The sequence below is a fragment of the Paenibacillus sp. FSL H7-0331 genome, from assembly GCF_001956045.1.
In genome coordinates, this window is the sequence record NZ_MRTH01000022.1 from 1 (window position 1) to 57,671 (window position 57,671).

A 57,671-nucleotide genomic window follows, 5' to 3' on the forward strand; every position below is an offset into this window, starting at 1 on the left:
CAATCCAGCAGTAATAACCTCGACACGGTAGCGAATATTGAAGCCAACGGCACGGTAATCGGCAGTTACGCGGCTGATCTTGGGGCATTTGATGTAACGGGCCTTACGGCCAGCACGGCCTATCACTTTAATGTCATTGTGAAGGACGAATCGGGTAATAAGACCGCCTATACGTCGAAACAAGTCACCACAGACGCAGCGCCTACGTTTACGATAAACGCTATCGATAACCATTCTGTCGTGGCGTTGATGGTTGGATATGCAACGGGTACCCAAGAAACCAAGACGATCACGGTATCTCGAACAGGAACCGGGAATTTGACTGACTTGAGGGCAGCATTAAGTGGTACGAATGCAAGCGATTTTATTATAGCCCAGCCGAATGAAACAATTTTGAGTAGTACAGTACCGTCTACAACCTTTACAGTAAAGGCACATGACGGCTTAGCAGTAGGAACGTACAACGCAACTGTAACTGTATCGGCGGACCATATGACCGACGAGACGTTTACGGTCACCCAGGTTGTGTATGCAGTTGAACCTACTATGATTGTATCCGCATTATCTGGTGACGGTTATGTAGACATTACTTGGAAATCTGTTGGGATGGAAGGATACAAGGTATTTCAGTCTACGGTGTCTGGTTCCTACGGATCCGCTGAAGATACGGTTGGGGGTTCTGTTTACAGTTCCAAAATCACTGGACTCGTGAATGGCACAACGTATTTCTTTGTAGTCCGCTCCACTCATGGGGGCATTGAAAGTCAAGCTTCAAATGAAGTTAGCCGTATACCGCAGGTGACCGCACCTGTTGCTCCGGTTCTGCAATCTGCAGTTGCAGGAGACGGGCATGTAAATTTGCGTTGGAATTCTGTAGTCGGTTCAAAAGAATATCGAATATATAGCAGTAACACGAATGGTTCTTACAATGCGCCATTGGCAACGGTCAGCGGGTCAGTGTATGCCTATGATGCTGTGGGTTTGGTTAACGGTATGACTTATTATTTTGCAATAAAAGCATCGAATCCAGGAGGAGATAGCGCAGCTTCGAATGAACTAAGTGCTGTTCCCCAAGTTGCATCGCCATCCGTTCCATCTATATCTTCAGCTGCAGCAGGTAATAGACAGGTAAGGCTAACTTGGACTGGAGTAGCAGGTACAACAGGGTATAAGATATACAAAAGTACAGTTGCTGGAACCTATGCAGCAGAAACAACAACTGTTAGCGGCTCCGTATACAGTTATGAAGTTCCAGGTCTGATCAATGGAACAACCTACTATTTTATAGTTAAAGCAACAAATCCAGGAGGAGATAGCGCAGCTTCCAATGAGGCCAGTGCCACTCCGAAGACCGTGCCGGCAGCACCCACTGGAGTTGAGGCATCAGGAGGCAATACACATGCAACAGTGAGCTTTATAGCACCAGCTGATAATGGTGGAAGTGAAATAACAGGTTACGAAGCCATTGCATTACCGGGTAATATCTCGCTTAGCGGCACTTCAAGTCCGATTACATTTACAGGATTATCGAATGGAACAACATATACCTTTAAGGTAAAAGCTGTTAATAGCGCAGGCAGCAGTGAGTCTTCCGCGGCTTCAAACGAAGTCACACCAAGATCATTTTCAAACAACGGCAATAGTGGTAGTAGTGGCGCAGCGGCACAACTGACAACAGGGGTTGACGTGCTGTTTAATGGCAAACAAGAGCAGATAGGAACTGCAACAACAAGAATAGTGGATGGGCAAACAGTAACGACAATTACTTTTGATCCCAAGAAGTTGGTAGAAAGGCTTGCTGCGGAGGATCAGAAAGCCGTGATCACGATACCTGTGAGTACAGCTTCCGATGTTGTCATCGGAGAGTTTGACGGACAAATGGTCAGAAGCATGGAACAAAATCAAGCCGTAGTTGTCATACAAACAGACAGCGCTTCTTACACATTGCCAGCCCAGCAAATCGATATCAATTCGATCATTGGAACATTTGGAAAGAACTCAGCACTCCAGGACATTAAGATTCAGATCATGATTGCTAAACCAACAGCGGATACACTAAAAATCGTTGAAGATGCAGCTCAAAAAGGCGGGTTTACTGTAGTTGTACCGCCACTCAATTTTATAATAAAAGCTACTTATGAGGGTACAACCATTGAAGTGTCCCAGTTCAACGTATATGTGGAAAGGACAATTGCCATTCCAGATGGCGTTGATCCTAAACATATAACAACTGGTATTGTTGTTGATCCTGACGGAAGCGTCCGTCATGTTCCCACCCGGATTGTCGTTGTTGCAAATAAGCAATTTGCTAAGGTAAACAGCTTGACCAACAGTACGTACGCAATTGTATGGCATCCAGTTACTTTTAAGGATCTCGAAAACCACTGGGCAAAAGAGGCTGTCAACGATATGGGATCCAGAATGGTTATCAACGGGGTAAGTAATGACACCTTTGCGCCAGATCAAAACATAACACGTGCTGAATTTGCAGCTATGATCGTTCGCGCATTGGGACTGAAAGCAGATAACGGCTTGAGCCCGTTTAAGGATGTTCAATCAAGCGCATGGTATAACGGTTATGTGAACACAGCGTTGAATGGCAGTATTGTTACTGGATTTGATAATGGTACATTTGCTCCAGAAGATAAGATTACCAGAGAACAGGCCATGATGATGATTGCCAATGCGATGAAAATAACCGGTCTTCAGGTTAATCTTCAAGCACAAGAGGCTGGACAATTGCTGAGTAAATTTGACGACGGCAATCTTGCAGCGGAATGGGCGAGGGCTAGTATCGCAAATTGCTTGGATGCGGGAATTGTTACTGGCAGGAACGGTAATCAGCTTGAGCCCAAAGAGTCTATCTCAAGAGCGGAGGTTGCAATCCTTGTTCAGAGACTTTTACAAAAATCTGGACTGATCTAAACTAACAGCCAGTATATAAGGTCGTGTCAGGTTATTGCTGAATATTCATTCATCTTTCCACTATGGCAAAATTCAACTTTCAATTAGCTTCGCCATACTTCCACCATGTTCAGGAGCTTTCTACTCTGACATAATATGGTTAACCAGAACAGGGAGTGGTGTTATTCCCACCCTTATAGGAGGAATTGGCATGTTTCATAAAACGGTGACGCTGCAACCTTTTGTTGATATTTCGGTGCATACCGAGGGATACGAGATGGTCTCAGCTCAGTTCGGCGGCGATAACTGCGTATATGTCCTGCTGATTAACCAGATCCCGGAACGGGAACGTGGGATGTTCGTCCCATCGGCTCTGAAGCAAACGTATACCTACAAGGTACTGATAGTAGAAGATCAATGTATCGATGAAGTAGTGATTGGGGGTCAGCATTTTAATTATCATTATGTCCAACCGCTTCGTAGACATCTGCTGTTGGTCGGAGCGCGCTGCTCTTATTATGGTGCAGACAAATATGATCTGAATGCCAAAGTGTGTGATTATAAAGGACGTACCATTCGTGAGTTCCTGCTTGGAGACGGGATTCAGAGTGTTCAAGTGACGGAGAAAGGTACCATCTGGACCAGCTATTTCGACGAAGGCGTTTTCGGAAATAACGGTTGGGATCAACCTGTCGGCGCGCACGGCCTTCTAGCCTGGGATGAGCATGGCAACAAAATATACGAAGATAATGTCGCGGATATTGCCGATTGTTATGCATTGAATGTTGTCCATGAGGAGGAGGTCTGGTTTTATTATTATACAGACTTCTTGCTGGGTTGCATCACAGGAGGACCCGGTCAGGCCAAGGTCAGTTTTATGAATCCTGAGATTTCCGGATCGGCTGGGTTCTGTACCGATGGTTGTCACTTCTTGTTCGACGGTGGTTACGGAAAAAGTGGAGACTACATTATCAAGAAAAATGAAAAAGCGGCGAGCTTGACCAAAGGGCACAAGGTACATTTTCTGAATGAAAAAGCCGAGCCACTTGCACCGCTTACGCAAGATTTTCGAGAAGATCGTGTGCTATTCAGTAAAAATAATTTGTTATACCAGGTATCGATTAAAGAATTGGTTTGATGATGCTTGAACAATCCGATTGCGACCGATGAGGAATCATAGTGAAGAGGCCTTCGTTGGACGAGGTTTTGGGGGCTGTGACAGGTTGAGAAATAGTGACCTGCTGCAGCCCTCGTTGGGTCATTCTACAAACAGCCTGCAAACAAGAACCGGCGACTCCGAGCGTATAAGCCAAGGCACTGATGTATGGATATGGAAAATGAAGTCGTTTAGTACTGCCCCCGCTCCAAGTTATCTACATATTCCTTGGCTTCTTTGAGGCCGAGACCACTAGCTTTTTTGAACTCTTTAATTGCCTGAATCCTTTTTCCTGAAGCAAGCAGCAAGCGCAATCTCTCATCAAGATTTGAAGAGGGCGGTGTATTAAGGTTTGGCTTGGAGGATCCGTATACTTTCGGCCCGATGTTAGGCCCTTGCAGATCCGATTTTATTTCATTAAGCTGTCTCTGCAAGCTGAACACTTTCAGCAGAAGCAAGAGAGACAAGGCTAAAGCGCTGAGGGCAATAATTTCCACAGTCTCCATTTGAAATCTCCCCTTCCCATATGATAGTTCATTATAGCACAATCACTATTATGGGCAGTAGAGTCTACGGATGTTCATCGGCCCGCGAGGCACCGGTACGGAGATTACTTTGATAGCAGAAAATGTTTGATTTATATAAGAGGACAAGAACATAACCCTATTCTCGAGCGAAGTTGAACTCATTTAATTATTCAGTTAAGCTAGTATAGGCCAAGAATTATCTCCCTCGTTCTCCGTGATTGCCGGGCATGTGAAGAGATAAAAGCAAAATTATAACGCCACTACAAGCCCTCGCAACAGCAATAATGTGATAAATGGCTTAGTAATCCGAGCAGGAAGTGGATAAAGAACGACTGACGTTAACCTTTATCAATAGCAACGATTTTAATTGAATGCAATCGATTCCGGTTACCAAGTTGAAAAGTTCAACCGCTAATTTCTAGATTGAGCTTTTTTTCTATGATAATTTTGGAGTTTTTTTCACTTGATAATATTAGAAATAAGTTCAATTTTGAGGATAATTGTCTAGTGTTTGATGGAAAACTTTAAGGGCAAACAATCCAAAAGAAAGAAGTGTTAAACAATGAATGTAGAAATGGTTATGCAGGAGCTTGAAGCTCTCGGCAAGGAACGAACTAAGAAAATTTACGGATCGAATGGCGCGCACGAACCGCTTTTTGGCGTGGCTACAGGTGATATGAAGCCCATTGCCAAGAAAATTAAAAAAAATCAACTTTTGGCTGAGCAGCTATACACCACAGGGAACTACGACGCAATGTACTTTGCCGGCATAATTGCAGACCCAAAAGCAATGACTGAAGTGGATTTTGAGCGTTGGATGGATATGGCTTATTTTTATATGCTGTCCGATTATGTGGTTGCAGTAACCTTGTCAGAAACAGATATTGCACAAGAAGTTGCCGATAAATGGATCGCAAGCAGCGAAGAACTGAGAATGTCAGCGGGCTGGAGTTGTTACTGCTGGCTCTTGGGTAATCGCCCGGACGGTGAATTTTCTGAAAGCAAAATTGCCAATATGCTTGAAATTGTGGAAAATACGATTCACGATTCTCCCGAACGAACTAAATACGCTATGAATAATTTTATTTACACAGTGGGGGTATCCTATTTGCCACTCCATGATAAGGCGGTCGAGACCGCAAAGGCAGTAGGCCCAGTAGAAGTTAAACGGGACAAGACAAAAAGCAGTTTCCTACTCGCTTCCGAAAATATTCAAAAGGCAGTAGATAAAGGGCAACTTGGTTTCAAAAGCAAACATGTTAGGTGCTAGACTATAATGGGTTCCTTCCTTTCTTAAATGGCCCCGATATGCCACTAATGTAGCAATGAACGTATTGGATAATCCGTCACCATCCCATAAAAAACTCGCAGCACACATTGACCAGTATGTACGATGAGTAACCATATAAACCTGAAGGATGAGCATAATGATCATCCTTATTTTTATGTCTTTAGATAAAAAAGAAATCCTACAAGTCATTCTCCGGAATGACTATTTGCGGGAAGCCTTATGGATATGTCTTACTAGCCGGAGACGATCCCGATTTTCCGTTTTTGGGTTTGCTTCCTTTTTCGGATTCATTTTTGCTTATAGTTTCCATGTACTATTTTTAAATCTTAAACCTGGTTTTCAGGGTTTCTTATCGACATAACCCACCAAAATTTGAGACCAGCGCCTTTTGCCACATTTTATAAGAATGTCTATAATACTAGTATCCTGTGGGTAATAGGTTAGGTCATGTTGCGAGTGTTACTCTATAAACCTCCGATCGATCGGTGACTCTGGTTTTCATGAATTCATTTATTTATCCATGGCCGGACCGTCGTCAAGGGAGACGTCCCATTCGTACGAGGCCGGCTTTCAAAGGAGGCGACCGTAGTGAATACGATCTGGTCCATTCGAACCGGAATTCGGGATTTCCTTGAGGTCATCTATCGAACTTGCCAAGCATGGATTGGGAAATATCCGTTTATTAAAACGGCGTATACGGTTTTTTCCTGGTTGTCGCTAATCATGTTTGCTTTAAGCTTGGTTTTCGTTAAAGAATCGCGCACCATGATGGTTCAATATTTATGGTCGTTTTATGTGCTGCTGCAATTTTGGTTTCTGTGCCGAAGCAAAACGATGCCGTGGAAGCCGATCGTTCTGTTCGTTCTGGCAGGCGTTTTTCTTGTCGTACCGTTCACGACGCTTACGGTGAATGCTCTCCACGTGCTTTTCAGCGGAAAAACATCCGACCTTTGGTCCATTGCTGTGATCACGCCGATTTTCGAAGAATTGTGGAAGCTCCTTCCGCTAGGTATATTTCTGTTGTTTTCACGTAGAGCTTCCGCCTTGAGTTTAAGCGATTACACGCTTATCGGTGCGGCAACCGGCGTGGGCTTCCAACTGATGGAGGAGCTTTCCCGAAGATGGCTAAGTTCCGGCATTCTTGCGAAAAAGTTCGGCTACAGCTTTACGATGCTGGGCGGCGAAACTATCCATTGGGACTTTTTCTCGCTGTTCCCGGGGCGCTTCGAAGAAAGTCTGTTTCCGACGCTGATGACCGTCGGTCATCCCGTACATACCGCCATGATAGCGCTTGCGTGCGGGATAGCGTATCGGCTACGGACAAGACTGACGAAATGGGTTTTTCTGTTCCCGGTAATTATTTTGCTTTGGTCCATCCTGGATCACGCGGCCTATAACGGCCAACACAAGCTGCCAGGTTGGGTGTTCCGGCTTCATGATTGGACCGGCAGCGGTTATAAAACTCAGCCGACCTTCCTTTTAATGCTGGCCACATCGCTTTTTGCCGATTACTGGTCGCTGAACAAAATACGAAACCGCCTTCCGGCGCTGCCGAACGAGCCGCTTTTTAATCCGATTAACGAGCTGTGGAATATGGCCCGCTCTTTTTGTCTGGACCGGGGAAAATTCATATATTGGCTCAGCTTTTACCGAGAACGCAGGGAGCTTGGATTTCATTTGCTCTACGGGAACGAGGAAGCTACCGACCGCAAGGCGGTTGTCCAGGCTCGGGTGAAAGCTCTTTGCCAGACGCTGACCGTACTTACGTTGATTCTTCTCGTGACCAGTCTGTTCGCAGGCATCGGGGCTTATACGGGTGGAGGGGAAACAGCATGTTTCGCCTGCATGTTCGATTCGCTGCAAGATTGGTGGGATCGGCTGGAATGGTATGAACAGGGCGCGCTCTTGCTCGGGGCCCTTGCCTTGTCGCTGCTGTTCGTCGGATTCTGGCCGGCTTTAGGCATTGGGATGTCGGCGGTGGGAATCGCTGGAAGCGGACATGAGATTGCCGGTTATATCCGCGATCCAAAGAAGCTCCTGACTCCCGAAAATATGCTTTCTGTGGCTATAGGCATTGCACTAAGCCGAATCCCATTCGGCAAAGCGCTACGATGGGTGGGGGAGAAAGGACGCCGTTATGTGCGCAAGCTTCTGGATAGGCTCGGTTCCCGGAAGCCGGATGTCGACGTCCCGGTTAAACCGAAACCTCCGAAGAATGACGGCAAAAGCCCGGACAAGCATCCGGACGATCCCAAGAAGCCGGATGACGATACGTCGAATAAAGCCGATGAAGGGACGGGGGAGCTTAAAACCGAAGAGGTTATTGCTCCACAAAGTGGTAAAGCGATTAAGGTTTATACAGATGGAAATACGATAATACCAGTTGATAAAATTGAGAAATATTTGAGAGGCAAGGTCAACGTTAATATTCAAGAATTGACAAAAGAACTTCGAGATTTAAAGCAATTAAGACAGACCCAAAGAAAGGTATTTGATGCAGACCCTCAAAACGCCGAACGTATTAAAAGACTTGAAAAAATGAAACATAATTTTGACCGTTCGGATGATATGAGACAAAAACTTGAGTCGATAGGACTTAGTGATACAATAGAGAATAATCAGTCCATTGCAAAACATTTATTAGAAGTAGGTAAGCAGGTAAACCCTGAAAATACACTGGATTTCCCGAGTATATTAGAAGGTCCCAATGGGAGACTCAAGGTATTAACAACATGGAAAATGGTTGATGGACAACCATATTTATCAACAATAAAGTTAATCCCAACAACTATTTAGTTATGGAGGTGTATGATGGAAAACAATGAGCAAATAGCAAAAGCAACGGCATTGGACAGAATAGTTAATTACGAGACGTATATTTCCAGTATGAATAATGCCCAATTAATTGCGATTGTTATCAGTTTAGAGAATTTTGAAGAAGCCGCTTCTGCTTTAACAGAACTATCTATAAGGGATAAGGAAAAAGCAACACCTTTCTGCTCTAAGATACTGGAAGAAAACTTGGGGGATGAGTTTCTCCAAGCGGTTGCATTTAATTTGCTTTATGAAGGTGACCATGAAAAGGCTATGGAGATCATTTGCAAAAATGTATCAAGTGCTCCTGCGGCATTATTAGGGGCAATAATGGACAATTTATCTACGGATAGTTTACAACCATTTGGACAGACACTTTCATCAGGGCTTCTAAATTCAATTGTAGACAGATATTTAGAATTGAGTAATGCTGACAAGAAACGTATTCTTGAGAATTATGAATGGTTTCAGGAATCCTATGAAGACAAACTTTTGTAATTAGTAGCAGCAAACAACAACCGTTGAGTTCAATTGAGAAGAAACTAAGAGAAGCGGAAACGGAAAGTTCTTGTTAAGTCATATGAACTGTTTTACAATGAAGCTATTCAGATCGGTGTTTCCGAAGCGTACCCTGTTTGGTTCTTATGAACATCATCAATTCAATTGAAAGAGGTACATATGCAGATTAATCATCAAGCCAGGATACCTAACGATTCCAATAAAACTGCTGATGCGAACTCACCAGAAACGTTTGAGATGCAGTCACGTAGTGGTCTTCAATTATCTGCTGATGCAATGGTACAACGACCGATGAACGTGAATTCGATGGATTCACGTCAATTGTTACAGCTGCAGCGTACGATTGGTAATCGTGCTGTTGGTGAGCTTTTCAAGCAAAATGCCAGCAGGTCTGCTGAAAAATCGGAGACACCGAACGAGACACTGATCCAGCAGCCAGTAAATCAATCAGCTTCAACTCCTCCTATACAAAGAAAAGTGTACATCAAAAATAGAGTCTTCAGTGGTTTCAGAAACAAAACGAAAACCAGTCACGGTAGTGTGGGTGAGGGTGAGCGAAATGTTAGTAACATGATGAGTGATTTTCCATCCCGATATTTTAATAGTAAAGATGAGATGAAGCAGTATGCAGGAAAATCGACTGAAAAGGTGGGTTATGTTAAAAAGAAGGGTACTTGGGTTCGTCTCCCTAATAAGCTGCTTGTGCTTGGTGAAGAGCATGCGGCAGTTAATCTTTCAGATATCACAGCAGCAGTAGGTACCGATAAATATATGCATGAAGGCTTTACTGAATATCCAGCGGAGGCAGCAAGTAACCCCGAATTAACGAATGATATGCGGGCACGGGACGCAGTCATCAATCAAAAGTTTAAAGGGGCTGAAGGAGAAAGAAGTCACAGGGCCGAGAGCTTTTATCCGAAAATATTAAGGGCATTAAGTGGAGTTAGTGTAGATGAAAAAAACTATCAGATTCAAGGATCGACTGCGGAATTAGCTTATTTGGTAATGGGTATTCATTTTGCTTCAAGTGCAGACGAAGAATCCAATCTCTTTCAAACTTATATGCTTCATAAAGAGATGTGGGATCAAACCGCTACAGCTATTTCGTCGCAGGAAAGTTCAGAAGCCGCAGTCACGCAAGAGATGAGGAAAGAAGCCAGTAGTGCTTTGTTTAAAAATTTTTATCGAGATCTGACTGCCTATGCTGAAGAGAAAATACTACAAGAGCAGGAGTCTGCGCCTGAGAAAGACAAAGCCTCCTTCGAAGAAAAATGGCATCTTGCGAGTAAGGATTACAGTCAGGACGGGGAATCACCGATGATGAAGGCTGAGAAGGCGAGAGATTTCTCGATGTTCCAGCATATTAAAAAAGCGAAAAATGAGGGGTACCTGTTATACGGTCTCGGCGAGCTTCATAGGCAGCGTTTAAAGGAATTACTAGACAAGGAAGGCATCGCTAATAAAAATATTGATACGTTTATTAGTGAGCAGGACACGAATCATCCTCAAAGATAAAATAAAGCTCACAACGCGGTAGATATTACCTTGTAGTGAGCTTTATTTCCGCACCCAACGTGGAACACATATGGTAAAATAAGGGTATATCGGCATCGTTCAACGGACAGTTTAACTGGAACAAGCATTATCATTGGAATTAACATCATGAACAAGGAGGAAGAGCCAGGATGCTTTACGATTTACAAGGTGAAACCAATATGTCACCTATTGTGGGAATATTATATTCCGCTGTGGTAGAGAATAGCCAACGACTACAATTAATCACGGAAGGTATGTCGCAAGAAGAAGTAGATTACCAAGGTCCAAATAACAACTTTAATAGTACCGCTCAGTTAATAAAACATATTATGTATGTTGATCTGAATTGGGTTTATAGAATGAAAGGGCAGCCACTACCTCTTTCTTTAAAAGAGCAATATGGCCCCATGATAGATGCAAATAATAGGCTTCCGATGGTCAAAGGACAGTCTTTGAACACACTTATGTCTAAATATGAAGATGTAATAAAAATGTTGAAAGATTCATGTACACAATTAACAGATACTGACCTGGATACAATTGTGACTTTTGGACATGAAAATGAAAAGCAAGCAACCCTTCGCTGGGGCCTATGGCATATGGCTGACCATAGCCGCTATCATCAGGCTCAAATTAATCAGCTTAGAAAGTGGTATATCGAATATTGTCTGTCACATTAAAGGGCCAAATGTTCAATAGTGAATTTGTTCTTTATTACGTTTAAGCTCAGCTGCCGGGATCGTGTCGGCAGCTATTTTTTATACTTCACATCGGTTAACGCTAAGCTAGCTAGTGGGTAGTTACGGCCACAGAATGGTGAGGCTACGATTCGCCTACCGTCGTCCAGCGCAAATAAAGTCATATCAGTGTAAATTAGCATAATGCTTGGCGTTCCCTTAATTCGTATTCTAAATAGGAAAACATCAAACATATAAAGGGAGGTCTTTACATGAAAAAAGGTTTAACAGCTTTGGTAGCGATTACAACATCTGTAGCACTTCTAAGTGCATGCGCGGACAGCATACCAAAGGAAGCTGCCCAAAAGAAGGAAGCAAGCAGCGACGATCAAGTAACGGCAGCGGGCGTATTCCCGATCACGAAAGAAAAGACGACGCTCAAGGTCATGGTCAAAGGCTCCAGCATTGTCGAAAACTTTGCAACTAACGAGTTCACCAAGTGGCTGGAGGAGAAAACGAACATTCATATCGATTGGGAAGTCGCTCCGGAAAAAACATTCGCAGAGAAGCTTAACGTTTCACTCGCGAGCGGCGATTATCCGGATGTGTTGCTTAATATGAGCGTATCGCCAATTCAGCAGTCGATTTACGGTAAGGATGGCGTGTTTATTTCGCTGAACCCGTTTATTGATAAATATGGCGTGGAAATGAAAAAGATGTTCGGGCAGGTTTCCTATGTAAAAGATTTGATTACGATGCCTGACGGCAATATCTATTCGGTACCTCAGGTTAATGACTGCTACCACTGCTCGCTTGGCCAAAAGATGTGGATTTATCAACCATGGCTAGACAAGCTCGGATTAAAAATGCCAGAAACGACTGATGAGTTTTATCAAGTACTCAAAGCTTTTAAAGAAAAAGATCCGAACGGGAACGGCAAGGCAGATGAGATCCCACTTGTCGGCGCTACCAACGGCCCATCCTCGACGTTAGATCTCTTCTTAACCAGTGCTTTTATTGAAAAGGATTTCAACTTGAAATATGTAAAGGATGGAAAGGTTCAAGTCGCCTACAATCAACCGGAGTGGAAGGAAGCATTGAAGTATATGAGCAAGCTGTATGCGGAAGGCTTGATTTCCCCGCAAACGTTTACACAGGATAGAAACCAACTGAAACAAATGGGCTTGAATCCGGAAATTCCGATCACCGGAGTTATTGCTTCGCAAAACCAAACGGTGTTTGTCGATGTCGATAACCCGAGATTCAAAGACTACATTTCCGTACCACCACTCAAAGGGCCGGCAGGTATACGTTCAACTGCATATAATCCGTATGCCGTCTCTACAGGTCAATTCGTCATCACCAATAGGGCTAAAAATCCTGCAGCCGCATTCCGTATGGCCGACCTGCTACTTTCGGAAGAAGCAACACTGCGCAGCACGCAGGGCCGTCCTGATCAGGAGTGGGTGCGTCCGGCGCAAGGAGAGCTTGGAGTTAACGGGAAGCAAGCGGTATGGAAACCGATTGCCACGTTTGGCAAGCTGCAGAACATACACTGGGCGCAGTCGGGGCCGTCGCTGCGAACAAACGAGTTGCGCTTAAGCGTGGCAGCAGATCCGAAAAACTCACTTGAACTTATTTTGTATAATGAAACTAAAAAATACGAGCCGTTTGAGATCGACCCGAGCAAAATTGTGCCACCAGTGTTCTTCACCAACGAACAAGCGGAGGAGCTTGCTAACCTTGAGAAGACGCTCACAGATTACAGAACCGAGTTTTTTGCGAAAACGGTTACAGGCTCGCTGGACGTCGAGAAGGATTGGAACAATTATTTGGCCACCTTGGACAAAATGAACATCAAACGCTACCTGGAAATTTATCAACAAGCCTATACACAGTATAAATCGAAAAAGTAATTGAGATAATTGCCACGAACCATCAAACCTGCTATGGAGTCAATTGCAACGTGAGAGTGAGGTACAAGATGAAAGAGAAGAGCATAAAGAAGCTTTCAGCCAAAAGAACGAATGTCGTATTTATTATAGCGGACGATCATCGTGGTGAAGCCATTCAAGCGTTCGGCAATGAAACGGTGCAGACGCCAGTATTGGATTCCCTCGTCGCCAGCGGCACATCTTGCCGTAACACGCATATATTCGGAGGCTTAACCGGAGCCCTTTGCGCGCCGAGCAGAGCGTGCGTGAATACGGGCATACCAATTTTTCGGGCGATGATCGGCAGAGACATGATGAACCGAGAGCATTCGAGCGTTATTCGTTCAGATGTTCGGCTCATGCCGCAAACGATGCGCGAAGCTGGATATCAAACTCACGCGGTCGGCAAATGGCATAACGACAAGGCAAGCTTCGCCCGAAGTTTTGAAGGAGGGGATAAGCTATATTTTCACGGAATGAGCGAGCATACCCAGGTTCCCGTGTACGATTATGATCCGACCGGGGCTTATCCGAAGGAACAGGAATATATTGAAACTACTTTCTCGACGGAGTTGTTCACGGACGCCGCCGTCAACTTTATTGAGGATTACCGGGAGGATCGGCCGTTTTTCCTGTATGTGGCTTACACCGCGCCGCATGATCCCCGAACCGCTCCGGAGCCTTATGCAAGTATGTACGACAAAGCCAATATTCCGCTACCTCCGAACTTTGTGCGGGAGCATCCATTCGATACCGGCGATATGACGTGTCGGGACGAGAAACTCGCACAATGGCCGAGGGAAGAGGGCGAGATTCGTGAGCATATTGCCGATTACTATGCGATGATAAGCCATTTGGACGCGCAAATCGGTAGAGTCGTCGAAGCGCTGAAGGCTAAGGGCATCTATGACGACACGCTCATCGTGTATACAGCGGACCATGGCTTGGCGGTTGGGCAACATGGACTGATGGGCAAACAGAACGTTTACGAGCATAGTGTGCGCATTCCGCTTATATTCCGGGGGCCAGGTGTGCCGGAGGGCAAGCAGGAGCTTGCGCTCGCAAGCAATATCGATATTTTTCCTACAGTTGCCGGGATGTGCGACGTCGACCTGCCTGAGGAAACGGAAGGCATAAGTCTGTGTCCAATCTTTGCAGGGGAAAGCGATGGCGTTCGCGGTATCGTGTGCTCGGTATATCGAGATGTCCAGCGGATGGTAACGGATGGCCGATGGAAGCTGATTCGTTATTATCGGTCGCCAGTAACGAACACAGGAACGGAACGAATCCAGTTGTTTGATCTACTAAACGATCCTTGGGAAACACAAGATTTGTCGACAGATCCGTCAAATGCCGTACACATCGAACGGCTTGCCTCCGGCTTGGCTTCATGGATGCAAGCATGCAGCGATATTTTGCAGGATAAACCGGTGATTCCTGTTACATCGTAGATTGAAGTAAATAATAGCACTCAAATAACGATAGAAAGGTGAATTGAAGAATGCAAACCATTGAAATCAATGAAGAGTGGTTTCGGGGTGCTGTTTCAATAGAAAAGAATGATATCGGACTTCGGCCATGGCGATTGCCACATGGTCAGCTCAGCTTATTTGCATCTCAATTAGTAGAGAAGGCAGGGGAAACAGCGGGCGTTAGAGTTGCTTTTATGAGCGATTCCACCTCGGTGGAGCTGCATGTCGCTATGACGGATAAAGATATATGGTTTGATATCGTTATTGAAGATGAATTAGTCGATACCAAGACTCTTATTGCAGGAGCAGAAATTTGTTTATTTACAAACTTACCAGACAGCATGAAGAGGGTAGAAATTTATTTTTCCCAAAAGGCTGTTGTCATTGTGAAGGCACTTAAAGTCGATGATGTGGCATCAGTCACTCCCTTGCCAAAAAATCAACCGCGGTGGGTTGCATACGGTAGCTCCATTACACAATGCAGCGCAGCTGAAAGTCCGGCTCAAACTTGGCCAGCAATCGTAGCACGCAACAAAGGTTGGGACCTGACCTGTATGGGATTTGGTGGACAATGTCATTTGGAACCCATGGTTGCTCGCGTCATCCGTGACCTTCCCGCTGACGTTATTACCATGTGCCTCGGTATTAATGTGATGGGTGGCAATAGTTTAAATATCCGGACGTTTCGTTCTGCAATTATTGGCATGGTATCGATCGTTCGGGAGAAGCATCGCTACACGCCCCTATTTTTGTTTTCTCCTATTTATTGTCCTCACAGGGAATCAGACGAAAACTTAGTAGGGATGACCTTGGTTACAATGAGGAAAGAAATCCAGGAAGCGGTGAATATTCTAACTTCTTACGGGGATTCAAATCTTACTTATGTAGACGGTTTGGATATTTTTGGAGAAGCGTTTGTTGACAAACTACCAGACCAACTGCATCCGAACGCTGAAGGATATAAAATTATGGCTAATCATATACTGGATAAATTGAATATTTAACTAGAGCGTGTCCGCTTTAACATTAAAAATAATTAGTATATTATGGTTAAAATAGTAAATTAATATAAAAAAGGATGAATGCGCTTCATCCTTTTTTTGTTGTACTAAAGAGTACGTATGGGAAATCTACTGATGATTTTGTCATCCATGTAGAATGATATATCCTCAGGCTATAACTAGATATAGTTTAATCCAGTTACGTTATATCTGGAAATCTATGATATGTTTTCTATAACAAATTGTAGAGGAGTTTTTATAGATGGTGAAGAGTAGTGCTTTAGGATACCCGCGTATTGGTGCGGATCGGGAATGGAAGAAAGCGCTCGAAGCTTTCTGGTCAGGCAAGCTTGAGGAAGCAGAGTTTCACCGCCAGCTGCAGGACATCCGATTGAATCATTTGCGTAAACAGCATGAGAAGGGTATCGATTTGATCCCGGTTAATGATTTCAGCTATTACGACCATGTATTGGATACAGCTGCTATGTTCGGTATTATTCCGAAACGTTTTTCTTATGAAGGCGGCGTTGTGCCTTTGTCTGTCTACTATGGGATGGCTCGCGGGACGAAGGATGCTACAGCAAGTGAAATGACCAAGTGGTTTAACACCAACTATCACTATATTGTACCTGAATTGGCTGATGCATCGCCGGTGCTTACCGAAAATAAGCCCCTTACAGCTTATCGGGAAGCTAAGGAAAAGCTTGGGATTGAAGGCAAACCGGTTATCGTTGGACCATTGACCTTCCTGAAATTGTCAAAAGGTTACAGCCAATCGGAGTTTGATTCCTGGCTGGATCAGTTGTTACCGCTCTATGTGCAGGTTCTCCAGGAGTTGGCTGCAGAAGGGGTGCAATGGGTACAAATCGATGAGCCTGTTCTCGTGACGAAGCTAAGCGTTCCTGACATCCAGCGGTTGAAGACTATCTATGAGACGTTTGCTGCATCCGTGCCTAATCTGAACATCATACTGCAAACCTACTTTGAATCTGTCGACCAATACAGTGAAATCGTCGCGTTGCCAGTCAAAGGAATTGGGCTTGATTTCGCACATGGTCTATCCGGCAATCTATCTTCGATTAAAACGCTCGGGTTTCCAGCTGACAAGGTTTTGGGTGCAGGTGTCATCGACGGTCGCGGTATCTGGAAAGCGTCACTTCGGGGCAAACTGGGACTACTGGAAGAACTCACTGAACTCGTTACAGCCGATCGCCTCATTGTGCAGTCATCGTGCAGCTTGCTTCATGTTCCAGTAACAACAGAACGTGAGACTAAGCTCTCAACTGAACTGAAGAATGCTCTCGCATTTGCGGATGAAAAGCTTAACGAATTGGTCCTTTTAACAAAAGCTATCGCTGTGGGCAGCGACGGAGTGAAAGATGAACTGGATCACAGTGACCGTGTTATTCAGGCACTTCAGCAGTCAGAAGAGCGCAATCGCAGCGATATCCAGCAAGCCGTAGCTGCTGTCAATTCTCAAAAGCCTGAGCGCAGCCTGCCTTTCGCCGAGCGTTATGCCGCTCAACAAGCAAAATGGCAACTACCACTTTTTCCGACAACGACAATCGGCAGCTTTCCACAATCTGCTGAGGTGAGAAAAGCACGGCAATTGTGGCGCAAGGGTGAATGGAGCCAAGAGCAGTATGCTGGCTTTATCCGGGAACAAATCAATATCTGGATCAAGCTTCAAGAGGAAATTGGTCTGGATGTACTGGTGCACGGGGAGTTTGAACGAACGGATATGGTCGAGTTTTTCGGCGAAAAGCTTGCAGGCTTTGCATTTACACAAAACGGATGGGTCCAATCCTACGGTTCCCGTTGCGTTAAACCTCCGGTTATATTCGGGGATGTAGCGTTCATCGGTGAAATGACTGTGGAAGAAACCAAATATGCCCAGTCGCAAACTGAGCATCCAGTTAAAGGGATGCTGACCGGTCCTATTACGATCATGAATTGGTCATTTGTCCGCGAAGACATACCGCGCGAGCAAATTGCCTACCAATTGGCGTATGCGCTGAGACAAGAAGTGGAAGCACTTGAGCAGGCGGGCATTGGTATGATTCAGGTCGACGAGCCTGCAGTTCGCGAAGGGCTGCCGCTTAAGGAAGCTGAGCAAGCCAACTATTTGGAGTGGGCAGTCAAATCTTTCCGTATAGCCACCTGCACCGTACAGGAAACAACACAAATCCATACGCATATGTGCTATTGCGAATTCCATGACATGATTGATTCGATAGAAGCGATGGATGCCGATGTTATTTCCATTGAAACATCCCGCAGCCACGGCGAACTGATTCACAGTTTCGAGCTAAACACTTACAAGCTTGGAATCGGCTTAGGTGTATACGATATCCATAGCCCACGTATTCCTAGCGTGGAGGAAATGACCAGCATGATCGAACGTGCTTTGCGGGTATTGGATCCTAAGCTGTTCTGGATTAATCCAGACTGCGGACTTAAAACCCGTGGGCTTCAAGAGACGGTTGATTCCTTGCGAAACATGGTAGATGCGACGAAGATTGCCCGTGCGCAACATGCCGCACTCGTATAATTTTAGTATATAGATAGAACACAAGGTTACAGTGGTTACAAAAGCACGTACGCAGCAGGCTTTGACCGGGTGCGTATGTGCTACGGGTATGAGCTACTGAACCACGAGAGAGCACATATTCATATCACCGTACGCCTGGGCAAAGTGTTTGATCTTAGGATCGAATGCTTTTTTATTTTATAAGGGGGAATACTCGTAAGGGCTAGACTCCTACAAAGGCTTGTAATCCGACATAGATTAAAAGGTTAACAAGCAATAGAAGCGGAGGGTAGGATATGAAGCATGAACCAACCATCATCATTGATTTTAATCAGAAAAGAATGAAATTTGAGAAGCCTCTGCAGATTTGGCAAACCCACAAATTGGAGGAGATCAGTGGGATTTTTGAGAAGGTACAGGAGGCTATCGATGGGCAGTTCTATGTGGCCGGTTATGTCTCATATGAGTGCGCACCCGCTTTTGAGAGGCATTTTAGCGTGTGTGAACCTGATGCAGAGATTCCTTTAGTGTGGTTTGGTGTTTATGAGAGGCCAGTAGAAGAGGTCGACATAGCGCCGAAGGGGGTGTACTCCGTTTCAGACTGGAGTGCAGGTACGAACCGTGTGGAGTATACAAACAACATTGAAAGCATTCATGCGGCGATTGCTCGTGGAGAGACGTACCAAGTCAACTATTCCACGCGTTTGAAGGCAAGGTTTACTGGAGATGATTTTGCCTACTACGAAGATTTGCGAGATGTCCAAACTAATTATTCTGCATATTTAAATGTGGGGCGCTATCGGATCTTATCGGTTTCACCAGAGCTTTTCTTCCACTGGAATGGAGAGCACATTCGTACCAAGCCAATGAAAGGTACCCTTCCCATAACGGGCAGCAAACAAACTTTGTTCGAATCTGAGAAGAACCGCACTGAGAATGTGATGATTGTGGATCTCCTTCGGAACGATCTAGGTCGGATTGCTAAGACAGGTACCATTAAGGTTCCACATCTATTTGAAATCGAGGAATATCCTACTTTGTACCAAATGACATCGACCGTAGAAGCCAATACAAAACCTGGGGTCACCCTGTTCGATGTATTCCAGGCCATGTTCCCATGTGGTTCTATAACCGGGGCACCCAAAATTTCTACCATGAAGATCATCTCATACTTGGAAAAGGAGCCACGCCATATTTATTGCGGTTCCATTGGGCTCGCTGTACCGGGCGAGGGCATCACGTTTAACGTGGCCATCCGCACAGTTCTTGTAGATACGCATACGCAGCTGGCTGTGTATGGAGTAGGAGGAGGGATTACCTGGGATTCAACAGCTGAGGACGAGTATGATGAGATGAGAACGAAATCCAGAGTGTTGACATATCGGCATGAGCGGTCTGGAAGTCAAACATAAGCATAAGTAATGGCTGTCTTTAACAAAAAGTAAGTTGGTGGTAACAATGAATTATGAGTTTCTTGGTGCTTTGCCCAATCAAAATATAATATTAACGAAGAAAAGTTTAATTGAAGAAGCTAATTGTGTGCTGATCTTCGCTTTCTATAAAGGTAAATTGGTTCTTGTTAAACATCATTGTCGCGGTTGGGAACTACCTGGAGGAAATAGGGAGGAAGGCGAATCTGTTACACAAACGGTTATCAGAGAGATGTATGAAGAGACTGGTGGAGAACTCGATTCGATTGAAAGGATTGGACAATATTTAATTTTTGAACAGGCTCGTCTAGTATTTGTGAAAAATATCTATATCTCAAAGGTGAGTGTCCTTAGGGAGTTGCCGAGCGGATTTGAAACCAATGGGGTCATGCTGCTAGATACAATTCCAAAGCAGTTAGAATTTATGAATGACCCCACATTTAGTCCATTAATGAAAGACAATGTATTCTTGATTGTGTCCGATTGGATTAAGGATCATCATTTTGCTCAAAAGTGAAGCGTTTTGTTACACAGATCCAGCCAACGCTCACGCGTCGCAGGATCTGTGTATTCGAGATGACAAATGAGGGCTTCCAAGTCTTCAATAGTGAAATTTTGAATGAAAGAGGTTATGATTCGTTCGTCTTCCACATGGGACAAAAAATGAATCAATTCGTAACGCATTGTAGTCCTCCTTGTCGTATTTCGACTTGTTATAAACCCGGAGAAAAAAAGAAATTAGCACAATTAACTAATTAAAAAGGTGTCCTCCCCAGAACGAGCATAGGGGAAGACACCTTCATTTTGCTAAATGATGGATCGTCTAACACCTCCCTATTTCCCGTAGGTTTAACAGCGCTGTTGAAACAGGCAGGTCTCCTGGCTATAGGTCTCATCGTCACCAGCAGCCTTCCCGGTTGAAACTCAACCAGTGGCGTCTTGCGGTGACTCAACCATGACAGTGGCGGGACCGCGTCGGTTTTACACCGAACTTCCCTTTTAAGCTTGCCTGTACACGCTTGCAGCAGGTAAGCACCTATTTCCAATATTCAATTACGAATGTCTAATACCCATCATATCCCAACTCGTGGAGGCACACAAAGATTCCGTAATTCTTATATTATTAGGAAATAAAGTAATTTATTTATAATTATTGTAATTGTGATGACATCAGGAAAATACATAAATAAGCTTGCCAAGCATGCGTAAGGCGGAATTAAGTGCTGTGTTATCACGATAATTATGTATTAAAATAAACATCATGGTTAATTTTTAGCTATTTTTGTTTAAAGTAAGGAAATCCACATAATGACCCATACTGCCTCTGTTACATTTGTATGTAATATGCAAAGATGAGAACGTATTCATGATATCAGACATTAGCGTATGCTTCCGATGTGGATCAGTCGCTCTCGTGGCAGTCATTTCAAGAAGCATCGCAAATAATCCTTAGGAGGTGAAAAGAATTGAGAAATGCAAGAGGAGGAGTCTTCGATGTTATCAACCTGATCTTTTTAACTTTTGTGGCGTTGATTACCGTGTACCCACTGTGGCATGAGTTGTCCTTGTCTCTAAGTTCTATGGAAGAAGCGATGAGAGGGGGTGCCTTTTTCTGGCCCAGATCCTTTACGCTTGCGGCTTACACAACGGTACTGCAGACGGAGTACATATGGACGGCTTACGGTAACAGCATATTTACGATGACGGTGGGTACGATAGTCGGTGTTCTCTTGACAGCCATGATGTCCTATCCGCTGACAAAAGGAGAAATGCCGGCGCAGAAATGGATCATGATGCTTGTTTTGTTCACGATGTTGTTTAGCGGAGGAATGATTCCCACTTACTTGCTGGTAAAGGAATTAGGCTTGATTAATTCTCTATGGTCGTTGATATGGCCTACAGCAATTTCGGCTTTTAACATCATTATCATTATGAGCTTCTTACGAACGCTCCCATCGGAGCTGGAGGATTCAGCTATGATTGACGGGGCTAATCCGGTACGGATATTTTTTTCTATCGTCATACCGCTTTCCAAGCCGGTTTTGGCGACAGTTGCGCTATGGGAGGCTGTTAACCTGTGGAACAATTATTTACAGGCTTTAATTTATTTGACCGATAAAAGTAAATATACGCTGCCGCTGATGCTGAGGGATGTCATCAACGGTCAAGCAACGGCACGAATGACGGGAGAGTTAACAGGCACATCAGTTGACTCCGTGATCGCGGCAACGATCATCGTAGCGTTAGTCCCCATTTTGTGTATATATCCTTTTCTGCAAAAGTATTTTGTAAAAGGCGCCATGCTGGGCTCGGTCAAGAGCTGATTAACAACAAAATGTATATGGGGGAATATTCATGAAATACACGTGGAAGAGCTCATTAGCGGTTGTCATTACAGCATCGCTTGCCGCATGCTCGTCGGGGAATAGCACTGAGCAGCCTGCTGTGCAGCCAACCAATACGAAGGACAGCAAGGAAACGGTAACTGCCCCAAAACAAACATATAAAATATTCCGAAACTTCGGATCACCGGAGTATCCTGCAGATGGAGGTCGCGGAAAAAAAGAAGTATTAGCCGCATTAGATAAAGCGGGGTTAAAGAATATTGATTTTAACGTGTCTCTGGCAAGCGGCACCGAGTATTATACCAAATTAAATCTGTTCGCTTCCTCTGGGGAATTGCCGGATTTCTTTAATGTTGACATCCCATCGCTAACCCGATTTGCCGATGAAGGATTGATCATGCCACTAGATGATTTGATCAAGAACTCACCTAACATGTCGAAGCTGATCAAGAAGTCCGATCTGGAGGCTCTTACATACAAGGGCAAGGTGTATGGACTGCCGGTTGGATACCGTCCAGAAGCTTTCAACGGTCCGGATGTTAGCGGTTTTACGGTGCGTCAGGATTGGCTGGATCAGTTCGGGCTCAAGCAGCCGAAAACGTTGGATGATTTTTATAAGGTTATGCAAGCGTTTACCAATAATGATCCGGATAAGAACGGTAAAAAAGACACTTACGGACTGAGCGCAGCCAAGCCAGGAAATCCTCAACTGACCCCCTTTGCAGCTATCTTTGGGGCATATGGCATTAATCCGTCTTTCTGGCATGAAAGGGACGGCAAGTTAATACAGGGGATGGTACTGCCGGAAACAAAAGAGGTGTTAACCCTATTGCAGAAGTGGTTCAAAGAAGGACTGATCGACCCTGAATTCGTCATCATGGAACAGAAGCAGCTGGACGAGAAGGTCATTGGATCGAAAGTAGGTATTTTCGAAGGCAGTGCCTTTAATGTTGATCCCAAGCAACCGATCAATCTGGCGTTGAAGAAAGCGATTCCGAATGGTAATCTGCAAATCCTGATGCCTCCGTCTGGGCCTGGGGGCAAGCTGGGGTGGCCGGAAAACGCACCCGCCTACAATGATATTAGGGCTATCTCTGCAAAAACCAAAAATCCCGAGCAATTGATGAAATTAATTGATTGGTCCGCTTCCGAGGAAGGCTTTCCACTTGTGACTTATGGTGTGAACAATGAGCATTACACGTATGACAAAGCCAAAAATCGTATCGATATGAAGGTTCCGTCCTATTCGGAGCTTTATGCCCAAGGCTTTTCCAATCCTATCCGCTTTATACAGGTAGTCGACCGCCGATGGATGACTGAAGAGGCAACATCCGCGATGGAAGTCACTAACAAATACACGGTGAAAAACCAATTTTGGAAAACGACCCAAGCTATGCTGGACTACCCGGATTTGCCTAAGCTGTGGTCGGAATATTATTCCAAAATTGTTACAGGGACATGGTCGGTAGACAAGTGGGATGAGTTTGTGACCAAATACTACAGCCAAGGCGGCAAAGCTATCGAACAGCAGGTCAACGAGGAATGGAAGAAAAAGAAGTAAATCACTCACTCTATAGAACTCCATTGCTCATGAAGAAGGATATTTCTCCAACGGTGGAGAACATAAAGAATTTAAAACGCTTTCATGTTCTTGTAACCGGTTTGTATGGGGAGTGGATGTTGATGGATTCAAAGAAACGTGTAACCTACTTTGGAAAGATTTTTTTATCGTATTCGGTGATGATCCTCCTTTCGGTCACTTTTATCAGTATTTTTTACTATCTGCATCTGGCTAATCAGAAGCAGGAGGAATATGCGAAAAATGCCAAGACCGATTTGGATTTCATGTATACCCAAACCCGGATGGTTGTAGACAATATTGATCGATTGGCGATGCAGCTGGCCTTGATTCCCGATCTGAATGCCAAGCTTGTAAATCCGTTCGGTTCGGATATGTATGAGTTTAGTTTGCTGAAGGAAAATCTGCGAAACCAGATTTCAACAAACCCGCTTTTTTATTCAATTTATTTGTATTTTAAATTAAACGATAAGGTGCTGACGACAAACGAGGGTTTTTATAGTATATCTGATTTTTATGACAGGCAATGGCTGGAAGGCATGAAGAAACAGGGTTCCGAGCCAAACGACTATGAAATCAGACGCATCCAGCGCAGCATGGACCCTGAGGTTGAGGTCATCAGCTTCAGTCGTCCGCTGCCGATTACGAGTAAAGAGGCACTTGGCAATTTAATTATTAACGTCAAGAAAGATGTGTTTTTTGATACGCTGCTTCATTTGACAAACTCGACCTTAAACGATGTTTATATTATTAACGGGGCAACCGGAAGTATGGTGTATGGCAGTAGCAAGGAAATGAACGAATTGTTTAAGGATAGACGTTTTGACGGTTCTTCCGGTTCTGAGCTGATCACAAGCGGAACTGCCAAATATGTAACAAGCTATGAAAAATCACGGTTTAACTCATGGATTTTCGTGAAGGCGGTCCCCTATGAGACCTACCAAGAGGAAATGGGAGCCGTAAAACAGACCATTATCCAGACAGCAGCAATTGTCATGCTCTTCGGATTGGCGCTCTCTTATTTGATTGCCTTGAATATGTATCGTCCGTGGAAAAAAATGATTCGGGAACATGAAGAAATCAAACGCACTATGGAGCAAAATAAACCGATTATTCGAACCCGACTCATTTATGACATTCTCAATAACCATATTATGGATTTTAAGCCAATGCCTTCAGCGCTGCAGCAAAGTAATGTTCACTTCCCACATGAATATTTTGCTGTTCTGCTGGCGGTTCCAAACTTTAAAAATGATGAAGACATCCCGGACAGCAGCTTGAGATTGCTTGCGTTCAGTACCATTGAAACTGCACTGTTGAAAAAGCTGCCAATAGCAGGCACACTGCTGGATCATGGTCAATTCGGTTTTATTCTTAATCTGGAGCAGGAGGAGATGGGGGAATCGACCCAAGCACTTCTTACCCAGTATCTGCACGAAACGAATGAAATGCTGCAGCTCCAATGTCAGGTATCACTTCAATTTGCTATTGGCCGAAGTTATGAATCGTTGAACAGCGTCTATCAGTCGTATGCCGAGGCCAAACGTGTCTTGAACTGTAAAGCCTTGTTTAATAAATCGGATGTTACGTTTATGCAGGAAATGGAAAGCGATAACCGGTTTGAATATCCCCTTGCGGTTCAGAAAGAGCTTGTGCACTACATTATGGCGACGAATGAGGAGAAAGCGGATGGCTGCATCTCCGAGTTTTTCGAGAATTATGTTTACAGCGGCAGATACCCCCGGGAACGATTGCTCGAAATGATTCTGATGCTGATCAGCAATGTCATGAATGAGCTTTATCAGGAAGGCTACGATACCGCTATTTCGATGAATCTTTTGGATTTGGACGGTTGTCCGAACAACGTCGAGTTGGAGCAATTCATTACTCGTTATATTCATGAGTTGATCAAGCGCTTGCAGCAACAGCAGCAGGAAGGAATAAGCTACAGTCTTTATATTGCTAAAGCGATTAACTTTATCGAGACGAACTATGCAGGCAACATCTCGATCGGGGACATTGCGGAATATGTTGGATTAAGCGTCAACTATTTAAGCAGGGTATTCAAAGCCGAGACAGGTAAACCACCGCTCGAATATTTAAGCCGGTATCGCATTTCACGCAGTATTGAACTGTTGAAGGGAGAATCGCGCTGCTCGCTGCAGGAAGTAAGCCAACTGGTAGGCTATCAGGATGCCCACAGTTTTATTCGCTTCTTTAAAAAGTACGAGGGCATCACTCCGGGGGATTACCGGAAAAAGCTGCTGGAAAAGAAACCATCACATGGGAAAAACCATCAAATGTCTGAGGAATGATTACATCCGGGAGGTTACTGGAATGAAGAGCCACAAGGCTTATACGCTTGCAGGTGGTGTGGCTTCACCATGCCAATCCATGCTGTGGAAGCTGATGATTAAATACAAATATTACTATTTGCTGCTGCTTCCGGGATTGATTTACTTTCTAGTCTTCAAATATATTCCTATGCTCGGCATTCTAATTGCGTTTAAGGATTATAAAATATCGCTCGGTGTGTGGGATAGCACTTGGTCCGGTGTGAAATGGTTTCGGATCTTGTTTGAGACGGAGGATTTCTGGATTGCGTTCCGTAATACGATTATGATCAGCTTTTACAAACTGATCTTTGGATTCCCTGCGCCTATTATACTGGCACTTTTGCTCAACGAGGTGTTCAGTAATGGTATCAAACGGCTCATTCAGACTATTGTATACTTTCCGCATTTTCTTTCCTGGGTTGTGTTGGGCGGAATGATGTTTACTCTGCTATCCCCAAGTACAGGTATATTAGCGTTATTTGATGTTCAATCATCACCTGTGATGCAGCCGGAGCAATTTCGTTCGATGCTGGTCTGGTCTGGTATATGGAAAGAGGCTGGATGGGGAACGATTATTTATTTGGCAGCCATGGCTGGAATTAACCCGGAGCTATACGAAGCCGGAAGAATCGATGGAGCAAACCGCTTCCAATTGGTAAGATACGTCACCATCCCCTCAATCGCCAATACGATTGTTATATTATTGATTCTGCGAACAGGCCACATCTTATCAGCCGGATTTGATCAAGTTTTTATTCTGTATAATCCGTTGGTTTATAGTGTGGCGGATATATTAGATACTTATGTTTATCGTGTCGGTCTGACGATGGGAAGGTACTCGTTGGCCTCTGCCGCAGGATTGTTCCAATCTGTCGTAGGTCTGCTGCTGCTGCTGTTCTCCAACTGGCTTGCCCGGAGAATGGGAGGCAGTGGTTTATGGTAAGGATTGCGATACAGAAAAGGAGTGTGCTGTTAGATGGGAAATTCACGAAGTTCAAAGGATGCAGGTATGAACAGAACTCAACCGAATGTGATTGTCTTTTTTACGGATCAGCAGCGTTGGGATACGACTGGGGTACATGGCAACCCGCTTAACTTGACGCCTAACTTTGACCGGATGGCACTTGCGGGGACACATATAGCCCATTCATTTACATGCCAACCCGTCTGCGGTCCCGCTCGTTCCTGCCTGCAAACAGGTTTGTATGCCACAACATCCGGCTGTTATCGTAATGGTATTCCGCTCCCTGAGGGGACACCAACGTTGGCGCATCATTTTGCTGAGGCTGGTTATCAAACAGCCTATTTTGGGAAGTGGCATCTGGCTGGAGAGGAGCCTGTGCCCGAAGCGCAAAGGGGCGGATATCAACATTGGCTCGCTTCGAATGTCCTCGAGTTTTCATCGGATGCTTATGATACGGTTGTGTACAATAATGATAATGAGGCGGTTAAGCTTCCAGGGTATCGGGTTGACGCGTTGACCGATGCAGCTATCCGTTATATCGATCAGCATCAGACTGATCCATTCTTTATGTTTATATCTTTTTTGGAGCCCCATCATCAGAATCACAGGGACGATTACCCCGCGCCGGATGTTTATCAAGGAAAGTATGCCAGTCAGTGGATGCCTGCAGATTTGGCATCGCTTGGAGGGACCGCCCATCAGCACCTTGACGGTTACTACGGTATGGTCAGACGGCTGGATGATGCACTCGGTCGGTTAATGGATGCCTTGAAGAGCTTAAATATGGCGGAGAGTACGATTATTTTATTCACATCCGATCACGGGAGTCATTTTAAAACGAGAAACGGCGAATATAAGCGGTCCTGCCATGAAAGCTCGATCCGGGTCCCAACGGCTATATGCGGTCCTGGCTTCCAAAATGGCGGACGCATTACGGAGCTTGTCAGCCTGATCGATATTCCTCCCACTTTGCTGGATACTGCGGGAATTAAGGTACCTCGGGAGATGCAGGGTAGATCTGTTCTATCCCTGATACAAGGCTCCAAGGCGAAGGCGGATTGGCCAAGAGAAGTGTTTATACAAATCAGTGAGTCGCAGGTAGGGCGGGCCATACGAACTGAACGCTGGAAATACAGTGTGAAGGCGCCGGATAAAAATGGCTGGTTAGATTCTCGTGCTAACGTATATGAGGAAGAGTTTCTATATGATTTACAGGCGGACCCTTACGAACTGACCAATCTGGTAGGTGTTGAGTCATTCAGGCAGGTGGCGGACCGATTGAAGGAGCGGCTCGTGGCACGTATGATAGAGTCTGGAGAAGCTGAATCGCAAATCATTAATGCTCCCCCTGTTGATATGGGGCAGCGCCGGGTGTCCTTACAAGAGTAGGCGGTTACACACAAAACTACTGTATCTGAACGGATACAGTAGTTTTGTGCTTGTCAGAAATAGTTCAACCATACGGAATGAATGCTGGCGTTAAAAACTATTTGGTTGCGAATCGCCGTGCGATCGCCACGCACAGTACGACACCGATATTTACTATAAAGATAGGCCAACCAATTGACTCGTGCAGAACAAGAGCTGAAAGTAGCAGGCCGAAGAAAGGCTGGAGGAGTTGTAACTGCCCGACCGCTGCTATACCTCCCTGAGCAAGACCACGATACCAGAATACAAAGCCGATGAGCATGCTGAACAGGGAGACATAAGCAAGGCTCCAGAGTGCGGAACCACTTATACCTGTCCACGAAACCGGCATGTAACAAAACGAGAGCAGTGACATAACGGGAAGTGACAGAACGAGCGCCCAAGAGATCACCTGCCAACCCCCTAATCTCCGTGAGAGTCGTGCCCCTTCCGCATAACCGTAACCGCACACGATAATAGAAGCCAGCATTAACGCATCACCGACCGGCGACGATGTAGCCCCTTGTGCTAGGGCGAATCCTGCTACAAGGGAGCTGCCTACAGCTGACAAGATCCAAAAGGTTGGTCGCGGGCGTTCACCACCCCGCAGTACGCCGAAGATCGCCGTCGAAAGCGGCAGAAGCCCAATGTAGATAATTGCATGCGCAGATGTGACATACCGAAGCGCCAAGGCTGTCAGAAGTGGGAAACCTACTACCACACAGAGTGCTACTAACAATAGCGGAACGATGTCGCTTCGGACAGGTCGTTGCTCCCGGAATATGAGGAGAAGCCCCCCCGCTAACAGCCCTGCAGTGGCGGCACGGCATACGGTGAGGAATAACGGATCAAAATCCATCACAGCCAACCGCGTTGCGGGCAGCGAGCCGCTGAAGATGAGTACGCCCAGGAAGCCATTAATCCAGCCGCTTGTCGTTTGGTTCATTACAATCACCTCAAAAAAAATTTTAATACAAAAATGCACTCGACGCTTTGAGATATCAAGGTACGAAAATATTTATAAAATACACTTCTGTATGATTATTTGTATTATAGTAGATACAAAATACGATGTATATTAAACATTTATCCATCTGTAAGGGTACAGATAGTAGATCAACCTACTCAAACTGGAGGCATTTTTATGAAAAATAAAAAGGAAACCATTCAGCAAATCATACGTTCGGACATAGTCAATGGTCTCATCAAACCCGGTCAGAAGCTGCCCTCCATCCGTATGCAGAGCCAAAGATTCGGATGCAGTCTCAACACAATTATTGGTGTTTATCAGGAACTTGAAAATCAATATCTCATTTATTCACGTCCGAAGAGTGGTTATTTTGTTGTAGCCAAAGAAGCGCTTCTTCCCTTGCTGCAAACAAAACGAATCGATTTTGCATCAGCGGCTCCCGATCCCGTGTCGATACCACAAATCGACTTTCGTCAATGCTTGAACAAAGCGATGGAATTATTTGAAGCGTCCATATTCACTTATCCCGATCCACAGGGTTTGCTTTCTTTGCGCCAGGAGATCGTAAAGCTTTTTCAACAGCAACAGGTTTTCCCTTCGGCACAGCAAGTTTTTATATTTTCAGGCGCTCAGCAAGCTCTTCATCTTCTAGCCGGGATGCCTTTTCCAAATGGAAAAATCAACATTTTGGTTGAGCAACCAACCTACTGGGGAATGCTTGCTGCACTTAAAACACAAAGGCAAACCGTAATCGGCATCGAAAGAACTCCTGCCGCAGTACCAGATTCGTTTATTCCTTTACTCCAATGGCATAAACATACGGCGGATCTGAGCACCTCAGTGCTTTCTCAAGGTGTGCTTGAGATTTATATGAAGTCTGGAATGTATGCCCATCATGCAAAGCAAATGAAATCTTTGTACAATCATCGCATTAAACATCTAAGGGAAATTTCACAACGATTATTACCTAAAGAGTGCTTATATACCATTCAATCTTGCGGAGGGCTCTTCGCTTCAATACACCTTCCGGATTCCATTCCTACAGAAGATTTGGTCAAGCGGTTGGAGAATCGTGGCGTTGATGTACTGGCAACCGATAAGCAGTTCCTTTCATCTTTCCCCAAGCTTAACTTGCTGCGCCTTAGCATCATTCGGACCGATGAGCAAGATATTGAAGAAGGCATTCGCATCATTGCCGAAGAACTGGAGCGTGCCCAGTATACAAGCAGATCTCCTAAGCCATTCTATCGGTTATGAAGGTATTTAAATAACTGTCCCATAAGAACCAATCGTAACCAAAATAATGAATATGTAAGCAGCTAAAGGAGGATCTTATGTATGAATTCTCATACCTCTGACCGTATTAAAATCCCGGCAGGATTTTGGGCAGGATTAAGTCAGTTAGGGATTGCAGCCCACGACGTAGCTCGCAAAGCACGACTGCCGCTCACCATTATTACTGAACAAGTAGTCACCACCGCGCAATATTTTGCGATCTGGCAAGCTTATTCCGATCTCATTGGTGACACTGCCCAAGGAATTATCCAGCTTGCGACTGTCTTTGAAACAGCGAAGTACCCACCGACCGTCTTGGCGACTTACCACGCTCGTGACTACCGCGATGCTCTAAACCGAATGGCTCGGTACAAACAACTGTGTCCCCCAGAAGGCTTACGTATTACCGAGGAGGGCGAGCACTGTACAATCGAACTGGAATGGCTGCATACGGAGCAACCGGGTCCGCCGATGCTGGTTGGTATTACGCTGGCATGTCTTCTGGAGCTTGGGCGCCGGGGCACAGGTCAACCTTTGACGGCACGGTTTGTCGAATTTTCGCAATCAATGGGCGATGTACAAGTCCTTGAAGCTTACTTCGGCTGCCCTATCCGGATCGGTGCAACATGTAACCGATTGACGCTACATCGAAGTGATCTGGACCGCCCGTTTGTCTCCTACAACGAAGAGTTGCTGGAGATACTGACTCCCGTTCTGGACCGATCGCTCAATGAACAGCAGCGCAGCCGATCAATTACCGAGACGGTCAAATGGATCATGAAACGCAGCCTCACAGGAGGGCGCCCCGACATTCAGGGTGTCGCGAAGGAGTTGGGTATGAGCGATCGTACCTTGCAGCGCCGGCTAACTGATGAAAACACGAGCTTCAAGCAGCTGTTGGCACAAGCTAGACATGAGCAAGCACGAGAGTATTTAGCTGACCCCTTACTCGATATTAAAGAAGTGGCTTTCTTGATTGGATATGAAGACCAGAACTCGTTCTACCGCGCCTTCCGCCTTTGGGAAGGTGATACGCCTTCAAATTGGCGTACTGAACATTTAGGTGCAAACTCGATATCAGAAAATGGCTAGGAATGCCGACTATTTACTGAGTTTTATTATTTGGCGTGTTCAACAAGAACTTTGGCGTAATATGCTAGTTACGGATCCATCCAGACAAGGTAATATAATCACTACCCGGAGCACAAGATAATAGAATAGGAACGTTTTTTATATTAACTATTTATAGCCATTATAAGTAAATGATAAGGAGAACTGTAGGATGGATATGGGATTAAACAATAAAACAGCTTTAGTTACAGGATCAACGAAAGGTATAGGTAAAGCAATTGCCATTGAACTTGCCAAAGAAGGTGTTAATGTACTCATTAATGGACGAAATAATGAAGAGGTAGAACGAACTGTAAATGAAATTAAGTCAGAGTTCCCGGCTACGTCACCTCAAAATGCTACAGCAGATATTGTGGATATTGGGCAAAGAGAAGCTTTATTAGAAAAATACCCCAATATTGATATTTTAGTAAACAACATGGGTATTTATGAAATTATGCAATATGAGGACGTTGATGATGAAGTATGGATCAAATACTTCCGTACTAATGTTCTTGCTGCAAATGGATTATCTAAATTTTATTTACCTAAAATGTTGAAAAATGATTATGGCCGCATTATTTTTATTGCGAGTGAAGAAGCAATTATGCCTTCAGGACTGATGCCTCAGTATTGTATGACAAAATCTATGCTATTATCATTGTCAAAAAGCTTATCTAAATTAACAATAGGAACAGAAGTTACAATCAATACGATCATGCCAGGACCAACTCTCTCTGAAAATGTGCATCAAATAATAGAGAGTATGTACCCTAATGAAGAGATGACTTTTTCAGAAAAAGAGAAAAAATTTATGACTACAAACCTACCTCAATCTGAAATACAGCGATTTATCAAGCCTATTGAAATAGGTAGACTAACTACATTTGTATGCAGTCCTTATGCATCCGCATTTAAAGGTTCTCCAATCCGTATGGATGGGGGAATGGTACCGACTATTTATTAAAAGCATATCACCTTCTCAAAGAACCTTGAATTTAAACTCAAGGTTCTTATATTTGTATCCGTACTAAGGTATTGAGAGGATTAGGCAATCAATTAAGACAAATGAGATAACGGTCGTTTATTCATTTATTGCATAATAAGGTTACACCCTTTAACACTAACATGAGTTAGGGAAAGGCTATTAAACAATGCTTGAGAGAGGGAAGTTGTGATGAAAATTCATCCGCTTGGAAGAACGGGTTTACAAGTGACAAATCTTTGTTTGGGAACGATGACGTTTGGCAATCAGGCGGACAAAAAGACCTGTTTCGAAATTCTCGATAAAACCTTTGCTCATGGAGTGAATTTTATCGACACAGCCGATGTGTATCCAATTGGGCGGGCATCGTATGCAATCGCGGGTGCAACGGAGTCGATTATCGGAGAATGGCTGCAGGGCAAACGAGATAGAGTTGTTCTCGCAACAAAATGTTTTGGCGCGATGGGACCTGAGGCAAATGATAAGGGGTTGAGTCGGAAACATATCATGACCGCTGTAGAGGATAGTCTTCGCCGCCTAAAAACGGACTATCTTGACCTCTATCAAACGCACCAATTTGACCCAATCACACCCATGGATGAAACTTTGCGCGCGTTTGATGATCTCGTTGGTCAAGGCAAAGTTCGTTACATTGGTGTATCGAATTGGCGTGCTTGGCAAGTGGCGAGGGCAAATGGAATTGCGGAGAGAAAAAATTACACTCGTATTGTGAGTGTTCAGCCGCGCTATAATCTTTTGTTTCGGATGATTGAGGATGATTTGGTTCCGATGGCACTTGACGAGGGTGTTGGAATTATCAGTTACAACCCTCTCGCGGGTGGCATGTTAACTGGCCGCTATGGGAAAAACGAGAGTATCCAAGAGGGGACTCGTTTTGGGCTCGGGAACAATGCAGGTTTATTGTATCGGGAGCGTTATTGGCAAGAGGCGTCATTTGACGCTGTTGAACGCTACCAATCCTGGTGCCGAGAGCACAATCATGATCCGGTCACGACGGCCATCCGTTGGGTCACACAACAACCAGGAATCACCTCCGCGATCATTGGTGCAAGTCGCCCAGAGCAATTGGACGCGAGCTTGCGCGCTGTCGACATGAATGAGTTAACGGAACAAGAACTGGCATGGCTTGATGGGCTATGGTTCTCATTGCCTCGTCGTCAAGAGTTTAGTTAATAACAGTGACATGCATGTAATGTTCTTATTTGAATGAAACTAAATCTATGGAAAAGTGAGGAGCAATCAAATGCAATATGTAAAACTTGGAAATACCGGCTTGGATGTATCCAGGCTTTGTCTTGGCTGTATGAGCTTTGGTGTAGCAGAGCGGTGGCATCATCCTTGGGTACTTGATGAAGAGCACAGTCGCCCGATTATTAAAAAAGCCCTAGAGCTTGGTATCAATTTTTTTGATACGGCAAATGTGTATGCTGACGGAACAAGTGAGGAGATTACTGGACGGGTTTTAAAAGATTATGCTAATCGTGATGAAATTGTTATCGCAACAAAAGTTCATGGCCGCATGCATGAAGGTCCAAACGGTGCCGGACTTTCCCGAAAGGCAATCATGAGTGAAATTGATAAAAGTCTGAAGCGACTGGGAACAGATTATGTGGATCTGTACCAAATTCACCGTTGGGATTACAATACTCCTATTGAAGAAACGATGGAAGCCTTGCATGATGTTGTGAAGGCTGGTAAGGCAAGATACATTGGTGCTTCTGCCATGTATGCATGGCAGTTTCTGAAGGCGTTACATGTAGCTGAGAAACATGGATGGACCCGGTTTGTATCTATGCAGAATCATTTGAACCTCATATATCGTGAAGAGGAGAGGGAGATGCTGCCGCTTTGCAAGGTAGAAAAAATCGGTGTGATTCCGTATAGCCCGCTTGCAAAAGGAAGATTGACGCGTGATTGGGAGGAAACGACCCATCGCTCCGAAACCGATCAAATTCAGAAATCCCAATACGATGCGACTGCAAATACCGATCGACTGGTCGTAGAACGGGTTGCGGCAATTGCAGAAAAGCGCGGCGTTCCCCGCGCGCAAATTGCGCTTGCCTGGTTGCTGCAGAAAGAACCGGTAACAGCTCCTATCATCGGCGCTACGAAAATGTCTCATCTCGAAGATGGGGTAGCTGCTCTTTCGATTACGTTAACATCCGATGAAATTGCGTCGTTAGAGGAGCCGTATGTGCCTCATCTGATAATTGGCTTTCAGTAATTGTGATGATGCGATGCAACGGACCGTGTAGCAATAAGAAGATGCTTGCACAATAAGCAGGATAGCTTAATAAATTGATGGTGATCTATGTGAAACAAGGAGCAGTATGCCCGTGGCAACTGCTCCTTGTTTCGCTTTTTTATTAAAACTCTTCGATTAGTAAAATGTTCCCTTTGCAGATCATTCTTCGTGATATATTGAGAGATTCTGAGTGATCTGAATTCAGATCTTAACGGAATCGTGATCCATTGTTATAATAATCTTTGGGCAATAATAGATGGGATTCTTTTTAAGTCCTGATACTAGCGAGGTGGCCATGTTGACAAAAAATAAATTTCAGTTGAAAAGAGAAGCTACCTATCAGTTGCTCCTCGAAGCAGGTATGAAGTGTTTTTCGGAAAAAGGATATGCGGCTACAACGCTCGGAGATATCGTCGCGCGAACGGGGCATACGAAGGGTGCGTTTTACGGTCATTTCACAAGCAAAGAACAGTTATTCATGCATGTGCTTGATTATCAACTTCAATTAACGAACGGATGGACCGATATTCCCAAACAATTTAATCCTGCGGATACAACACTCGAGGAAATGATTTCAATTACGCTTACACGCCTTGAGCAAATGTTAAAGGGTGGCGATAAGTGGATCGTGGTGCTGATCGATTTCTACCAGCAAACCAAACACGATCCCGAGGTCCACGGCATGCTTAAGGAGAAGTATCGTAAGTGGATTGCAGGAATAGAGGCTTTAGTGATCACCTTGCAAGAGCAAGGATGGATCCCGCCGGATAAGGATGCCCGTCTGATAGCCATGCAAGTGATTGCATTTAACGAAGGGTATGCCGTCTTTTCGCTTCTATTTGGAGGTACCGACCCGCAAGCACATATCAAAGGCTTGGTCAAGCTGATGTCTTGAAGCGACGCCGTCGTAAGCACATCCGTATACCCGGGTTACAACTATTTCCTTGACGGATTGTCCACACGACACATAATATATACTACATGGAATGTATTTAAATAGAATTCAACAAATGTTTTTCGGGAGTCAGTCCTGCAATCTCCGCATCGTCCGAGCTTTTACGAACGAAATTCCAAATGAACATTATTAGAGGAGAGATATTCATGGACATCATTCGGAGTTCGCCTGGCATGCGGCAAACTGTACGGGCTTTTCTTGCAGTCGTGTTATTTACAGCAGTGATATTAACGGCATTGTCCATATACAGTCCAACTGTATTGGCCGCGTCCAGCTGGAGGATGGGCGCTGGCGGGGTCGACGATCCGGCGGCTCTCGGCTTTGAACCGTTCGGGATGGACGTCGATCCCGTAAACGGCTACTTGTTCGTAACGGATGCAGTCAATAACGCTGTAAAAATATTTGACTTGGATGGGAACGCTACAGGGATGACGTTAACTGCCTCAGGTGGTTTCACGAGTCTCCTAACCGTTAAATTCGACGGCGCAGGGCATATCTATGTAACGGATAAGTGGTACTTTTACCGATTTGACGTCACCTTCTTGAGCGGTGCCTACACGTTTAGCAATATGATCAAATGGGACGGCAATAGCGCCTCCCCTTCGGTAGGCAGACTTAGTTTCCCTCAGGGAATTGCCGTGTACGGCAACGATCTGTACATCGCGGATACGAATGCCAACCGCGTACTCAAATTCGATGCGTCCACCTTCAGTGCAATGAGCAATCCGGTGGTATGGTCGGGCGATCTGGACCCGGATACGGCCGTAGACGCGACAATCAATCGCCCTTTTGGTATAGCCGCGGACAGCTCCGGCGTCTACATCGGTAATAATGCGAACTCAAGCACATACGGAAAAATTATCAAATTGAAGAGGGACGGGAACGCGTTGATCAAAACGATCACTTCTCCTAGAGGGTTCGGTCTGCACTCCGCCTAAATGAAAATCAGAAAGAAGAGAAGAACATTAAGGAGAAAATAAGCGCAGATAAAAATGCTCTGCTAGGAGTAACTACTGACATACACGACGACATCGATGTCATCGATTTTATCCATCAAAATGCTCAAACCGCTGTTGAAGCATTGGAGATGATATCTTTTTACGAAAACGAACAACCGTGGTATATTTGGCCATTCTTTAGCAACTTAAACAGATTGTCACTCTTGGTTGTTTTTTTTCACGAACAGAAAAAGCTGCCACAGCAAAGTGCTTCCTTTTATGAAAAGTTTGCTTCCTCAATATCGTAAATCGACTACTTCTATCGTTTTTGATATTGATCACATAGTAGACATGTTTTCCGAATTTGCAAATGACATGATGGCCAATGGGCAGGTTATTTTTTCAGAGCATACGATCAAAAATCACTCTGTATTTAAACATAAATGGAATGAGGAAGAAATTGATTGGTCCGAAATGTTGTCTTTTCCTTTCATTGTTCAAAGAGGGAAATGGTATGAGTTTCAAACTCTGGCCTTTCAAGCGTATTTGTCGTTGAAACACTTTCTTAAGCAAAAGGAGGAGGGAAATACCGTTTTCTATACCGACTTCCTAAAGTTACGCGGTGCATTTTTAAATATCGAGCATGACATTTGGTTATTATGTTCTGAGTTGGATCTTCAACATTTTAATCAAAGTTACCTTATCCCCATTTTGAAGAAATACGTCAATGCAGTCGATGCAACCAACCCGAGAACCTTATGCGCTTCAACATTAAGGGTTCTTGAACTAACTTTGAATTTTAGAATATCTGAGGACACGTATTTTCCAGATGCTTCAGGATCGTGTTGCGATGGATTGGTCAGCACTGCGCTAGAGTTTATAGGTCATGACTTGTTGGACATTGAACTTCATATGAATTGTTCTGAAGTAGGAGATGAGAGCAAGCGCTCGAAATTGTTGTGTTTAGGCCAGTTGATTATCCAAGCAGACTCACTGGGTTACAATAAGGATGAATATGTACTGGACCTAGTAGAACACGGCTCAAATCCGGAACTGTTGGAAATACTTGAAGCTCTAGGCGTATGTGAGTTTCTGTGGCGTTCATATTATCAAGTGTTGAGATTAGTAGAAAAGGCTGTTTCAAATAATTATACATCTCGTCTTGATTCTTATAGCGAAGATCCAAAGGTCCGTAGATTTGTCACGACAGATTGAAATGGGGTGAGGAAAGATATGAGATTTCCGGACAGCTCAGGTTTACTACTTTCCATTGTCGATAGTTATATTAGGGACGAAGAAATGATGGTGCAATGCACTGATAGCTATAGTTACCCTTTTAACAATTTTGTACAGAATGCCCAAAAAAGGAATCTGAATTCTCTAGATATTGAGGATTGTCTGCAAGTTCCCAGACTGTATATTATCGCCGGTCATAAAAACAAAGTTAATCAAGTAGAGCAAGTCTGGAGATCCAGGGTAAAGCAAGCATTTGACCAGCTTTTAAAAAGCGAACGGATCCTGAAAAAAATACAGGATAAGGTTAACGCAACAACAAATCATTATTGTCTGGAGTCAATGCACTGGTTGTACCTATCAGAATTAATGACCGCTGATCATGCATACTATCCAAGAGAGATAAAATATACAATCGAGGACGGGAATCTAGTTATTTTGATTTTTTATTGGACAGCTGATCCAAACGAGAATCCGTTAGATGAAGTTGAGCAGACTATCAATTTTTGGATGGATCGAGAACAGCCAAACTTAAAGGGAAATCAGTGCCTTATACGCTCTTTTATTTTACGAAACATGATCGGTCGTAGGGTTTTGGCTGCATTCTCAGATAGGCAAGGAAACTGGGGGACGTTATTGGAAGGGGGGATTTTTTTACCGCTAGCAGATGATTTTGAATACGGATTATCTAAATTGAGCCGTATGCATATTGGTCAATGGACTATAGGAGAAGTTGAGGAAATATTGTTAAATCCTATTTATGCTTTTGGATATTATTATGAACACATTGATTTAATAAGCGAATGGTTCTATGTGCTTCTTTATGAGTTGGCTACAACTGATGAGAACAAATTGGAAGGCGTTAACCTGGAACATGTGTATCGACGTTTTTGTGAATATTTAGGAAAACATATTTGTCCATATACTTTAATTGAACAAAAAATAATAGAGATTAATCAATTTATACAAGTGCTTGAAAAAAAATTAGATGCAATAAGAAGTTACTTAAAAGGTGAAGAGGAAACAGGGGTTTCTAAAAATATACTGTTTATGATGAGGAATCGACACGCCTACCTCCCGGTGGTTCATCGTTTTATTCGCAATAATACTGGCTTGGATATAAATTATACGTCTAATTCTATCACCTTTGATTACAATGTATGGAAATTTGCTCTTGAACACTTGGAATATGCGACTGATTCTTATGAGAAAGGAAAGAAATTCGAAGAATTGGCACAGTATTTTCTACAAACCATTCCCGGCGTAAAAATCACTGGTGTCAGAGAAAAAAAAGGCGGACGGGCTGAAGTCGATATATATTGTTGTAATGTTTCGTACGACCACTTACTTTGGAAGCTTGGCGCGTTGATCTTGATTGAATGTAAGAATCAAAAGAAAAAAGTAAAGGTTTCGGATATTCGAAACTTGGTATCAACAATGGAAACCAAAGGAATCAGTGGGGCAGTAATTTTTAGTAGAGCAGGTTTTTCATCGGTTGCTATAGAAGAAATTAAATATCAATTTTCAGGCGGTAAGATAATCATACCTATTTCTCTTGAAGAATTAGCAAAAGTGAATGGGGAAAAAGAGATTTATGTGTATTTTCGAAAGAAGATAGAGGATCTCGAACAGGTCATGGAAGATGATATTGGACAATTATATTTATAGATATGTGAATCTATATTTTGATCCAGAATCATCTGATTTCCGCAAGAGATTCGCAAGCCCACATAACGTCGTTTCTTATCCGACTAGCTCCCGCAATAAGTTTTCATTAGTCTGTTCGGACGTTTCGCGAGTTAGGGAGACGGTTACGTAATTATCGCGACGTGATCGGAAGGTAAGGGGCGTCAACGGCTAAGATTGCTTACAACCCTTCTAAAAACCGAATGTTGAAAACGAAGTTTCGAAATTTGCAGTCTTGAAGATCCAGCCGGACGATATCGTTCAATTGGTATTCGTTACGGAGTGGGTTTGGTTTTGCACTTCGCATTTCCTCATGGACAAGTTATGCGAACCAAAAGAGATATGCGAAGTAGAGGGGAGAGATTCGTATAACAATTGGATATACGGTTTCGTATAACTTTTACGAAAAACCAGGAGTCACTTGGAATAGTTTTGAAATCATCCAAATTCCTTGACACAGAAGGGTTTTTGAGCACTTTTGAGGGCTAGACTCACCTCTTTCCGGTTCGTATAACAAGGCATTCACACTGCGGAGTCTGGTGGCTCCTTTGTCTGCCCGAGGCATTTCAGGGGAGTTGATTCAAGCAGACAACTCTGCGACGCTAAGTCCGCAAGCGAACCCAGCGCTGCCGGGCTTTAAGCATCTCGGGATCGTGGATACACAAACGTTATAGGAAATTGCTGCAAAGCCATTATAAGAACCTATTCAACCTATTAACTCGGAGGATCGTAGATGCGAATAGAAAACAAAGTTCAAGAACAATACCCCAAATCTATTGGAGGATGGCTCATATTATATCTTGGGTTGATTATTGTTAGCACAGCTTTATATGTATGGGGATTAATCAGAGAGATACCAATAATTTACAATACTTTTGAATACACTAATGGATCCGAACTCTTTATATCATTAGTACTACTTATGGGGACATTTATTAAATTGATTACTTCAATAATCATATTGATGATGTTTGTTTCGAAGAAGAGTAGTGCCGTTAAGATAATAATTCTACTTGAGTCATTTTGTATATTAATTAGATTGCTGGGTATAGGAAATATTACAATGTATAATATTTTTCCGTCACAATACTTCGTTTCCGTACTTTTTATTGCGATTAGTTTAGTATGGATAATATATTTCAGAAGATCCAATAGAGTCAAAGAAACATTTATGATCTAATGACATGTTTGGAAGTAAGTCTACGAAGGCAGCAACATCCTATAACACCGTATTTACGCTGCGGCCTGATGGCCTTGGTCTGCAAGAGGGATTTCGAAAAAGTGTGATCAGTAAACAATGCTCACTGCCTAACCGCATCAAGGCCGGCCCTACGGACCTTAAGGCAATACGCAAGTTCGTTAAAAACATTATAGAACAACTTGATTCTCAAAATCTATTTTCAAACCAAAACTATAAAGAATATCAACACCTAGAATTGCATCAAAACCATAGGGTTCTTTTGTTAGTTCTCTAATTCCAGTAAATGGATGTTCAATTACTTGAAGGAAGCTCGGGCTTCTTTTGGATTCATATAATCTGATATAACTGACATCTCTTCAACGAACATTAAAATAATTAAATAAATAAACTTTTATTTTTGAGGGGTGTCAGCAATCATGAACAAGTACATAAAAGGGATATTACTAACATTTATATACATATACTTTTTTGTTTTCTACACTGTTGCTCTTTATTTAATTACTAACTTGATATTAGTGGACTTCTTTAGAGCGAATAGTTCAACTGCAGATGAATTTTTAACATTTATAAAGCAAACAATCGTTTTTGCAGGCATTTTATCAATAATACTTATATTAATTATTCATTTATTATGGAGAAAGAAGAGAAAAGTATTTTATGTAGTTAGTGTACTAACTTTAATATTATCGATGGTTGCTATATTTATATTAATTAATTCGGATATAGGTGGACCAGTAAGAATAAAAAAACAAATTTTCAGCTTAATGTGAGGAAGTGATTTATCCTTCAGATAACATCGTATTCCCACAGGGGGCGGCTACGCCGACCTAGGTCTGCAGATGTGGATTTAGCAGACAACCCTGCATTGGCGAATATTTTCGGGGTTGATTATCAGTTTTTTACGGGGAGTGATTTTTTGCCATTTACATTTGCCCATCCATTATATTCATTTCCAATTAAATTTATAAAACCACGATATTTTAGTTTATCGGGACTTATTCTGGGAAGTATGTCTCCCGATTATGAGTATTTTATTGCACTAGAGCCATATCAAACCATAGGGCATACACATAAAGGACTTCTTTTACAAGGGCTTCCCTTATGTGTAGTCATTTTATTCTTGCTGCACCTAATTAGGAAACCTCTAATATTACATCTGCCCTCTATGTTCCATATCGATGTGAAAGCCTACCAACTAATCAGATCCTTTGACTTTCGAGACATAAAAAATTGGATTGTGTTTTTACTGTCTGTTGTTATTGGTTTCTATAGTCATATTTTTTTGGATGCATTCACTCATAAATCAGGTTATTTTGTCATGAATTATCCTCTTTTACAAAACATCTATTTTTCAGTTCCGTTATACAAGTTACTTCAACACATACTTTCTTTAATAGGTATGTTGGCTCAGATTTTACTAATCGTATGGTTATTAATTAAAACCCCTTTTTCCACAAAAAATTTCAGAGAAATAGGTCCGAAGAGAAAGATAATTTATTGGTTTATCGTACTTATAATAGCGATAGTCGTCGTTATTGCAAAGCTATACTTTGCTTCAAGCACAAATATATTAGGGATGATTATTGTCTCTTCAATATCAGGACTCTTTCTAGGACTAGTAGTAGCAAGTTTAATCTTTCGAAAGAGACTGCGATATAGATAAGGGCTCCGTCTGTATATCTTCGTTTCCTCAATCGGTCAGTCTATGGCCTCCCCAAAGCTGATATTTGCTTCCATAATTTAACATTGTGTTCAATTGAAGCAGATATGTCTATACATCTTAACGTTATAAAGCATTTTAAATTTGGAGAAATGGTTCAGATTTGGTTTCTATTATAACCATACCCTATTCAACCGATAAGGGAGCCAATATAATGAACTTAAAATAGGTATACCAAATCGGTTGGGGGTATACAGGCATGAAGAAGCAGCGGCCAGATAACTATTTTCTAATATGTTTATTAAAATGACGCTGGTAACAACACTACTGGTGATGGTGCTTTCGCTGTTTTTTTACATCTATTTTAAAAGCTACAACAGTAAACTGATCAACCGGTCAAACGAAGAAATTATGCATCAGGTCATCTATAATGCCGAGCAGGTTCATACTTATGTCAGGAACTACGCGGTTACTTTATCCAATAATCTGGATGCGGTCAATCTCATGAACAGACAGAATCTGTCCATTTACGAGCAGCTCAGCAGTATGAGGGCGCTTGATCTTATGCTGAAATCGAATCCGTATATAGGTTCGTTTTATGTGTACAGCGGTCAGGAGGATATGTATTATATTATAGGCTCCAATCCGCTGATACGCCGGGGGAGTGATTTTGATCCTTGGGCGGCAACTATCCTGAAGAAGGGCAGCACCTTCCCTAAGCTTGCTCCTATCCCAAGAAGGATGCCTCTCAGCGAAACGAACCCGGAGCAGACCATTCTCAATCAATTGACCTTAGGAAGTTTCGATACGCTGGATAACAAAAGCTTCTGGTTCGTCAGCCGAAATGTTGGAGTGATGGCGCATACCGATCCAAAGCAATTTTTGACAAATGCCGCAGAAATCATTGTCGGATTTGCTTCTGATCGGATTCCCCCCGAATAAGAAAGAAGGCGAATGGCTGCACGAATATGGAATTACGTTGGACCCCGGTATGCCTGTCGCCGTTGCGGTGATGAAAATCGATCACTATAGCGAATTTTGCGAACGGTACAAGCAGTCCGATAGAGCGCTGCTCCGACATGCTCTCACTAACATCACCGGCGAAATTATGTCAGAGTTCCATACCTGAGAAGCGGTTGATTTGGATGAAGACGTTGTTGTATTGATCTTGAATACGGATGAGGAAGGCAAATTATCGGAGAATGGAAGGCTGGAACTATCCCGATCCCTGCATCAGGTGCTCGAAAGCTTTGAACGCTATTGTTCACTGACGGTATCGGTCTTCGTGAGCGAGGCGGCGATGAATCTCAGAGAATTACCCTACATATATAAGGATGCGTTGGATTTATCCAATGATCGGCTGAAATATGGACACCGATGCATGCTCTTTCGAGAGGATCGGTTCGCAGATTCGCCGCAATCGTTCCCAATCGATCATCCGCTTGTTGAGCAACTGCTGGCTGCGATTAAGGAAGGGAAACAGGAATACAGTGGTTGGAGCAATTATGCGAGAGAAAAATCACAATTACACGGAAGAGAACAAGCGATTAGAGAAATTCGCTTCGGGACAGCTCAATCCAGTTTGGGTGGAAACCCTCATGAATTTCCCTCCTGGATGGACGGAAGTGGATTGAATCCACTGATGCGCTACGGGAATCCATTCAGCAGTACTCGCAGCCATCAAGCAGATCGATGACATGATGCGAACGATATGACCTTCCCCTTCGCCCAATAGCATATGCTTGGCACAGCGGAGGTCGTATGAATATTTTTGCTTATCGGGAGGGGAAGTAACACCTCCTGGCCTACGGGGATGATCAATCTTTGAATTTAACCGCTGTGCCAGTACTCAGAAATTTATATGTATTTGGAATAAAAATAACCGAGAATCCTATAATAGCATCTGCGCCAGCTTTATATGCTTGCAATTGTAGTTTACGTGTTACATCACTCATTGATGATCCGTCTTGAGACAAAAATTTAACGTATCCTACTTCTCTACCCGGAAAATAATCGATTGTTGCTATCGGAATCAGATCACTATGCTCATAAATGTTTACTACCAATATAATCAGCTCCTTTAGATATTCATCATCTATTTAAAGAATCGGTTTTAATTGAATTAAAATCAATTGAATCAATAGCAAGGAGGTTTTTAAAAAATGCAAAAATGGCAAGGTGTAATAAAAAATTCCCAAGCGTTAGCCTTGGTCGGAGGCGCTGGGAAATAACCGTTTCTATCAACCATTATAACACGGGGGATGGGATTATACATGGCAAAACAGATGCAAATTTCAATGGCAATCTATCAGATTGATGAAGAAGCAACCAAGGACACAGTAGAGAAATACCAAGGTGATGCTCGTGAGTATCAAGTCACTGAGTACATCCCTCTTGAGCAATAGATAACGCCAAGCTACGAGTCGCGCTTTCACGGCAACACGAACACAGTCAGTTCTCCAGTCGAAAATATTGCTATTCAAAATATAGAAGAACAAGAGAATCACAGAAAGCACATTGAACGTGCAGAAAGGGCTATTAACCGTCTTGGCACCCGACACCAAAAGCTGATACGGGCACGCTTCATGGAGGACGATTATGCTTCAGATACGGACGTAGCAGCAGAGCTTGGTTACAGTGATCGGCATTACCGCCGAATGAAGTCGTTGGCGATCTATAGATTGGCAGGTATACTTGGTTTGGTGGTGCTGAAGGATGATTAAATAAAGGAATAAAAATGTATAGAAGGAAACGAAAAAGTTGAGTTTAGGAATGTATCTTGCCTCCAGACATAAGCCCATTACAGTACATTAAAAAAACAATACGCTTTTTACAATAATACATTACAAACAGCCATGACCCATCATTAGCCTTCCATTTTCACGCTTATTCTACCAACAATCGTACTTTATAAAGAACGAATTTTTGGTTATAATTAAAAATCTGGAGCGAGATGGTCCAAATCATACTTTTTTATGAAGGAGAACGTCCATGAAATGTTCATTGTCTAGACTGGCCATAAAAGCAGTCGTGTTAAGTCTTGCTGTTACTTTTATTTTCTTCTCTTCACTTACTGGCTTCGTGAGTAAATCATATGCCGAAGATCAACAAATCGTTGCGACATGGCTATGGAATACATACTCAATTTGGAAAGAGAAAGACAAAACACTTGATTTTCTTGGTCGAAACGGTATCAATCTTTTGTATCTGCAAATTGATGTAGATATACCTTCCGATGTTTATAGTACCTTTATTAGAGAAGCTGAAAGTCGTGGTATTAAAGTTCATGCTTTAGGTGGAGCCCCCGAATGGGTCCTACCCGAGCAGCAAGGGAAACTGTACCAGTTCATAGATTGGGTGAACACATACAATAACAGCGTTCTTCCCAGCGAACGATTTAACGGTATCCATCTTGATGTGGAGCCGTATGTGCTTCCGCAATGGCGGAGTGACCCAGATAAGATGCTAGGGCTTTGGATGGATACGATTAGCGGTTTTGTCCAGCAAGTCAAAGCAGATACACATTTAACTACTGGTGTAGATTTGCCGGTGTGGCTAGATAGGCTTAACGTCCCTGATGGATACGGTGGTAGAACTACGCTTTCGGATTGGATGATTCGCAGGCTGGATCAAATCTCCTTGATGGCCTATATTGATAATGCCGAGGACATTATCAAATCCGTTTCGAATGAGTTGGTTGAAGCTGAAAAAGCCAGCAAGCCGGTCATCATTGGGGTGGAAACCCTCAACAATAACGAAGAGCACAGCAGCTTTTATGCAAAGGGAAGATCCCAAATGCAAAGAGAATTGAATACGGTAATCCGAACACTCTCGAGCAATTCATCTTTTGCCGGATATGCCATTCATGAATATGAAAGCTGGACATCTTTAAAAGATTAAGCTTTCAGTCAATCTGTTCTTTTTAATGAACTAAAGCGATGCAAATCATGTCCGTTGTAAGACCGTTCTGAGGCCGCTTTATGTCAGATTCTTTGACGAAAGGCGTGGTATGATTGTATTGTAGCAAAATTGGATACGAACAAATGAGGGGCGCCGCTGGCAATGTCATTAAGTTAAGGCGGAGAGCCAAAAATCAAGAAGAAGAGCAGGTTATCGAAAAGATAGCCTGCTCTTTTTTGCACGAAAAAGTGAAAATATGACTTGACAAGTAGATAGAAATGTGTGGCGAAGCCCCTTGAAAAACGAGGAGGTTACGCCAATGAATAAGTACGCAAATTCGCTAAAAGAAACGCTGACATCCCTCATACGAGAAATGGCAGCTGCACCCGCATCTTTTGTCAAAAACCCTGAAAAAGATTTTACCCGCAAGAAAAAGTTACCCTTTGAAACGGTTATGCAACTCCTGATCTCCATGGGAGGCAACAGCCTCTATAAGGAACTCTTGGAATCGCAGGGCTATAACGTGAACACCGCAACCACTTCTGCTTTTGTCCAGCAGAGGCATAAAATTCTGCCGTCTGCCGTGGAATTCTTATTTCACGCATTTACGCAATCGCACACAGATATCAAGGATTACCGAGGCTATCGTTTTCTTGCCATTGACGGTTCGGATTTACATATCGCAACGGATCCTACGGATGCGGACACCTATTTTCAAAATCAACCGAACACGAAAGGCTACAACCTTCTACATTTGAATGCAGCCTATGACCTCTGCAACAGGATTTACGTGGATGCCATTGTTCAGCCCCGAAGGTTGTGTAACGAAGGAAGGGCACTGGCTGCTATGGTCGATCGTTCCCCGCTCAAGGGAAAAATCATTGTGATTGCCGATCGAGGTTATGAAAGCTACAACAATTTCGCGCATATTGAGCGCAAAGGGTGGAACTACGTCATAAGGGTAAAAGATTTAGACTCCAGTGGCATTCTTTCGGGCTTGCGTTTGCCCTCTGGCGGAGCGTTTGATCTGGATGTTCATCTGACACTCACCAAAAAACAAACCAAAGAAGTCAAAGCTCATCCCGATCTATACAAGTTCGTCCCTTCTACGTCTACCTTTGATTTTTTGGACCTGCAGGAGAATTTGTTTTACCCGATTTCCTTTCGGGTTGTTCGTTTCGTCCTGCCGGGTGGCACTTATGAAACCGTCATTACGAATCTTTCCGCCGTTGATTTTCCACCTGATGAAATCAAGTCCATTTATCACATGCGATGGGGCATTGAAACCTCGTTCAGAGCCTTGAAATACACCGTCGGTCTGACGAGTTTTCACGCAAAGAGGCGGGAGTTCATCATTCAAGAAGTTTTCGCAAGAATGATCATGTACAATTTTGCGGAAATGATGACCTCGCACGTCGTCATTTCCCAAATGAATAAACGGTACCACTACCAAGTCAACTTCACAGTCGCCGTTTACGTTTGTAGACGATTCCTGCGCTCCAGGGATAATGAGCCCCTACCCAATGTTGAAGCACTGATTCGTAAAAACATTCTGCCGATTCGACCCATCCGCCCAGGACAGCAGAATACGCGCAAAATCCGCTACAAATCTGTTGTTAGCTTCGTCTATAGAGTAGCATAATTCGTTTCACATGAACATTTTTTTAAGCGGATTGTCCATCCGCTTGTTTGCTGTGCGCATTTTACTTTGCTTGCAACCAAAAAACAAACGGCACAGGGATTATCCTATGCCGTTTCAGATTCCATTTGTATTCCCAGTCTTGTCTTTGAGCTTAACTTAATGACATTGGCGCCGCTGGTGTCCTTTTTTTGTTATCCATTTAACCAATTGGAGGTGAACACCATTACTTTAGATATTTAAAAGGGAAATCCTTCCTAATGTCGAAATGTGATGGTGGGAGGTGCTACAGTGCCAAAATGTGCAAGATGTAACGGGACAGGTAAGTACAAAGTTTTTTGGATTTTTAAAGATTGGTGTGATGTATGCGAGGGGCGGGGGACCCATTCCTCATATGGAACACGTAGATTAGCAAAGGTTGCACATAATAGAGATGACTTTGAAAGTGTTTCGAGCTCTTGGAGTTTTTCCACTAATGAAAGCTCCTCTCAGAGCTACCGTGATAGTAGTAGTTCAAGCAGTTGGGGGAATTCAAACGATTCAAGTGATTCAAGTAGTAGCTATAGTTCATCAAATGACGACTCGGGAAGTTCATACGATTCAGATAGTGATAGCTCCAGCGGTAATTCATCAAATGATTCCGACTGAGTATATTAAAAGCTAAATCGAAAAAAGTACTATGGGGTCAGTCCCCTGATCCTCAGGACTTTCAATTTTATATCAGCTTTACCATATCGCTATACAGTAGCCGTTGATCTTTTGGAAACTCGATATCACGATGAAAATGTCCAAAGAAACATTTTTTATATTGCAATCTTTCAGATATCTGTTGAAAATAAGAGTGCATTGGATCTAATGGGTACTTGATTCCAAGCTGATCGGCAATAAGTGCCAATGTGCCGCTTGAGCAAGTATGAGTGACCACATAGTCGACTTTCCAATTGTGTTGATCTAGATTTATTAGCCCTTCTTCATATTCGGTAGAAGAGGGCATTTCACGGCTCCACCAGGTCTTGCCTTCTTTCCGGTATTCCTTACCATGAGAGTCAGCACCACCAAAAGTGAAAAACTTCTTTCCCTCAATCTCATAAACTTGGCCGCGCATAAGATGGATGACACTGTTATTTATCCGGCGAATCTTTCCGCCGTTCCAAATCTCAATAGGGTAAGCATCCAGCATATCATGGTTCTCATGATTGCCATCAATGATAAGGTCGTGAATGGTTTATCTCTATGCAACCATTTGAGCCAGTATTGATCCTCTTTATCACCATTCCAAATTAATCCGAAATCACCTGATATGACAACGAAATCCACCTTAGTCATATTACGCTGCTGCAGGAAATTTTTAGAATAAAGCCTGCGTCCAATACTTACGCTGCCGTGAACGTCTCCAGTAATATAAATCATATATCTAGCCTCCCGTAAAGCAGGGCAGAATGAGTTTATTATTTATTAATATACAGGACCAGTAGCTGAGTAACTTTTTATCCTTTCAATCAGTATAAGGATTGAAAATATCTGGCATGTAGTGGGAAGCGGAGGCGCTCATCTCAACATCAGGTTTGCCTATATACAACTGGGTTCCATCACCGTTAAAGGATTCTTCACCTCGTGTCCATTTTTTTGGCGTACTGACGCTAAAGTCAAACCGTACATTAGAATACGTTTGCCATTCATCCGATTTTGTTAAGTCGGAACCTGGAGTTGTTGGGGGTTTAGAATAGGATGCCTGGGGGCTAGCAATTGCTATCGTCTTCGAATTCTCATCCCATCTCACATCGGCTCCCAATGATTCAGAGACAACCCTTAACGGCACATAGCTTTGTCCATTTATAATCTGGATATCTGTTGAAACGGATTTTCCATTGATGAATAGTTTGATATCGGAAGCAGCGACGTGATGAGTTTCTCGTCGGAAGTCAGCATCATTGTTATATTTTAAAAGTCAGGTTCTTGTCATCAATCGATGTCAAGAACCTGATTACATTCCCGATCAGTCTACCTGACCCTACGACTCTTCCAATTGCCCTGACTTTCGGCGCCGCCAACTCATGAATACCAGGGACAATGCAATTACCGAGAGGATAGCCCCAAGTAGCTGAAATCCCCCGTCGCTGAACTTATCTCCCATTATGATGCCTAGCAGCAATGAAGAGAGAATGGTTCCCAGGTATCTCGATGTCATAAATACTCCGGATGCTACACCGATTATTTCTTTTGGAGAACTTTGGAACAAGGCTGCTTGCATACCTACATTGTTCAACCCGTTGCTAATACCGAATGCAGCCAAAGCCAGACACACGCTGATAACCGGTGAAGTTTGATTCAATGTCACGAGCCACACCGACCCAAATGTCATTAGAATTGCAGACAACAGCAATGCCGGTCGTGGTCCTGATTTATCTATCCATCGTCCTGCTATGGGAGAAACAACGAGCGAGCACAAACCTAAACTTAGCATGAGAATACCTGTATGGAATTCACTTACATGACGTACCATTTGCAAATAGGATGGAAGCCCGAAAAAGAGCGAGTAATAAAGTACGTTAACGAGTATAAATTCGATATTGACCCAAGTCATTGCAGGATATTTGGCAAATGTGCGTAAAGGGATAAAGGGAGACGTTACTTTTAACTCATGTCGTACGAAAGCCCCCAATGCAACGAGGCCTATCAGCACGACAATAACATGCTCAAATGAGACATGCCCAGATGATTTTGCTGACAGTAATCCAACGAGTAGGGCAACCAGACCCACTGTGAAGAACAGAATACCTGACGTATCAATCAAATCAAACCATTTACGAATGGACATGCCCTGTGCAACGGATGTTGGCGGTTCGTCCTTAGGGATATTCCTCCAAGCTAATAGAAAGCTCGTCACCACGAACGGAATATTGACCAAAAAGATAGCAGGCCAATCCCACCAGTGAATCAAGACCCCACCAATAAAAGGTCCAAGTGCTGCAGCTCCTGACAGGAATATGGACATAACTGATAACGCAGACGCTTGTTTCTCCGTAATATGAATTCGCACAATGGCCATTCCAACTGAAACCATCATGCTTGTTCCGATGGCTTGCACAATTCGGAACACAATAAGCCACCCAAAGTTTGGCGATAGTGGGGCTAATAATGAGGCAACGAAGGAAACAATAAGCCCGGCAAGAAATATCTTCTTTCGACCGAAAATATCACTGGCTTTTCCCATGACAGGTTGAGCGATGCTACTTGCAATGTAGAAAGAAAAAATAATCCAGGAAACACCTGTAAAGTCAAGGTCGTACACATTTTGCAGCCTTGAAATAGCAACAGAAATCATCGAAGAATTTAATGGGTTCAATAGCATACCCAGTCCAACGGATATCAACAACCACCTACTACGAACAATCATTTTTGGTCCTCCCCAAAGCGTAATAATATCATCGTACTTGAAGTCTCTTATTTATTCCAACGCATTTTATGTTATGAATTAATTGACTTAAAGGAATGAGTGGAGGGTGCAACATGGAACTTCTTCGGAAGCAAATTCCTTCCCTAAATATGTGTATGAGGGAGTTGAACCTGCAAGGCTTGGAATTCCGTGAGGTTGTTGTAGAATATTTTGAGGCGATATTTAACAGACAATTTAATCATCCGGCACCACTGTTGGCGGGTGAATCAGATTACTGGACGAGCCCCGAGTCGGGGTCCGTTTCAAAATGTGTTGACACGACACTGAATGGTGTCATATAATCATAAAGACACTAAATGGTGTCGGATTAGGAGTTCTAGCCTCGTGGGCGCTGCGTTCGTAGAGCCGCATACTTTAAGAAGGTTGTGAATTAACGGATGCCCCTTGGTAATAATAGTTAGGAGAGGGTGTTGTGAGCGATAACAACCAGTTGCGGGATGTGTATGACGCGATTGCAGATCCAACTAGGCGCCGACTGATTCGTCTGTTAGCAGAGGCAGAGGAGATACCACTTCATGAGTTAACGGCACAGTTCCAAATGGGCCGTACAGCGGTATCCAAGCATTTGACAATCCTTAAAGAGGCCGGGCTGGTGCTTGACCGAAAAGTCGGCAGAGAAACGCGATTTAGGCTAAATGCCTCTCCACTCAGAGAAATTCAAGATTGGGTGGCTTTCTACAGCAAATTCTGGAGTGCGAATATGTTGCGATTGAACCAACTATTAGAGGAGGATGAATAATGAGTTTAACATTATCCTTGGATTTTCAGTTCACGTCATCGATCGAAAAGGTTTGGTCCGCCTTAACCGATTCAAGCAAGCTTGCCAAGTGGACCATGGAAAATGATTTTAAGCCTGTCGTAGGACACCGTTTTCAGTTTCGCACTCAGCCGACCGAATGGTGGAATGGAATTATTGACGGTGAAGTACTTATCGTGGAGGCACCAGACCTGTTGTCTTATACTTGGGAAAGCGGAGAGAAGCACACGGTTACCTGGACGCTGCAGGATTTAGGAGACGGGAAGGTTAACCTTCATCTCGAACAAACCGGAATCTCAAATGATCAAGCACTCGCAGGGGCTAAGTATGGCTGGGGTAATTGGTTCCGCGAGTTTGAAAAGGTGTTGGAACAATAACCGCTTTCGGTATTAAACGATAGTTAAATAGCCCAACCTCATAAAACAGATCACTTCATGGTAGTATCTAATGCCCATCAAGTGATCTGTTTTTACACGTATGTCTGCTTTTCTGATTTCAATTTACTTGAGAACGGAAAAACCGATCTGTCTAAACCGCTTTCTTGCGGTGTTTCATCGGATAAGGATCTTAAAAAGAGTAAAGGAGGATATCTGTTGACCCAAGAATATATTGAAATCCGCGGCGCACGGGAAAATAACCTTAAAGATGTATCTTTGCGCATTCCCAAGCGCAAAATCACCATATTTACCGGTGTATCCGGTTCCGGTAAATCGTCGATCGTTTTCGATACCATCGCCGCCGAATCCCAGCGTTTGCTGAACGAAAACTTCAGCATGTTCGTCCGCAACTTTCTGCCGCGCATTCCGCAACCGGATGCAGACGCAATCGAAAATCTTAGTATGGCTGTTATCGTCGACCAAAAACGCTTGGGCGGCGGCGCTCACTCGACCATGGGCACGATTACAGATATTGCACCTATACTTCGGCTGTTATACTCACGTGTGGGTCAACCTTACGCCGGTAATGCCAATGTCTTTTCATTCAACGACCAGCAAGGCATGTGCCCGGAATGCAACGGCGTCGGCCGCAAGCTCGGAGTTGACTCGAAGAGAGCATTGGACATAACCAAATCACTCAACGAAGGCGCCATCTTGCTTCCAGAGTATGGCGTCGAAAGCTGGGATTGGAACATTATTACCCAGTCAGGTTTGTTTGATAATGACAAAAAGCTAGTCGATTACACCGAGGCAGAAATGGAACAGCTTCTGTATGGCAAACCGTATAAGGTTGAAATGCAAGTTGGAGGGAAACCTGTAAAATTTACCTCCGAGGGTATCATTGAGAAGTTCAGCGGCAAGTACATCAAGCGAGATCTCAAAACGAGGCCGGAGCGCACTCAGAAAATGGTAGAGCCGTTTATAACCGAAGGTCCATGCTATCTTTGCCGCGGTGCCCGTCTTAGCCAAGCGGCTCTTAGCTGTAAAATCAATGGTAACAATATTGCCGAACTGTCTTCCATGGAGGTAGGTCGACTGATTGAGGTCGTTAAGGAAATAAATGATCCGATAGCGGCACCTATGGTTAAAGCGTTAACGGAAAGACTGCAACACCTGGTTGATATTGGCCTGGAATATCTCAGCCTCGACCGCGAAACCGACACTTTATCCGGTGGAGAATCACAGCGTGTCAAAATGGTCAAACACCTGAGCGGCAGTCTCGTGGATGTGGTATACATTTTTGATGAGCCGAGCGTTGGCTTGCATCCCCGAGATGTGCATCGGCTTAATGAATTGCTGCAAAAACTGCGCGATAAAGGCAATACAGTCATTGTCGTCGAACACGACCCCGATGTGATTCAAGTAGCCGATCATATAGTCGATGTCGGTCCTTTTGCAGGCAGTCGTGGCGGCACCATTGTTTACGAAGGCAGCTATTCCGGACTGCTGCAGGCCGATACCCTGACGGGCAAGCATATGAAACAGTCGATGCCGCTTAAGGATCATTTTCGTCCGGCAACGGGCAAGCTATCCGTCGTGGGCGCCAATCTGCACAACTTGAACAATGTTAGCGTCGATATATCAACGGGTGTATTAACGGTAGTGACAGGCGTTGCCGGTTCCGGCAAAAGCACATTGATCAACGAGGTGTTTTTGCAAAAGCATCCTGATGCGATAGTGATCGATCAGGCAGCTGTAGGTGTCTCGACCCGTTCGAATCCAGCCACGTACACGGGCATCATGGACGATGTGCGCAAGGCCTTTGCATCAGTCAACAAAGTGAAACCCGGCTTGTTCAGCTTTAATTCCACGGGTGCCTGTGAAAACTGCCAAGGTCTTGGTGTTGTTTATACCGAGTTGGCATTTATGGAAACCGTTAAAACAACCTGCGAAATATGCGGCGGCAAACGTTTCAAAGAGGAGGTACTCGCTTACAAACTGGGCGATAAATCGATCGCCGATGTGCTGGAGATGACCGTACAACAAGCCCTCTCTTTTTTTGATATCAAAGAAGTTGTGCGCAAGCTGCAGTCGATGAGTGATGTGGGACTGGATTATTTGACACTCGGCCAGCCGCTCAGCACACTATCGGGTGGTGAGTGCCAACGCATCAAGCTGGCCAGCGAGTTGCATAAAAAGGGAAGTATTTACGTCATGGACGAGCCGACGACCGGACTGCACATGTCGGATATCGCCCATCTGCTTGCTATCATGAATCGTTTGGTAGATGCCGGAAATACAGTCATTGTGATCGAACATAACCTGGATGTCATCAGAAACGCCGATTGGATCATAGATATGGGGCCCGAAGGCGGCAGCAATGGCGGTAAAGTCATATTCGAAGGCACACCAAAACAGCTTTTAAGCACAAAACATTCACTGACAAGCAAGTATATGAGAAGTTGATTGATATTCGCCTTTTCCGTTGGACATTTCTCAACCTGAAAGAGCTTGTACATGAATGAGCCCTTTAGATACATCCAATCCAGTGACAGGGCTCATTCAACCACATTTTGGCCTGTGGCTGCGCTGAGTCATAGCATATCAGCAGGCCACAGGCATGTTTTTTTATAGGAATAACTCCAAGCATTTCACTACGCTTGTTTCACCAGGTTTTCTGCCGTGCGGAAAGCCAAGGCAAGAATCGTCAACACCGGGTTAACGCCGCCATTGGTCACGTGTACGGAGCCGTCACTCACCCAGAGATTGTCGTATCCATGTACACGTCCAGAGGGGTCGGTGACTGATGTCAAAGGGTCGTCACCCATGCGCAGTGTTCCCGCCTGATGCTGCCCAGCACTTAGCCCTCCACCTGGTCGAGTTCGCCAAACCCGACGTGCTCCGGCAGCCCAGAGCCAAGTCTCCGCTTGCTCTGCTAGCATGGCAGCGGCTCGAAGAGACTCGGGATGGACACTTCCTGAGAGTTGGGCCACGGGCATTCCGAAGAGATCTTTGACCGTTGGCGAGAGTCGCACTCTTGATTCTGCGGTCGGGATCTCTTGGATCGGTCCCTGAACATGACTAGTTCTCAGGTAACTCTCCCGCATCGTTTCCTTGCCTGCACTTCCCCATCGCACCGCATCCGGCGCAAGTGCCCGATTCCAGTGAATGAGCGGCAGCCGGATGAACTCGTTGGCAAGCATTCCGCCCCCGACAATCCCGCCCCCGTTACCATGGGCAAAGCGACAGGTGGCAATACTCACTCCAGGTCCAAGACCGTCTTGCACAGGATCATCAAAAAGGGCGTAGGCACCCGTATAGACATGACCCTGAAGGTTTCTTCCTACTTGTCCGTTCCGATTGCCTACCCCATGTGGTTCTGTATCGTTCGCCGAATTGAGGAGTAGGCGCGCACTTTCTATAGCTCCGGCTGCAACCATCACGTGCGCTGCTCGCACTTGCCGATGTTGGATCGAGCCCGCCACCGACTGCACAAGGCGAACCCCAGTGGCGTGCCTTCCTGCCTCGGTGTCGATGCGCTCCACCATGGTATCGCATATCAGGTCGCAGTTGCCGGAAGCGATGGCCCTCAATAACATCGTATTGTGGCCACCATTCTTGCTATTGGTCGGACAGGCGAATCCGACACACTGGCCGCACCGCCCACAGGCCGATCGACCGTCACGTTCGACGGAGTTGATGAGAAGAGGAACCGGCCCCACATTCCATCCCAATTTTGCTGCTCCCTGAGCCAAGCGTTCTGCTTCCAGTGTCCTCGGGAGAGCTGGCATTGGAAAAGGAAGTCTCTGCCTCCCGCGACCAGTGTGGGCATCACCGTCCCCAGAGACACCAACTTCCCACTCTGCCCGTTCGTAATAAGGTTCGAGTTCATCATAGTTAATCGGCCAATCGCTGAGCGAACTCCCGTCTGGAATCCCATAGCGAGTCGCCATACGAAAGTCATCCGGATGAAATCGCCATGCTTGTGCCCCGTAGACCCGTGTGCCGCCACCCAGCGTCATTGCGTTATTATGATAGTCGCCTTCGAAGGGTGCTGTAATCCGCTCGTCTCCTTTGGCCACAATAATTGAGCGAGGATTGCCTTCGTGCCCTGGTCCTGTGTTATGGCCGTATTTGCTAAAACGATGATTGCGCGCATGATCTCTTCCTATCTGACTGTATCGAAGCCAGCTTCCACGTTCGACGATGAGAACACGAAGCCCCGATTCGGCCAATACCGCCGCCGCTACCGAGCCACCTGCCCCGGCTCCCACGATGATAACATCATACTGGTCTTGAAGCTGATCGAAGGTCACTTGGGATGGATCGGTTTCTAGGATCGGTTCATGGGTTTCTGAGACGGGTCCCGGACGAAATCCAATCATGTCCCACGACTTACCCTCGCTATTCCCACCAGCCTCAGGACTTCCATAGTAACCTTCGATAACCAGGCTCAAAAGAGTGGCGAAGAAGTGTTTAGGTGAAACGGGCCAGTCCTGAATCTGATCTCGCTCAAGGTTAAGTAGCAGTGCGTCTTGCTCGTTTGCTGACAGTTCAGAAAACGGTCGACGGTAGAGATTGATTGCTTCTGCATCCAGTGCACGAAGTCCGGGTTCAACCAAATCGATCCAGGTAGTGACATCCTCGCTGACACGACGTTCCAGGTATGTCAGGACTCCCCCATCGATTGCCGATGGCCATGTATCTTCCGGAATCATCCGGTCGGCGACCGCCTCCAAGATAGGGCGCAGCTCGCTCAAATAATTCTTCTGATCGCCTAGTTTCATTTGTGTTCACCATCCAATGTCATTCGGCTTACATCATAATTACTCATCCTCAT

51 protein-coding genes and 1 riboswitch are annotated in these 57,671 nt (G+C 44.2%); of the genes, 42 read left to right on the forward strand and 9 right to left on the reverse strand.

The genetic code is table 11. The features are described from left to right. Both BK127_RS26670 and BK127_RS26675 read left to right on the forward strand, forming a co-directional pair. Positions 1–2,925: S-layer homology domain-containing protein (locus tag BK127_RS26670; RefSeq protein ID WP_076234705.1), on the forward strand; the 2,925-nt coding region annotated here is incomplete at its 5' end. 190 nt (positions 2,926–3,115) lie between these two features. Then, positions 3,116–4,042, forward strand: coding sequence for a hypothetical protein (locus BK127_RS26675; RefSeq protein WP_076234708.1), 927 nt, complete (start codon positions 3,116–3,118; stop codon positions 4,040–4,042). Positions 4,043–4,251: 209 nt separating this feature from the next. Here the strand turns inward: BK127_RS26675 and BK127_RS26680 are convergent, their stop codons facing one another. Next, complete coding sequence (locus BK127_RS26680) at positions 4,252–4,566, reverse strand: ribosomal protein L7/L12 (RefSeq protein WP_076234711.1); 315 nt, start codon at positions 4,564–4,566, stop codon at positions 4,252–4,254. A 583-nt stretch (positions 4,567–5,149) separates the two neighbouring features. Between BK127_RS26680 and BK127_RS26685 the strand changes: the two genes are divergently transcribed. The 11 genes from BK127_RS26685 to BK127_RS26735 all read left to right on the forward strand — a co-directional run bounded on the left by BK127_RS26685 (position 5,150) and on the right by BK127_RS26735 (position 20,308). Next, on the forward strand, positions 5,150–5,857 hold the full coding sequence (locus tag BK127_RS26685) for a DNA alkylation repair protein (RefSeq protein WP_076234713.1): 708 nt from the start codon (positions 5,150–5,152) through the stop codon (positions 5,855–5,857). A gap of 609 nt (positions 5,858–6,466) precedes the next feature. Continuing rightward, positions 6,467–8,674, forward strand: coding sequence for a PrsW family glutamic-type intramembrane protease (locus tag BK127_RS26690; RefSeq protein WP_256711462.1), 2,208 nt, complete (start codon positions 6,467–6,469; stop codon positions 8,672–8,674). A 15-nt stretch (positions 8,675–8,689) separates the two neighbouring features. After that, the gene (locus BK127_RS26695; RefSeq protein WP_076234716.1) at positions 8,690–9,190 is read left to right on the forward strand and encodes a hypothetical protein; all 501 of its coding nucleotides are present in this window, start codon (positions 8,690–8,692) and stop codon (positions 9,188–9,190) included. A 180-nt stretch (positions 9,191–9,370) separates the two neighbouring features. After that, the gene (locus tag BK127_RS26700) at positions 9,371–10,726 is read left to right on the forward strand and encodes a hypothetical protein (RefSeq protein ID WP_076234719.1); all 1,356 of its coding nucleotides are present in this window, start codon (positions 9,371–9,373) and stop codon (positions 10,724–10,726) included. A 170-nt stretch (positions 10,727–10,896) separates the two neighbouring features. Continuing rightward, a complete protein-coding gene (locus tag BK127_RS26705; RefSeq protein ID WP_076234722.1) occupies positions 10,897–11,427 on the forward strand; it encodes a DinB family protein in 531 nt (176 codons plus the stop codon). A gap of 269 nt (positions 11,428–11,696) precedes the next feature. Beyond that, positions 11,697–13,340 carry an ABC transporter substrate-binding protein gene (locus tag BK127_RS26710; protein WP_076234724.1) on the forward strand — a complete coding sequence of 548 codons (1,644 nt, stop codon included), beginning with the start codon at positions 11,697–11,699 and terminating at the stop codon, positions 13,338–13,340. A 68-nt stretch (positions 13,341–13,408) separates the two neighbouring features. Then, positions 13,409–14,809, forward strand: a complete 1,401-nt coding sequence (locus BK127_RS26715; RefSeq protein ID WP_256711463.1) for a sulfatase family protein — start codon at positions 13,409–13,411, stop codon at positions 14,807–14,809. 50 nt (positions 14,810–14,859) lie between these two features. Beyond that, positions 14,860–15,834: an SGNH/GDSL hydrolase family protein gene (locus BK127_RS26720; RefSeq protein WP_076234726.1), complete on the forward strand. Its 975-nt coding sequence runs from the start codon at positions 14,860–14,862 to the stop codon at positions 15,832–15,834. Positions 15,835–16,093: 259 nt separating this feature from the next. Next, positions 16,094–18,382, forward strand: coding sequence for a 5-methyltetrahydropteroyltriglutamate--homocysteine S-methyltransferase (metE, locus tag BK127_RS26725; RefSeq protein ID WP_076234729.1), 2,289 nt, complete (start codon positions 16,094–16,096; stop codon positions 18,380–18,382). A gap of 275 nt (positions 18,383–18,657) precedes the next feature. After that, positions 18,658–19,773, forward strand: a complete 1,116-nt coding sequence (gene pabB / locus BK127_RS26730; RefSeq protein ID WP_076234731.1) for an aminodeoxychorismate synthase component I — start codon at positions 18,658–18,660, stop codon at positions 19,771–19,773. 46 nt (positions 19,774–19,819) lie between these two features. After that, positions 19,820–20,308, forward strand: coding sequence for an NUDIX domain-containing protein (locus BK127_RS26735; protein WP_076234734.1), 489 nt, complete (start codon positions 19,820–19,822; stop codon positions 20,306–20,308). Here BK127_RS26735 and BK127_RS43905 read toward each other — a convergent pair. Continuing rightward, positions 20,299–20,475 (reverse strand): hypothetical protein, encoded by a 177-nt coding sequence (locus BK127_RS43905; protein WP_179097610.1) that lies wholly within the window; start codon positions 20,473–20,475, stop codon positions 20,299–20,301. The two genes, BK127_RS26735 and BK127_RS43905, sit on opposite strands and share 10 nt — an antisense overlap. A gap of 168 nt (positions 20,476–20,643) precedes the next feature. Continuing rightward, a riboswitch (cobalamin riboswitch) is annotated at positions 20,644–20,846 on the reverse strand. 411 nt (positions 20,847–21,257) lie between these two features. On the opposite strand from BK127_RS43905, the gene BK127_RS26740 reads away from it, so the two are divergent. The 5 genes from BK127_RS26740 to BK127_RS26760 all read left to right on the forward strand — a co-directional run bounded on the left by BK127_RS26740 (position 21,258) and on the right by BK127_RS26760 (position 28,404). Continuing rightward, positions 21,258–22,115 carry a carbohydrate ABC transporter permease gene (locus BK127_RS26740; RefSeq protein WP_076234736.1) on the forward strand — a complete coding sequence of 286 codons (858 nt, stop codon included), beginning with the start codon at positions 21,258–21,260 and terminating at the stop codon, positions 22,113–22,115. A gap of 31 nt (positions 22,116–22,146) precedes the next feature. Further along, positions 22,147–23,697 (forward strand): extracellular solute-binding protein, encoded by a 1,551-nt coding sequence (locus tag BK127_RS26745; protein ID WP_076234738.1) that lies wholly within the window; start codon positions 22,147–22,149, stop codon positions 23,695–23,697. Positions 23,698–23,819: 122 nt separating this feature from the next. Then, positions 23,820–26,030: a helix-turn-helix domain-containing protein gene (locus BK127_RS26750; protein ID WP_179097611.1), complete on the forward strand. Its 2,211-nt coding sequence runs from the start codon at positions 23,820–23,822 to the stop codon at positions 26,028–26,030. Positions 26,031–26,052: 22 nt separating this feature from the next. After that, positions 26,053–26,994, forward strand: a complete 942-nt coding sequence (locus BK127_RS26755; RefSeq protein ID WP_256711464.1) for an ABC transporter permease — start codon at positions 26,053–26,055, stop codon at positions 26,992–26,994. Positions 26,995–27,060: 66 nt separating this feature from the next. Next, the gene (locus BK127_RS26760) at positions 27,061–28,404 is read left to right on the forward strand and encodes a sulfatase family protein (protein ID WP_076234950.1); all 1,344 of its coding nucleotides are present in this window, start codon (positions 27,061–27,063) and stop codon (positions 28,402–28,404) included. Positions 28,405–28,501: 97 nt separating this feature from the next. On the opposite strand, the gene BK127_RS26765 is transcribed toward BK127_RS26760, so the two are convergent. Further along, entirely contained in the window at positions 28,502–29,368 is an 867-nt protein-coding gene (locus BK127_RS26765) for a DMT family transporter (protein WP_076234742.1), read from the reverse strand. A 198-nt stretch (positions 29,369–29,566) separates the two neighbouring features. Between BK127_RS26765 and BK127_RS26770 the strand changes: the two genes are divergently transcribed. From BK127_RS26770 to BK127_RS26835, 15 genes are all read left to right on the forward strand, one after another. Next, on the forward strand, positions 29,567–30,649 hold the full coding sequence (locus BK127_RS26770; RefSeq protein WP_076234744.1) for an aminotransferase-like domain-containing protein: 1,083 nt from the start codon (positions 29,567–29,569) through the stop codon (positions 30,647–30,649). An 81-nt stretch (positions 30,650–30,730) separates the two neighbouring features. Beyond that, positions 30,731–31,759 carry a helix-turn-helix transcriptional regulator gene (locus BK127_RS26775; RefSeq protein ID WP_076234747.1) on the forward strand — a complete coding sequence of 343 codons (1,029 nt, stop codon included), beginning with the start codon at positions 30,731–30,733 and terminating at the stop codon, positions 31,757–31,759. Positions 31,760–31,949: 190 nt separating this feature from the next. Further along, positions 31,950–32,744 carry an SDR family NAD(P)-dependent oxidoreductase gene (locus BK127_RS26780; protein ID WP_076234750.1) on the forward strand — a complete coding sequence of 265 codons (795 nt, stop codon included), beginning with the start codon at positions 31,950–31,952 and terminating at the stop codon, positions 32,742–32,744. A 210-nt stretch (positions 32,745–32,954) separates the two neighbouring features. Further along, the gene (locus BK127_RS26785; protein WP_076234753.1) at positions 32,955–33,956 is read left to right on the forward strand and encodes an aldo/keto reductase; all 1,002 of its coding nucleotides are present in this window, start codon (positions 32,955–32,957) and stop codon (positions 33,954–33,956) included. Between the two features lie 70 nt (positions 33,957–34,026). Beyond that, positions 34,027–35,007, forward strand: a complete 981-nt coding sequence (locus BK127_RS26790) for an aldo/keto reductase (RefSeq protein ID WP_076234755.1) — start codon at positions 34,027–34,029, stop codon at positions 35,005–35,007. Between the two features lie 319 nt (positions 35,008–35,326). Next, positions 35,327–35,923 carry a TetR/AcrR family transcriptional regulator gene (locus tag BK127_RS26795; protein WP_076234758.1) on the forward strand — a complete coding sequence of 199 codons (597 nt, stop codon included), beginning with the start codon at positions 35,327–35,329 and terminating at the stop codon, positions 35,921–35,923. A 206-nt stretch (positions 35,924–36,129) separates the two neighbouring features. Then, positions 36,130–36,921, forward strand: a complete 792-nt coding sequence (locus BK127_RS26800; protein ID WP_076234761.1) for an NHL repeat-containing protein — start codon at positions 36,130–36,132, stop codon at positions 36,919–36,921. 279 nt (positions 36,922–37,200) lie between these two features. Beyond that, positions 37,201–38,136 carry a hypothetical protein gene (locus tag BK127_RS26805; protein ID WP_076234764.1) on the forward strand — a complete coding sequence of 312 codons (936 nt, stop codon included), beginning with the start codon at positions 37,201–37,203 and terminating at the stop codon, positions 38,134–38,136. Between the two features lie 18 nt (positions 38,137–38,154). Then, the gene (locus tag BK127_RS26810; RefSeq protein ID WP_076234766.1) at positions 38,155–39,822 is read left to right on the forward strand and encodes a restriction endonuclease; all 1,668 of its coding nucleotides are present in this window, start codon (positions 38,155–38,157) and stop codon (positions 39,820–39,822) included. Between the two features lie 566 nt (positions 39,823–40,388). Further along, positions 40,389–40,514, forward strand: a complete 126-nt coding sequence (locus BK127_RS44955; RefSeq protein WP_256711465.1) for a hypothetical protein — start codon at positions 40,389–40,391, stop codon at positions 40,512–40,514. A 59-nt stretch (positions 40,515–40,573) separates the two neighbouring features. Beyond that, on the forward strand, positions 40,574–41,020 hold the full coding sequence (locus tag BK127_RS45760) for a DUF2569 family protein (RefSeq protein ID WP_076234769.1): 447 nt from the start codon (positions 40,574–40,576) through the stop codon (positions 41,018–41,020). Positions 41,021–41,882: 862 nt separating this feature from the next. Continuing rightward, the gene (locus BK127_RS26825) at positions 41,883–42,704 is read left to right on the forward strand and encodes a DUF4184 family protein (protein WP_179097612.1); all 822 of its coding nucleotides are present in this window, start codon (positions 41,883–41,885) and stop codon (positions 42,702–42,704) included. 303 nt (positions 42,705–43,007) lie between these two features. Next, a complete protein-coding gene (locus BK127_RS26830) occupies positions 43,008–43,643 on the forward strand; it encodes a hypothetical protein (protein ID WP_144026567.1) in 636 nt (211 codons plus the stop codon). After that, a complete protein-coding gene (locus BK127_RS43090; protein ID WP_179097613.1) occupies positions 43,591–43,830 on the forward strand; it encodes a hypothetical protein in 240 nt (79 codons plus the stop codon). Before BK127_RS26830 ends, BK127_RS43090 begins: the two co-directional genes overlap by 53 nt. A 39-nt stretch (positions 43,831–43,869) precedes the next feature. After that, positions 43,870–44,397, forward strand: a complete 528-nt coding sequence (locus tag BK127_RS26835) for a hypothetical protein (RefSeq protein ID WP_179097614.1) — start codon at positions 43,870–43,872, stop codon at positions 44,395–44,397. A 121-nt stretch (positions 44,398–44,518) separates the two neighbouring features. Here the strand turns inward: BK127_RS26835 and BK127_RS26840 are convergent, their stop codons facing one another. Then, entirely contained in the window at positions 44,519–44,767 is a 249-nt protein-coding gene (locus BK127_RS26840) for a selenium-binding protein (protein WP_076234778.1), read from the reverse strand. A 207-nt stretch (positions 44,768–44,974) separates the two neighbouring features. Here BK127_RS26840 and BK127_RS44960 point away from each other — a divergent pair, with 207 nt between their 5' ends. From BK127_RS44960 to BK127_RS26860, 5 genes are all read left to right on the forward strand, one after another. After that, the gene (locus BK127_RS44960; RefSeq protein ID WP_256711466.1) at positions 44,975–45,106 is read left to right on the forward strand and encodes a hypothetical protein; all 132 of its coding nucleotides are present in this window, start codon (positions 44,975–44,977) and stop codon (positions 45,104–45,106) included. After that, on the forward strand, positions 45,107–45,424 hold the full coding sequence (locus tag BK127_RS26845) for an ArpU family phage packaging/lysis transcriptional regulator (protein WP_256711473.1): 318 nt from the start codon (positions 45,107–45,109) through the stop codon (positions 45,422–45,424). Between the two features lie 268 nt (positions 45,425–45,692). After that, positions 45,693–46,601, forward strand: a complete 909-nt coding sequence (locus BK127_RS26850) for a glycoside hydrolase family protein (protein WP_076234780.1) — start codon at positions 45,693–45,695, stop codon at positions 46,599–46,601. Between the two features lie 319 nt (positions 46,602–46,920). Next, positions 46,921–48,243, forward strand: coding sequence for an IS4 family transposase (locus BK127_RS26855; protein WP_076234782.1), 1,323 nt, complete (start codon positions 46,921–46,923; stop codon positions 48,241–48,243). 472 nt (positions 48,244–48,715) lie between these two features. Then, on the forward strand, positions 48,716–48,904 hold the full coding sequence (locus tag BK127_RS26860) for a hypothetical protein (RefSeq protein ID WP_076234784.1): 189 nt from the start codon (positions 48,716–48,718) through the stop codon (positions 48,902–48,904). 51 nt (positions 48,905–48,955) lie between these two features. Here the strand turns inward: BK127_RS26860 and BK127_RS26865 are convergent, their stop codons facing one another. The 4 genes from BK127_RS26865 to BK127_RS26875 all read right to left on the reverse strand — a co-directional run bounded on the left by BK127_RS26865 (position 48,956) and on the right by BK127_RS26875 (position 51,637). Further along, entirely contained in the window at positions 48,956–49,420 is a 465-nt protein-coding gene (locus BK127_RS26865) for a hypothetical protein (RefSeq protein ID WP_256711467.1), read from the reverse strand. Then, positions 49,366–49,650 carry a metallophosphoesterase family protein gene (locus BK127_RS44965; RefSeq protein ID WP_256711468.1) on the reverse strand — a complete coding sequence of 95 codons (285 nt, stop codon included), beginning with the start codon at positions 49,648–49,650 and terminating at the stop codon, positions 49,366–49,368. The genes BK127_RS26865 and BK127_RS44965 overlap by 55 nt, the downstream gene beginning before the upstream one ends. 85 nt (positions 49,651–49,735) lie before the next feature. Further along, a complete protein-coding gene (locus BK127_RS45765; RefSeq protein WP_083689611.1) occupies positions 49,736–50,125 on the reverse strand; it encodes a copper amine oxidase N-terminal domain-containing protein in 390 nt (129 codons plus the stop codon). A gap of 126 nt (positions 50,126–50,251) precedes the next feature. After that, a complete protein-coding gene (locus BK127_RS26875) occupies positions 50,252–51,637 on the reverse strand; it encodes an MFS transporter (RefSeq protein WP_076234788.1) in 1,386 nt (461 codons plus the stop codon). 113 nt (positions 51,638–51,750) lie between these two features. Here BK127_RS26875 and BK127_RS26880 point away from each other — a divergent pair, with 113 nt between their 5' ends. From BK127_RS26880 to BK127_RS26895, 4 genes are all read left to right on the forward strand, one after another. After that, positions 51,751–51,978 carry a hypothetical protein gene (locus BK127_RS26880; protein ID WP_076234791.1) on the forward strand — a complete coding sequence of 76 codons (228 nt, stop codon included), beginning with the start codon at positions 51,751–51,753 and terminating at the stop codon, positions 51,976–51,978. Positions 51,979–52,109: 131 nt separating this feature from the next. Further along, positions 52,110–52,436: an ArsR/SmtB family transcription factor gene (locus BK127_RS26885; protein WP_076234794.1), complete on the forward strand. Its 327-nt coding sequence runs from the start codon at positions 52,110–52,112 to the stop codon at positions 52,434–52,436. Further along, a complete protein-coding gene (locus BK127_RS26890; protein WP_076234796.1) occupies positions 52,436–52,831 on the forward strand; it encodes an SRPBCC family protein in 396 nt (131 codons plus the stop codon). Before BK127_RS26885 ends, BK127_RS26890 begins: the two co-directional genes overlap by 1 nt. A gap of 216 nt (positions 52,832–53,047) precedes the next feature. Next, positions 53,048–55,297, forward strand: a complete 2,250-nt coding sequence (locus BK127_RS26895; protein ID WP_076234799.1) for an ATP-binding cassette domain-containing protein — start codon at positions 53,048–53,050, stop codon at positions 55,295–55,297. A gap of 188 nt (positions 55,298–55,485) precedes the next feature. On the opposite strand, the gene BK127_RS26900 is transcribed toward BK127_RS26895, so the two are convergent. Continuing rightward, positions 55,486–57,618, reverse strand: a complete 2,133-nt coding sequence (locus BK127_RS26900) for a GMC family oxidoreductase (RefSeq protein WP_076234801.1) — start codon at positions 57,616–57,618, stop codon at positions 55,486–55,488. Positions 57,619–57,671 lie beyond the last annotated feature (53 nt).

What these genes read in the sequence shown, in the direction of transcription:
- BK127_RS26675 (WP_076234708.1), top strand. Translation starts at nt 3,116, where the DNA reads ATGTTTCATAAAACGGTGACGCTGCAACCTTTTGTTGATATTTCGGTG.
- BK127_RS26680 (WP_076234711.1), bottom strand. Translation starts at nt 4,566, where the DNA reads ATGGAGACTGTGGAAATTATTGCCCTCAGCGCTTTAGCCTTGTCTCTC.
- BK127_RS26685 (WP_076234713.1), top strand. Translation starts at nt 5,150, where the DNA reads ATGAATGTAGAAATGGTTATGCAGGAGCTTGAAGCTCTCGGCAAGGAA.
- BK127_RS26695 (WP_076234716.1), top strand. Translation starts at nt 8,690, where the DNA reads ATGGAAAACAATGAGCAAATAGCAAAAGCAACGGCATTGGACAGAATA.
- BK127_RS26700 (WP_076234719.1), top strand. Translation starts at nt 9,371, where the DNA reads ATGCAGATTAATCATCAAGCCAGGATACCTAACGATTCCAATAAAACT.
- BK127_RS26705 (WP_076234722.1), top strand. Translation starts at nt 10,897, where the DNA reads ATGCTTTACGATTTACAAGGTGAAACCAATATGTCACCTATTGTGGGA.
- BK127_RS26710 (WP_076234724.1), top strand. Translation starts at nt 11,697, where the DNA reads ATGAAAAAAGGTTTAACAGCTTTGGTAGCGATTACAACATCTGTAGCA.
- BK127_RS26715 (WP_256711463.1), top strand. Translation starts at nt 13,409, where the DNA reads ATGAAAGAGAAGAGCATAAAGAAGCTTTCAGCCAAAAGAACGAATGTC.
- BK127_RS26720 (WP_076234726.1), top strand. Translation starts at nt 14,860, where the DNA reads ATGCAAACCATTGAAATCAATGAAGAGTGGTTTCGGGGTGCTGTTTCA.
- metE (WP_076234729.1), top strand. Translation starts at nt 16,094, where the DNA reads ATGGTGAAGAGTAGTGCTTTAGGATACCCGCGTATTGGTGCGGATCGG.
- pabB (WP_076234731.1), top strand. Translation starts at nt 18,658, where the DNA reads ATGAAGCATGAACCAACCATCATCATTGATTTTAATCAGAAAAGAATG.
- BK127_RS26735 (WP_076234734.1), top strand. Translation starts at nt 19,820, where the DNA reads ATGAATTATGAGTTTCTTGGTGCTTTGCCCAATCAAAATATAATATTA.
- BK127_RS43905 (WP_179097610.1), bottom strand. Translation starts at nt 20,475, where the DNA reads ATGCGTTACGAATTGATTCATTTTTTGTCCCATGTGGAAGACGAACGA.
- BK127_RS26745 (WP_076234738.1), top strand. Translation starts at nt 22,147, where the DNA reads ATGAAATACACGTGGAAGAGCTCATTAGCGGTTGTCATTACAGCATCG.
- BK127_RS26750 (WP_179097611.1), top strand. Translation starts at nt 23,820, where the DNA reads ATGGATTCAAAGAAACGTGTAACCTACTTTGGAAAGATTTTTTTATCG.
- BK127_RS26755 (WP_256711464.1), top strand. Translation starts at nt 26,053, where the DNA reads ATGAAGAGCCACAAGGCTTATACGCTTGCAGGTGGTGTGGCTTCACCA.
- BK127_RS26760 (WP_076234950.1), top strand. Translation starts at nt 27,061, where the DNA reads ATGAACAGAACTCAACCGAATGTGATTGTCTTTTTTACGGATCAGCAG.
- BK127_RS26765 (WP_076234742.1), bottom strand. Translation starts at nt 29,368, where the DNA reads ATGAACCAAACGACAAGCGGCTGGATTAATGGCTTCCTGGGCGTACTC.
- BK127_RS26770 (WP_076234744.1), top strand. Translation starts at nt 29,567, where the DNA reads ATGAAAAATAAAAAGGAAACCATTCAGCAAATCATACGTTCGGACATA.
- BK127_RS26775 (WP_076234747.1), top strand. Translation starts at nt 30,731, where the DNA reads ATGAATTCTCATACCTCTGACCGTATTAAAATCCCGGCAGGATTTTGG.
- BK127_RS26780 (WP_076234750.1), top strand. Translation starts at nt 31,950, where the DNA reads ATGGATATGGGATTAAACAATAAAACAGCTTTAGTTACAGGATCAACG.
- BK127_RS26785 (WP_076234753.1), top strand. Translation starts at nt 32,955, where the DNA reads ATGAAAATTCATCCGCTTGGAAGAACGGGTTTACAAGTGACAAATCTT.
- BK127_RS26790 (WP_076234755.1), top strand. Translation starts at nt 34,027, where the DNA reads ATGCAATATGTAAAACTTGGAAATACCGGCTTGGATGTATCCAGGCTT.
- BK127_RS26800 (WP_076234761.1), top strand. Translation starts at nt 36,130, where the DNA reads ATGGACATCATTCGGAGTTCGCCTGGCATGCGGCAAACTGTACGGGCT.
- BK127_RS26805 (WP_076234764.1), top strand. Translation starts at nt 37,201, where the DNA reads ATGAAAAGTTTGCTTCCTCAATATCGTAAATCGACTACTTCTATCGTT.
- BK127_RS26810 (WP_076234766.1), top strand. Translation starts at nt 38,155, where the DNA reads ATGAGATTTCCGGACAGCTCAGGTTTACTACTTTCCATTGTCGATAGT.
- BK127_RS45760 (WP_076234769.1), top strand. Translation starts at nt 40,574, where the DNA reads ATGCGAATAGAAAACAAAGTTCAAGAACAATACCCCAAATCTATTGGA.
- BK127_RS26830 (WP_144026567.1), top strand. Translation starts at nt 43,008, where the DNA reads ATGACGCTGGTAACAACACTACTGGTGATGGTGCTTTCGCTGTTTTTT.
- BK127_RS43090 (WP_179097613.1), top strand. Translation starts at nt 43,591, where the DNA reads ATGCCGCAGAAATCATTGTCGGATTTGCTTCTGATCGGATTCCCCCCG.
- BK127_RS44960 (WP_256711466.1), top strand. Translation starts at nt 44,975, where the DNA reads ATGGCAAAACAGATGCAAATTTCAATGGCAATCTATCAGATTGATGAA.
- BK127_RS26850 (WP_076234780.1), top strand. Translation starts at nt 45,693, where the DNA reads ATGAAATGTTCATTGTCTAGACTGGCCATAAAAGCAGTCGTGTTAAGT.
- BK127_RS26855 (WP_076234782.1), top strand. Translation starts at nt 46,921, where the DNA reads ATGAATAAGTACGCAAATTCGCTAAAAGAAACGCTGACATCCCTCATA.
- BK127_RS26860 (WP_076234784.1), top strand. Translation starts at nt 48,716, where the DNA reads ATGAAAGCTCCTCTCAGAGCTACCGTGATAGTAGTAGTTCAAGCAGTT.
- BK127_RS26865 (WP_256711467.1), bottom strand. Translation starts at nt 49,420, where the DNA reads ATGCTGGATGCTTACCCTATTGAGATTTGGAACGGCGGAAAGATTCGC.
- BK127_RS44965 (WP_256711468.1), bottom strand. Translation starts at nt 49,650, where the DNA reads ATGATTTATATTACTGGAGACGTTCACGGCAGCGTAAGTATTGGACGC.
- BK127_RS26875 (WP_076234788.1), bottom strand. Translation starts at nt 51,637, where the DNA reads ATGATTGTTCGTAGTAGGTGGTTGTTGATATCCGTTGGACTGGGTATG.
- BK127_RS26880 (WP_076234791.1), top strand. Translation starts at nt 51,751, where the DNA reads ATGGAACTTCTTCGGAAGCAAATTCCTTCCCTAAATATGTGTATGAGG.
- BK127_RS26890 (WP_076234796.1), top strand. Translation starts at nt 52,436, where the DNA reads ATGAGTTTAACATTATCCTTGGATTTTCAGTTCACGTCATCGATCGAA.
- BK127_RS26900 (WP_076234801.1), bottom strand. Translation starts at nt 57,618, where the DNA reads ATGAAACTAGGCGATCAGAAGAATTATTTGAGCGAGCTGCGCCCTATC.